53 protein-coding genes and 2 pseudogenes (2 of these 55 only partly in view) are annotated in these 55344 nt (G+C 71.5%); 20 read left to right on the top strand and 35 right to left on the bottom strand.

Annotated features, from left to right (window positions below):
- From ACFY3I_RS14600 to ACFY3I_RS14570, 7 genes are all read right to left on the bottom strand, one after another.
- Positions 1–639 carry the 5' end (the start) of an NCS2 family permease gene (locus ACFY3I_RS14600; protein ID WP_390860816.1) on the bottom strand. 813 nt of this gene lie to the left of the window's left edge, so the window shows 639 of its 1452 coding nt (coding positions 1–639); the start codon lies at positions 637–639; the stop codon falls past the left edge of the window.
- A gap of 157 nt (positions 640–796) precedes the next feature.
- The gene (locus ACFY3I_RS14595) at positions 797–1594 is read right to left on the bottom strand and encodes an HAD family acid phosphatase (protein ID WP_390860815.1); all 798 of its coding nucleotides are present in this window, start codon (positions 1592–1594) and stop codon (positions 797–799) included.
- A 170-nt stretch (positions 1595–1764) separates the two neighbouring features.
- Positions 1765–2913: a Gfo/Idh/MocA family protein gene (locus ACFY3I_RS14590; RefSeq protein WP_390860814.1), complete on the bottom strand. Its 1149-nt coding sequence runs from the start codon at positions 2911–2913 to the stop codon at positions 1765–1767.
- Positions 2914–3015: 102 nt separating this feature from the next.
- Positions 3016–4758 (bottom strand): L-arabinonate dehydratase, encoded by a 1743-nt coding sequence (gene araD, locus ACFY3I_RS14585; protein ID WP_390860813.1) that lies wholly within the window; start codon positions 4756–4758, stop codon positions 3016–3018.
- Positions 4746–5657 carry a dihydrodipicolinate synthase family protein gene (locus tag ACFY3I_RS14580; RefSeq protein WP_390860812.1) on the bottom strand — a complete coding sequence of 304 codons (912 nt, stop codon included), beginning with the start codon at positions 5655–5657 and terminating at the stop codon, positions 4746–4748. Before ACFY3I_RS14580 ends, araD begins: the two co-directional genes overlap by 13 nt.
- Entirely contained in the window at positions 5654–6310 is a 657-nt protein-coding gene (locus ACFY3I_RS14575; RefSeq protein WP_390860811.1) for a GntR family transcriptional regulator, read from the bottom strand. Before ACFY3I_RS14575 ends, ACFY3I_RS14580 begins: the two co-directional genes overlap by 4 nt.
- Before the next feature lie 212 nt (positions 6311–6522).
- A complete protein-coding gene (locus ACFY3I_RS14570) occupies positions 6523–7104 on the bottom strand; it encodes a TIGR03086 family metal-binding protein (RefSeq protein ID WP_390860810.1) in 582 nt (193 codons plus the stop codon).
- Between the two features lie 248 nt (positions 7105–7352).
- On the opposite strand from ACFY3I_RS14570, the gene ACFY3I_RS14565 reads away from it, so the two are divergent.
- Complete coding sequence (locus tag ACFY3I_RS14565) at positions 7353–8579, top strand: MFS transporter (protein WP_390860809.1); 1227 nt, start codon at positions 7353–7355, stop codon at positions 8577–8579.
- Here the strand turns inward: ACFY3I_RS14565 and ACFY3I_RS14560 are convergent.
- Both ACFY3I_RS14560 and ACFY3I_RS14555 read right to left on the bottom strand, forming a co-directional pair.
- The gene (locus ACFY3I_RS14560; RefSeq protein ID WP_390860904.1) at positions 8522–9679 is read right to left on the bottom strand and encodes a hypothetical protein; all 1158 of its coding nucleotides are present in this window, start codon (positions 9677–9679) and stop codon (positions 8522–8524) included. The two genes, ACFY3I_RS14565 and ACFY3I_RS14560, sit on opposite strands and share 58 nt — an antisense overlap.
- Positions 9680–9741: 62 nt before the next feature.
- Positions 9742–10683, bottom strand: a complete 942-nt coding sequence (locus tag ACFY3I_RS14555; RefSeq protein ID WP_365283480.1) for a 5-dehydro-4-deoxyglucarate dehydratase — start codon at positions 10681–10683, stop codon at positions 9742–9744.
- A 248-nt stretch (positions 10684–10931) separates the two neighbouring features.
- On the opposite strand from ACFY3I_RS14555, the gene ACFY3I_RS14550 reads away from it, so the two are divergent.
- From ACFY3I_RS14550 to ACFY3I_RS14520, 7 genes are all read left to right on the top strand, one after another.
- On the top strand, positions 10932–11741 hold the full coding sequence (locus ACFY3I_RS14550) for an NAD-dependent epimerase/dehydratase family protein (protein WP_390860808.1): 810 nt from the start codon (positions 10932–10934) through the stop codon (positions 11739–11741).
- 253 nt (positions 11742–11994) lie between these two features.
- Positions 11995–12765 carry a DeoR/GlpR family DNA-binding transcription regulator gene (locus ACFY3I_RS14545; protein WP_390860807.1) on the top strand — a complete coding sequence of 257 codons (771 nt, stop codon included), beginning with the start codon at positions 11995–11997 and terminating at the stop codon, positions 12763–12765.
- A gap of 123 nt (positions 12766–12888) precedes the next feature.
- Complete coding sequence (locus ACFY3I_RS14540) at positions 12889–14259, top strand: ABC transporter substrate-binding protein (protein WP_390860806.1); 1371 nt, start codon at positions 12889–12891, stop codon at positions 14257–14259.
- Positions 14256–15197, top strand: coding sequence for a carbohydrate ABC transporter permease (locus tag ACFY3I_RS14535; RefSeq protein WP_390860805.1), 942 nt, complete (start codon positions 14256–14258; stop codon positions 15195–15197). Before ACFY3I_RS14540 ends, ACFY3I_RS14535 begins: the two co-directional genes overlap by 4 nt.
- Positions 15194–16030: a carbohydrate ABC transporter permease gene (locus tag ACFY3I_RS14530; RefSeq protein WP_365283470.1), complete on the top strand. Its 837-nt coding sequence runs from the start codon at positions 15194–15196 to the stop codon at positions 16028–16030. The genes ACFY3I_RS14535 and ACFY3I_RS14530 overlap by 4 nt, the downstream gene beginning before the upstream one ends.
- Positions 16027–17016 (top strand): zinc-dependent alcohol dehydrogenase family protein, encoded by a 990-nt coding sequence (locus ACFY3I_RS14525; RefSeq protein WP_390860804.1) that lies wholly within the window; start codon positions 16027–16029, stop codon positions 17014–17016. The genes ACFY3I_RS14530 and ACFY3I_RS14525 overlap by 4 nt, the downstream gene beginning before the upstream one ends.
- Positions 17017–17097: 81 nt before the next feature.
- A complete protein-coding gene (locus ACFY3I_RS14520; RefSeq protein WP_390860803.1) occupies positions 17098–18261 on the top strand; it encodes a TerD family protein in 1164 nt (387 codons plus the stop codon).
- Positions 18262–18345: 84 nt separating this feature from the next.
- Here ACFY3I_RS14520 and ACFY3I_RS14515 read toward each other — a convergent pair whose 3' ends face one another.
- The 3 genes from ACFY3I_RS14515 to ACFY3I_RS14505 form a co-directional block, all read right to left on the bottom strand.
- The gene (locus ACFY3I_RS14515; protein ID WP_390860802.1) at positions 18346–19932 is read right to left on the bottom strand and encodes a TROVE domain-containing protein; all 1587 of its coding nucleotides are present in this window, start codon (positions 19930–19932) and stop codon (positions 18346–18348) included.
- Positions 19933–20383: 451 nt separating this feature from the next.
- Positions 20384–21850 (bottom strand): alkaline phosphatase PhoX, encoded by a 1467-nt coding sequence (locus ACFY3I_RS14510; protein ID WP_390860801.1) that lies wholly within the window; start codon positions 21848–21850, stop codon positions 20384–20386.
- 339 nt (positions 21851–22189) lie between these two features.
- Positions 22190–23620, bottom strand: coding sequence for a hypothetical protein (locus ACFY3I_RS14505; RefSeq protein WP_390860800.1), 1431 nt, complete (start codon positions 23618–23620; stop codon positions 22190–22192).
- 316 nt (positions 23621–23936) lie between these two features.
- Here ACFY3I_RS14505 and ACFY3I_RS14500 point away from each other — a divergent pair, with 316 nt between their 5' ends.
- Complete coding sequence (locus ACFY3I_RS14500; RefSeq protein WP_390860799.1) at positions 23937–25763, top strand: endonuclease/exonuclease/phosphatase family protein; 1827 nt, start codon at positions 23937–23939, stop codon at positions 25761–25763.
- Positions 25764–25784: 21 nt separating this feature from the next.
- Here the strand turns inward: ACFY3I_RS14500 and ACFY3I_RS14495 are convergent, their stop codons facing one another.
- The 3 genes from ACFY3I_RS14495 to ACFY3I_RS14485 all read right to left on the bottom strand — a co-directional run bounded on the left by ACFY3I_RS14495 (position 25785) and on the right by ACFY3I_RS14485 (position 27864).
- Positions 25785–26522 (bottom strand): SRPBCC domain-containing protein, encoded by a 738-nt coding sequence (locus ACFY3I_RS14495; RefSeq protein WP_390860798.1) that lies wholly within the window; start codon positions 26520–26522, stop codon positions 25785–25787.
- 17 nt (positions 26523–26539) lie between these two features.
- The gene (locus ACFY3I_RS14490; RefSeq protein WP_390860797.1) at positions 26540–27286 is read right to left on the bottom strand and encodes a helix-turn-helix domain-containing protein; all 747 of its coding nucleotides are present in this window, start codon (positions 27284–27286) and stop codon (positions 26540–26542) included.
- 95 nt (positions 27287–27381) lie between these two features.
- On the bottom strand, positions 27382–27864 hold the full coding sequence (locus ACFY3I_RS14485; RefSeq protein ID WP_390860796.1) for a hypothetical protein: 483 nt from the start codon (positions 27862–27864) through the stop codon (positions 27382–27384).
- A 229-nt stretch (positions 27865–28093) separates the two neighbouring features.
- Here ACFY3I_RS14485 and dapA point away from each other — a divergent pair, with 229 nt between their 5' ends.
- A complete protein-coding gene (dapA, locus tag ACFY3I_RS14480; protein WP_365283451.1) occupies positions 28094–28996 on the top strand; it encodes a 4-hydroxy-tetrahydrodipicolinate synthase in 903 nt (300 codons plus the stop codon).
- Positions 28997–29013: 17 nt separating this feature from the next.
- Here dapA and ACFY3I_RS14475 read toward each other — a convergent pair whose 3' ends face one another.
- Together ACFY3I_RS14475 and ACFY3I_RS14470 are read right to left on the bottom strand one after the other, a co-directional pair.
- Entirely contained in the window at positions 29014–30231 is a 1218-nt protein-coding gene (locus ACFY3I_RS14475) for a WD40 repeat domain-containing protein (RefSeq protein ID WP_390860795.1), read from the bottom strand.
- A complete protein-coding gene (locus ACFY3I_RS14470) occupies positions 30228–30788 on the bottom strand; it encodes a SigE family RNA polymerase sigma factor (RefSeq protein WP_365283447.1) in 561 nt (186 codons plus the stop codon). The genes ACFY3I_RS14475 and ACFY3I_RS14470 overlap by 4 nt, the downstream gene beginning before the upstream one ends.
- A 142-nt stretch (positions 30789–30930) precedes the next feature.
- On the opposite strand from ACFY3I_RS14470, the gene ACFY3I_RS14465 reads away from it, so the two are divergent.
- From ACFY3I_RS14465 to ACFY3I_RS14450, 4 genes are all read left to right on the top strand, one after another.
- Positions 30931–31440, top strand: coding sequence for a hypothetical protein (locus ACFY3I_RS14465; protein ID WP_390860794.1), 510 nt, complete (start codon positions 30931–30933; stop codon positions 31438–31440).
- A 155-nt stretch (positions 31441–31595) separates the two neighbouring features.
- Positions 31596–31919, top strand: coding sequence for a GYD domain-containing protein (locus ACFY3I_RS14460; protein ID WP_390860793.1), 324 nt, complete (start codon positions 31596–31598; stop codon positions 31917–31919).
- A 316-nt stretch (positions 31920–32235) separates the two neighbouring features.
- Positions 32236–32499, top strand: coding sequence for a hypothetical protein (locus ACFY3I_RS14455; protein WP_390860792.1), 264 nt, complete (start codon positions 32236–32238; stop codon positions 32497–32499).
- A gap of 9 nt (positions 32500–32508) precedes the next feature.
- Positions 32509–33597 carry a TIR domain-containing protein gene (locus tag ACFY3I_RS14450; RefSeq protein WP_390860791.1) on the top strand — a complete coding sequence of 363 codons (1089 nt, stop codon included), beginning with the start codon at positions 32509–32511 and terminating at the stop codon, positions 33595–33597.
- A gap of 514 nt (positions 33598–34111) precedes the next feature.
- Here the strand turns inward: ACFY3I_RS14450 and ACFY3I_RS14445 are convergent.
- Together ACFY3I_RS14445 and ACFY3I_RS14440 are read right to left on the bottom strand one after the other, a co-directional pair.
- The gene (locus ACFY3I_RS14445; protein ID WP_390860790.1) at positions 34112–34681 is read right to left on the bottom strand and encodes a hypothetical protein; all 570 of its coding nucleotides are present in this window, start codon (positions 34679–34681) and stop codon (positions 34112–34114) included.
- A 172-nt stretch (positions 34682–34853) separates the two neighbouring features.
- Positions 34854–35354, bottom strand: a pseudogene (locus ACFY3I_RS14440) (transposase family protein); the annotation flags it as partial.
- 190 nt (positions 35355–35544) lie between these two features.
- Here ACFY3I_RS14440 and ACFY3I_RS14435 point away from each other — a divergent pair.
- Complete coding sequence (locus ACFY3I_RS14435; RefSeq protein WP_390860789.1) at positions 35545–36393, top strand: hypothetical protein; 849 nt, start codon at positions 35545–35547, stop codon at positions 36391–36393.
- 310 nt (positions 36394–36703) lie between these two features.
- Here the strand turns inward: ACFY3I_RS14435 and ACFY3I_RS14430 are convergent, their stop codons facing one another.
- Together ACFY3I_RS14430 and ACFY3I_RS14425 are read right to left on the bottom strand one after the other, a co-directional pair.
- Entirely contained in the window at positions 36704–37171 is a 468-nt protein-coding gene (locus ACFY3I_RS14430; protein WP_390860787.1) for a hypothetical protein, read from the bottom strand.
- Positions 37168–38212 (bottom strand): annotated as a pseudogene (locus tag ACFY3I_RS14425) (IS256 family transposase). The gene ACFY3I_RS14430 and the pseudogene ACFY3I_RS14425 overlap by 4 nt, the downstream one beginning before the upstream one ends.
- Positions 38213–38603: 391 nt before the next feature.
- Here ACFY3I_RS14425 and ACFY3I_RS14420 point away from each other — a divergent pair.
- Complete coding sequence (locus tag ACFY3I_RS14420; RefSeq protein WP_390860903.1) at positions 38604–39230, top strand: GntR family transcriptional regulator; 627 nt, start codon at positions 38604–38606, stop codon at positions 39228–39230.
- A gap of 238 nt (positions 39231–39468) precedes the next feature.
- On the opposite strand, the gene dapD is transcribed toward ACFY3I_RS14420, so the two are convergent.
- The 5 genes from dapD to ACFY3I_RS14395 form a co-directional block, all read right to left on the bottom strand.
- Entirely contained in the window at positions 39469–40458 is a 990-nt protein-coding gene (gene dapD, locus ACFY3I_RS14415; RefSeq protein ID WP_390860786.1) for a 2,3,4,5-tetrahydropyridine-2,6-dicarboxylate N-succinyltransferase, read from the bottom strand.
- A 133-nt stretch (positions 40459–40591) separates the two neighbouring features.
- Positions 40592–41545 carry a CU044_5270 family protein gene (locus tag ACFY3I_RS14410; protein WP_390860785.1) on the bottom strand — a complete coding sequence of 318 codons (954 nt, stop codon included), beginning with the start codon at positions 41543–41545 and terminating at the stop codon, positions 40592–40594.
- 2 nt (positions 41546–41547) lie between these two features.
- Positions 41548–42153: an RNA polymerase sigma factor gene (locus ACFY3I_RS14405; RefSeq protein WP_390860784.1), complete on the bottom strand. Its 606-nt coding sequence runs from the start codon at positions 42151–42153 to the stop codon at positions 41548–41550.
- Between the two features lie 114 nt (positions 42154–42267).
- Positions 42268–42804: a TetR/AcrR family transcriptional regulator gene (locus tag ACFY3I_RS14400; RefSeq protein WP_390860783.1), complete on the bottom strand. Its 537-nt coding sequence runs from the start codon at positions 42802–42804 to the stop codon at positions 42268–42270.
- Between the two features lie 22 nt (positions 42805–42826).
- Positions 42827–43147, bottom strand: coding sequence for a multidrug efflux SMR transporter (locus ACFY3I_RS14395; protein WP_365283429.1), 321 nt, complete (start codon positions 43145–43147; stop codon positions 42827–42829).
- A 269-nt stretch (positions 43148–43416) separates the two neighbouring features.
- On the opposite strand from ACFY3I_RS14395, the gene ACFY3I_RS14390 reads away from it, so the two are divergent.
- Complete coding sequence (locus ACFY3I_RS14390; RefSeq protein ID WP_390860782.1) at positions 43417–44292, top strand: AbfB domain-containing protein; 876 nt, start codon at positions 43417–43419, stop codon at positions 44290–44292.
- Positions 44293–44376: 84 nt separating this feature from the next.
- On the opposite strand, the gene ACFY3I_RS14385 is transcribed toward ACFY3I_RS14390, so the two are convergent.
- From ACFY3I_RS14385 to ACFY3I_RS14350, 8 genes are read right to left on the bottom strand one after another with little or no spacing between them, the layout of a single operon-like run.
- Positions 44377–44709, bottom strand: a complete 333-nt coding sequence (locus ACFY3I_RS14385) for a metal-sulfur cluster assembly factor (protein ID WP_217785619.1) — start codon at positions 44707–44709, stop codon at positions 44377–44379.
- Positions 44706–45176 carry a Fe-S cluster assembly sulfur transfer protein SufU gene (sufU, locus tag ACFY3I_RS14380; RefSeq protein WP_365283425.1) on the bottom strand — a complete coding sequence of 157 codons (471 nt, stop codon included), beginning with the start codon at positions 45174–45176 and terminating at the stop codon, positions 44706–44708. The genes ACFY3I_RS14385 and sufU overlap by 4 nt, the downstream gene beginning before the upstream one ends.
- An 18-nt stretch (positions 45177–45194) precedes the next feature.
- A complete protein-coding gene (locus tag ACFY3I_RS14375; RefSeq protein WP_390860781.1) occupies positions 45195–46451 on the bottom strand; it encodes a cysteine desulfurase in 1257 nt (418 codons plus the stop codon).
- Positions 46448–47212, bottom strand: a complete 765-nt coding sequence (gene sufC, locus ACFY3I_RS14370) for a Fe-S cluster assembly ATPase SufC (protein ID WP_390860780.1) — start codon at positions 47210–47212, stop codon at positions 46448–46450. The genes ACFY3I_RS14375 and sufC overlap by 4 nt, the downstream gene beginning before the upstream one ends.
- Positions 47213–47220: 8 nt before the next feature.
- Positions 47221–47550, bottom strand: a complete 330-nt coding sequence (locus tag ACFY3I_RS14365; RefSeq protein WP_351326261.1) for a non-heme iron oxygenase ferredoxin subunit — start codon at positions 47548–47550, stop codon at positions 47221–47223.
- Positions 47547–48731, bottom strand: coding sequence for a Fe-S cluster assembly protein SufD (gene sufD / locus ACFY3I_RS14360; protein ID WP_390860779.1), 1185 nt, complete (start codon positions 48729–48731; stop codon positions 47547–47549). Before sufD ends, ACFY3I_RS14365 begins: the two co-directional genes overlap by 4 nt.
- A gap of 57 nt (positions 48732–48788) precedes the next feature.
- Complete coding sequence (gene sufB / locus ACFY3I_RS14355) at positions 48789–50210, bottom strand: Fe-S cluster assembly protein SufB (RefSeq protein ID WP_359175812.1); 1422 nt, start codon at positions 50208–50210, stop codon at positions 48789–48791.
- On the bottom strand, positions 50207–50941 hold the full coding sequence (locus ACFY3I_RS14350) for a metalloregulator ArsR/SmtB family transcription factor (protein ID WP_365283417.1): 735 nt from the start codon (positions 50939–50941) through the stop codon (positions 50207–50209). Before ACFY3I_RS14350 ends, sufB begins: the two co-directional genes overlap by 4 nt.
- Before the next feature lie 445 nt (positions 50942–51386).
- Here ACFY3I_RS14350 and ACFY3I_RS14345 point away from each other — a divergent pair, with 445 nt between their 5' ends.
- The 3 genes from ACFY3I_RS14345 (at position 51387) to ACFY3I_RS14335 (ending at position 55277) form a co-directional block, all read left to right on the top strand.
- Positions 51387–52310: an ABC transporter ATP-binding protein gene (locus ACFY3I_RS14345; protein WP_365283415.1), complete on the top strand. Its 924-nt coding sequence runs from the start codon at positions 51387–51389 to the stop codon at positions 52308–52310.
- Positions 52307–53077 carry an ABC transporter permease gene (locus ACFY3I_RS14340; RefSeq protein WP_390860778.1) on the top strand — a complete coding sequence of 257 codons (771 nt, stop codon included), beginning with the start codon at positions 52307–52309 and terminating at the stop codon, positions 53075–53077. Before ACFY3I_RS14345 ends, ACFY3I_RS14340 begins: the two co-directional genes overlap by 4 nt.
- 88 nt (positions 53078–53165) lie before the next feature.
- A complete protein-coding gene (locus ACFY3I_RS14335; RefSeq protein WP_390860777.1) occupies positions 53166–55277 on the top strand; it encodes a glycogen debranching N-terminal domain-containing protein in 2112 nt (703 codons plus the stop codon).
- Here ACFY3I_RS14335 and ACFY3I_RS14330 read toward each other — a convergent pair.
- Positions 55193–55344, bottom strand: the end of a protein-coding gene (locus tag ACFY3I_RS14330; RefSeq protein ID WP_390860776.1) for a glycosyltransferase family 4 protein. Its footprint extends 1177 nt past the window's final position; 152 of the gene's 1329 nt are visible here — the last part of the coding sequence; its start codon lies off the right edge, out of view; the stop codon is at positions 55193–55195. The two genes, ACFY3I_RS14335 and ACFY3I_RS14330, sit on opposite strands and share 85 nt — an antisense overlap.

Below are 55344 nucleotides of genomic sequence, written 5' to 3'. Positions count from 1 at the left end.
GGTCAGGAGCACGCCAAGGCAGAAGACCAGTACGGGCCAGCCGGTGAGCCGGCCGACGGCGCCAAGCTGCACCGGCACGGTGGTGTTCGCGGCGTCCGGTATCCGGCTGACGAACCCGGCGTCGACGAAGCCGATGAAGGCGATGAACAGACCGATGCCGACCCCGATCGCCTGTTTCATCGGCTGCGGGATCGCGTTCATGATCGCTTCCCGCAGGCCCGTCACCACCAGCACGCAGATCAGGATGCCTTCGAGGACCACCAGCCCCATCGCGTCGGACCAGCTCATCAGCGGCGCCAGCTGGAAGGCCACGACGGCGTTGAGGCCGAGCCCGGCCGCGATGGCCAGCGGCAGGTTGCCGCCGACGCCCATGATCACCGTCATCACACAGGCCACCAGCGCGGTGGCGGTGACCAGTTGGCCGGTGTCGAGAGTGTGCCCGAACTTGTCCTTGGCGCTGCCGAGGATGATGGGGTTCAGGACGAGGATGTAGGCCATGGTGAAGAACGTGGCGAAGCCGCCGCGTATCTCCCGGCCGAAGGTGGACCCCCGTTCGGAGATCTTGAAGAACCGGTCGACGGCGTTCTGGGCAGGTGGCGCGGCGCCCTGCCGCTCGTCCAGGGTCTGCGCTTCGGACATGGTCGTACTCCTCGTCGCCTGAGTGATCGGCTGCGGATGCTGGCTGGATTGTTCCCGCGCCGGACCGGTTTCAGGTTTTCTCCGTGTTACGGAATCAGACGAGCGGAACGGAACGGGCCCGGAGGGGTCGCCCCCCGGGGCCGTTCCGGGGCGCGGGCTACGACACGAAGTACGTCGGGTTCGGCAGCTTGTACGTGCGGTCCGCGTGGCCGCCGTCCAGGTCCGAGTACTGGTCGCCGAAGTTGGCGACGATGTCGTACCCGAGGTCCTTCTCGATGTGCCTGCGGGTGCCGGACTTGTACTGCACCGTCGTGCAGGTCCAGCTGCCCGGAGTGGCGCAACCGTTCAGGTACGACGGCGGGTTGGCCGCGTCCTTCAGGAACATGTGCCCGGCGTCGAGGTTGACGTCGGCGCCGATCTTCTTCAGGTTCTCGACGGCGGCGGTGCGCTGCGCCTCGGCCAGGCCGGAGTTGTAGAAGACCTCGACGCCCTTCTGCTGCGCGTACCGCACCAGTTCGGCGCTGCCGAAGACGCCCGGACGGTCGGCCCTGTTGACGTAGGCCGCCCAGGTGGCCGAGTTGTACGTGTAGTTGTAGCGCTTCTCGTAGTCGAGGCTGAGCAGCAGCGTGTCGTCGATGTCGAAGACGACCGCGGGCCTGACGCCCTTGCGGTGGGCCTTGCGCGCGGCCCGGTCGATGTACCGCTCGGCGCTCTCGTCCAGGCGCGCGAGGTCCTTCGCGTACTGGCTGGCCGGCGACGCCTGGTAGACGCCGGCGGCGTCGGGGGCGGTGCCGTAGTAGGTGTCGATGTCCTTCACCAGGAGCCCGATGTTGTAGGGCTCGTGGGTGGAGTTCGCGGTCGACTGGCCGGCGGTGGCGGCACCGGCGCCGTAGAGGGCACCGGCGGCGACCGTGCAGGCGGCGGTGACCGCCGCGATCCGAAGTGACTTATGCATGACAGGAGTTCTACGCGCGTCACCCTGGCGGGCGCGAGTCCCGTTGCCCGATCGATATCTCGTTCACGGGCAAAAACCGGGTCAAGCACTCTGGAGGGATTGGTTCCGGATGTCCGGGTCGGCCCACGCCGCCGGCCCCGGCGCACCGCCCGGACCCGTTCGCGGGACGGTCACGGGGTCCCCGTCCCCGGCCGGGCCCAGGGAGCCGGCAGCTCGGAGAAGAGGGCGAGGGACTCGGCACAGGCCGCGACCAGCGCGTCGACGCCGGGCACGACCCGGCGGTCCTCCTCGGGCAGGCGGTGCCAGGCGCCGTCGGGCAGCGCGACCGGGTCTCCGGCCAGGCGGATCGCCTCGACGACCCTCATGAAGGCACCCGTCGAATCCGGCTCGGCCAGCAGGCCGGCGCCGGTGGTGAGGTGGTCGGCGAGGTTCTCCAGCAGGTCCGTGCCGCCGTACTCGGTCTCCTCGGGGCCGCACCCCGCCCGCCGCACCAGCACCCGGTCGCGGGTGTACCAGAAGGTGATCCGGCCACCGGTGCCGTGCACCAGCAGGTACGGGTCCCCCGGCTCCTCGGCGCAGAGTGTGGCGGCGACGGTGACCGGGCCGCGCGGGGTCGTCACGCGGACGCAGGAGGTGTCGTCGGACTCGATGTCGTTGGCGCGCAGCAGTTCGGTCTCGACGCCGGTGACGTCCTCGGCGCGGTCCGTGCCGAGCAGGGCGAGGGCGGTGGCGACGGCGTGCGCGAAGGGGTTGGTGAGGACGCCGTCGACGACGTCAGCGCCGCCGAGGCGCCGCCTGCCCGCCCAGGGTGCCCGCCGGAAGTAGGACTCGGCGCGGGCCCAGGCACCGGCCCCGCCCACGCCCAGCACGTCGCCGATCACGCCCTGCGCGAGCAGCTCGCGGATCGCGGGCACGGCGTGCGAGCCGAGCGACTGGAAGCCGATCTGGCAGGCCACGCCCGCCGCGGCGATCCCGTCGGCCATCCGCCGGAACTCCGCGTAGGACGGCGCCGGAGGCTTCTCCAGGAGCACGTGCACGCCCCGCTCGGCGGCGGTCAGCGCGAGGTCGGTGTGGGTGGGGATCGGGGTGCAGATCACGGCGATCCGGGCGCCGGTCGTGTCGAGCAGGGCACCGAGGTCGGCGGACTGCTCGGGCGTGCCGAGGCCCTCGGGCAGCTCGTCGGGGCCGAGCGGGGTCAGCTCGCAGACGCCGGCGAGCCGGACGACCCCCTTCTCCTGGAGGCGGCGGATGTTCTCCAGGTGCCGGCGGCCGTGGCCGCGCGCCCCCGCCAGCACGACGTCGATGGTCGAAGAGTTCACGGCACGCTCCCTGCGCTGTCGATCTCTGCGTGCAGGGTAGAGCCCCGTCCTGAGCGACCCCGTCCTGAGCGACCGCGCCCCGAGCGGTCCGCGCTGTCGCGGTCAGCCCGCGTACGGGTCCGGGACCTCGCCCGGCCGGGCCAGGAACGCGAAGTCGCAGCCGGTGTCGGCCTGGGTGATCTGCTCGTCGTAGAGCGCGCCGTAGCCCCGCGGGTGGCGCGCCGGCGGCGGCGTCCACGCGGCCCGGCGCCGCGCCAGCTCCTCGTCCGTCACCTCCATCCGGAGGCTGCGGGCCGCGACGTCCAGGGTGACGAGGTCCCCGGTACGGACGAGGGCGAGCGGGCCGCCGACGTAGGACTCGGGCGCGACGTGCAGGACGCAGGCGCCGTAACTCGTGCCGCTCATCCGGGCGTCGGAGATCCGCACCATGTCCCGCACGCCCTGCCTCAGCAGGTGGTCCGGGATGGGCAGCATGCCGTACTCGGGCATGCCGGGGCCGCCCCTGGGCCCGGCGTTGCGCAGGACCAGCACGCTGTCGGCGGTGATCCCGAGCGCGGGGTCGTCGATGGTGCGCTGCATGGTCCGGTAGTCGTCGAAGACGACGGCGGGGCCGGTGTGCCTCAGCAGCCGCGGTTCGGCGGCGATGTGCTTGATGACGGCGCCGTCCGGACAGAGGTTGCCGCGCAGCACGGCGACCCCGCCCTCGGCGGCCACCGGGCGGTCGCGGGTCCTGATGACGTCGTCGTCGTGCACCCGGGCGCCGGCGAGCTGTTCGCGGTAGGTGTCGTGGCAGACCGTGGGCCGGTCGAGATGGAGCAGGTCGGGGATGCGGGAGAGGAAACCGGGCAGGCCGCCCGCGAAGTGGAAGTCCTCCATGAGGTACTTCCGGCCGCCGGGCCGGACGTCGGCGAGGACGGGCACGGTTCGGGCGGTGCGGTCGAAGTCGTCCAGGGTGAGCCGGACGCCCGCCCGGCCGGCCATGGCGACGAGGTGGATGACGGCGTTGGTGGAGCCGCCGAGCCCGAGCACGGTGGTGACGGCGTCCGCGAACGCCTCCTCGGTGAGGATCTCTGACAACCGCCGGTCCCGGTGGACGAGTTCGACGATCCGCATCCCCGCCTGGGCGGCCATCCGCTCGTGCCCCGAGTCGACGGCCGGGATGCTGGAGGCGCCCGGCACCGTGACACCGAGCGCCTCGGCGGCCGCGGTGAGGGTGGAGGCCGTCCCCATGGTCATGCAGTGCCCGGGGGACCGGGCCAGCCCGCTCTCCAGCTCGGCCATCTCGCAGTCGCCGATCAGACCGGCACGCCGGTCGTCCCAGTACTTCCACATGTCGGTGCCGGAGCCGAGGACCTCGCCCCGCCAGTGGCCGGGCAGCATCGGGCCGGCGGGCACGAAGACGGCCGGCAGGTCCACGGAGGCGGCGCCCATGAGGAGGGCGGGGGTGGACTTGTCGCAGCCGCCCATGAGGACGGCACCGTCCACCGGATACGACCGCAGCAGTTCCTCCGTCTCCATCGCGAGGAGGTTGCGGTAGAGCATGGGGGTCGGCTTCTGGAAGGTCTCGGAGAGCGTGGCGACCGGGAACTCCAGCGGGAAGCCGCCGGCCTGCCAGACACCCCGCTTGACGGCCTGCGCCCGGTCGCGGAGGTGCACATGGCAGGGGTTGATGTCCGACCAGGTGTTGAGGATCGCGACGACCGGCTTCCCGAGGTGCTCCTCGGGAAGGTAGCCGAGCTGCCGGGTGCGGGCGCGGTGGCTGAAGGAGCGCAGCCCCGAGGTGCCGTACCACTGGTGGCTGCGGAGCTCCTCGGGACGTCTGCGGGGGGCGTTCACAGCGGCCATCCGGAGGCGATGGCGGCGACCTCGGCGCGCCCCTCCTCGGGCAGCTCGCTGCTGGGCGGGCGGACGTCACGGCGGCACAGGCCGAGCGAGGCGAGCGCCTCCTTGACGACGGTGACGTTGTCGGCGGAGCCGTGGGCCGCGCGGAGCTCCTCGAAGCGGCGGACCTGGTCCCAGACCTTCATGGCGGCCGGGAAGTCACCGGACCGAAGCGCGTCGATCATGTTCAGCGAGAGGGCCGGGGCGACGTTGACCAGTCCGGAGGTGAACCCGGTGGCGCCGGCCGAGAAGTAGGAGGGGGCGTAGGTCTCGGCGAGCCCGGCGACCCAGACGAACCGGTGAAGGCCCGCGTCACGGGCGAACGCGGCGAACCTGGCGGCGTCGGGGACCGCGTACTTGACGCCGATCACGTTGGGGCAGGCGTCGGCGAGCTCGGCGAGGCGGACGCCGGGCAGCGCCGCGTCGCGGACGTAGGGGACCACGCCGAGTTCGGGGACCGCCCCGGCGACGGCTCCGTGGTAGTCGACCCAGCCGCCCTGGGAGACGTACGGGTGGACGGGCTGGTGGACCATCACCATCCGCGCGCCCAGGTCGCGGGCGTGCCGGGCGGCGGCGACGGCGGTCGGCACGTCGTGCCCCACCCCGACGAGGATCTCGGCCCGCTCCCCCGCCGCTTCGACGGTCAGCTCGGTGACGAGCAGCCGCTCCTCGGGGGTGAGGGCGTAGAACTCGCCGGTGTTGCCGTTGGGCGTGAGGGTGCGGATCCCGCCGTCCAGGAGGCGGTGCAGCAGGCCCCGGTGGGCGTCCCGGTCGACACCGCCGTCCGCGGCGAAGGGGGTCACCGGGATGGCGACCACGTCGGCCAGGGCCGCCCGTCGGGTCTCGAAGGCCGTACCGCTCATTCCTGTCCTTCCGTCGACCGGGTTTCGGGGTACGCGCGCTCCACGAAGGAGGCGATGTGCGTGCGCAGGGCCCCGACGGCGCCGTCCGCGTCACCCGCCAGGGCCAGCCGCAGGATCTCGCGGTGCTCACCGGCCTCCCGTTCCCAGGAGGGGGAGGCGGCCCAGGAGACGGCGGAGACGAGAGCGGCCTGGTCACGGACCTCGTCGAGCATCCGGCCGAGCAGCGGGTTGCCGCACGGCAGGTAGAGGGCGCGGTGGAAGTCCCGGTTGGCGAGGGAGCGTTCGGCCGTGTCGGCCGCGTCGCCGGCCCGGGTGAGCGCGTCGCGGGCGGCGTCCAGGCGGGCGCCCGAACGCACGGTCCGGCGCAGGGCCTCGGGTTCCAGGAGGAGCCGTACGTCGTAGACCTCGCGTGCCATGTCGGCGTCCACCGTGCGTACCGTGGCGCCCTTGTACTGGCTCATCACGACCAGTCCGGTCCCGGCGAGGGTCTTGAGCGCCTCCCGCACGGGGGTCTTCGACACCCCGAAGTGCGCGGCGAGTTCGGCCTCCACCAGGGCCTGACCGGGTGTCAGCAGTCCGGTGAGGATGCGGTGCCTGATCGCCTCCAGGACGTACTGGGTGCGGGACGGGATCGGTATGGGCACAGAGGTCATGCGCGCCTCTCGGGGTCACCCGCCGGCTCCGGCGGGCCGGACCGACGGGTCGGTGTCCGGTCTCGCGTATCGGATCTCGCGTATCGCGTCTCATATATGACGTATGAAGTACGACGCGGACGAAGGTAGGAGCGCGGCGGTGTCCCGTCAATGCCTCCGGCGCGGGCAACCCGCCGAAACGCCCCGGAGCTACGGCCTTGGGCCCGGTCCCGTCACGGCTTCCAGCCGGGGTCCCGGCCGCTCAGCCCGACCGTCCGCGCCAGCAGCGGAGCGCTCTCCGGCACCGGCACCAGCGGACCGAAGGGGCCCCGGTCGGCCTGTGCCGCCGCCCGCAGGAAGCCGTGCGCCGCCCGCAGCGCCGCCGGGTCCGGGGTGTACTCCTGGCCGGTGGCACGGGCCAGGTCCCAGCCGTGGACGACCAGTTCGTCGGCGGCGACCGCCCCGGCCACCTCTCCCGGCAGGTCGATGCCGCCCGCCCGGGTCATTCCCTGCCACGCGGACGGCTCCCGCCAGGCATGTGCCAGGGCGTCCAGGACCTCGGGCAGCTGCCTCCGCCACGCCGGGTCCAGCCCCGGCAGGGCGGCGCCCGGGCTGCCGTCGGTCGTGGCCCCGAGGTCCTTGCGCGCCGCGTCCCGGAAGGCCACGGACAGTCCCGCCACATGGCCCAGCAGATGGCGGACCGCGTAGTCGGGACACGGTGTGGCCGCCGTGAGCTGTTCGTCCGTCACCCGTTCCGCGAGCATCGCGACGATCCGCGCCTGCGGGCCGAGGTCGATCATGGTGCTGCCGGTCATCGCCGACGCCTCCCGAGTCCGTTCCGGAGATCTCCGTCGAGGGGCAGACCGCGACGCGCCCGGAAACTCATCGGGGCGCGCGGGGCGGATGGGCAAAGGACGCCGTTGTCTCCACGACGGCCGAGCCTAGGGAACGGATCGGGCGACATGCTCCGGGTGCGACACCACCCCGGCGAACCTTCCCGGTCGCGGAACTAGGGCACCTGCCCGATCCCCGAGCCCCCGCCTTAGGCCCACGATGACCGGGCATGACCTCCTCATGGACCGTGGTCCGGCTGCTCCGCGACCGCGACGCCGGCCTCTTCCTCGCCGCGGTGCTGGTGTCCGGTTTCGGCAGTTCCGCGCTCTGGCTGGTGTCGGGCGTCTGGGTCAAGGACCTCACCGGCTCCGACGGCCTCGCCGCCCTGTGCACCGCCGCGCTGTGGACCCCCACCCTCCTCGGCCCCTTCCTCGGCACCCTCGCCGACCGCGTCCGCCGCAGACCCCTGCTCGTCCGCCTGAACCTGGCCCTCGCCGTCCTCCTGATCCCGCTGTGGACGGTCGGCTCGGCGGGCTCGGTCTGGATCCTGTTCACCGTCCTCGTCCTCTACGGCGCGGCGGGCGTCCTCGGGGACGCGGCCGACTCGGCTCTGGTCACCGCCGCCGTCGACCCGGACCTCCTCGGAGACTTCAACGGACTGCGCACGACCGCCCGCGAGGGCATGAAGCTGGTCGCCCCGCTGACCGGCGCCGCGCTGTACACGGCGTACGGCGGGCCGGGCGTGGCGATGCTGGACGCCGGTACGTTCGTGCTGGCGGCCGCCTTGTGCGCGCTGCTGCGGGTGCGCGAGCAACGCCCGCGGCCGGCCACCGGGAACCGTCGGGGACGGACCGCCGAGGGGGTCCGGCTGCTGTGGTCGCACCATGCCCTGCGTCCGCTGCTGCGCGCGGGCGGCGCCACCATGTGCCTCGCCTCGGTGGGCAGCAGCCTGAACTACGCGGTGGTCGACGCCCTCGGCCACTCCCCCGCCTGGACGGGCGTGATGTACGCCGTCCAGGGCGCCGGCTCGGTGGCGGTCGGGCTGGTCGCCGGGCCCGCCCTGCGGCGGCTCGGCGAGCGCCGCTTCGCCGCGTTCGGCATCGCGCTGACCGGGGCCGCGGTGGCCGCGCGGGCGCTGCCGTACGACGCGGTGGTGCTGGCGTGCAGTGCGGCCACCGGTCTGGGGCTGCCCTGTGTGCTGATCGCCGCCCACACCGCCGTACAGCGCGAGATCCCGGCGGCGGCGCTGGGCCGGGCCACCGCGACCGCCGACACGCTGATGTTCACCCCGAACGCGGCCGGTCTGGCGGCCGGCGCCGGCCTCGTCGAACTCGTCGACCACCGGCTGCTGTTGGCGGTCCTCGGCGGTGCGCTGCTGGCCACCGCCGGATCACTGGCTCAGCGCAGCGCCCCGCGCACCGACGCCAGGTCGCCGTCGGACGCCAGTCCCGCGTGATACAGGCGCAGTTCGGTCGCGCCCAGCTCCCGGGCCCGGGACGCGTCGGCCGCCAGAGTGCCGGGGCTGCCGCCCATCCCGGACACCACCGTGAAGTTGGCGGCCAGGACCGTGCCCTCGCGCGCGTGCTCCGCGAAGGGCGCCAACAGGCCCGTACCGCCCGCGCAGGGCACCACGACCCCGTCCGCCACCGACAGGACGTGCGCGGGGTCCACGCCCGCGTTGGCCCCGCAGTGGTAGGCCACCGGATCGGCGTGCAGCAGCACCTGGAAGCCCTCCGGGGCCGCCGCCCGCACCGCGGCAACGGCGGCCTCCTGGAGCGTGCGGGCCCGCCCGTCGCGCCATGCGCGGGTGGCCGCCGCCACCGGCTCGCCGAGCAGCTTCTCGGCCGTCGGCCATCCGCCGTCCTCCGCCGCGCCCCGCCACAGCGGCTCCAGGGCCTCCCGGACGTCCGCGGCCAACCGGTCCGCGTCCAGGCCCTGTTCGCCGTACCCCTCCCGGCAGGCCGGGCAGAAGCACAGCGCCATCAGGTAGTGGCCGGCGTCGCCGAGGCCGACGCCCGCGGTCTTGTCGTGGGCGTGCAGGTGCTGGAGGCCGTACCAGCCGAGGGACTCCAGCTCGGTGCCGGCCGCGCCGGGACGCGTGGCGGCCTCGGCGGCGAGGTCGGTCAGGTACGCGCGCGTGGCGGGCTGGGCGATGCAGGGGGCCCACGGGTAGCGGTCGCCGTAGGCGTTGACGACCGAGGTCCCCGGGTGCTCGGCGCCCAGTCGCGAGCTGTGGGCGAGGATCACCCAGGTGTGGACGTCGAGGCCGGCGCCGGCCAGGGCTTCGGCGGCTTCTCCGTAGGCGTCGCCGGGTGCCCAGTCGCCCGCCTGGTGGGGGCGGAGTTCGCGGCCCGCCCAGCGGTCGCCCGCCGGGTAGTAGACCGCCGCGTACTCGGCGGTGACGATGCGGTGCCGGGGGTGCCGCGGGGTCAGGGCGCGGGTGGAGTGGTACGCGGAGGCGAGCGTCACCTGGTCCACGCCGAGCGCGGCGATCCGCTCCGGCGCCCCGGGGTCGCCGTTCACGTCCCAGGGGTAGACGAACGCCGACGCCCGCAGCCGCCCGCCCGTGCCGCGGGTGGCGGCCTCCGGCCGCTCTCCCCCGGCCTGCGCCGGGGCCGTCACGCGTCCTCCTCCAGCAGCGCGTACCCGCGCTCGATCAGCTCGGCGAGCTGCTTCACGTGGTCCTCGCCGGGCTCGTGCAGCGGCGGCCGGACCTCGCCGACGTCCAGGCCCCGCAGCCGTACGCCCGCCTTGACCAGGGAGACGGCGTAGCCCCGGCCCTGCGCGCGGAGTTCGACGAACGGGCGGTAGAAGCCGTCCAGCAGGCGCTCCGCCGTCGCCCGGTCCCCCTCGCGCAGGGCGGTGTGGAAGGCGAGGGCGATCTCGGGGACGAAGCAGAAGACGGCCGAGGAGTAGAGGGAGATGCCGATGGCCTGGTAGGCGAGCTGGGTCTGTTCGGCGGTGGGCAGACCGTTGAAGTAGAGGAAGTCGCCGGGGCCCTCGGTGCGCACGGCGCTGACGACGCGCTGCATCAGGTCCAGGTCGCCGAGGCCGTCCTTGAAGCCGACGATGCCCTCGGTGCGGGCGAGTCCGACGACCGTGGGCGGGGTGAACACCGCGTTGTCCCGCTGGTAGACGATCACCGGGAGATCGGTCGCCGCGGCCACCTCCCGGTAGTGCCGCAGGAGGCCCTCCTGACCGGCGACCACCAGGTAGGGCGGCATGGCGAGCAGGCCGTCGGCGCCCGCCGCCGCGGCCAGACGCGCGTAGCGTACGGCGAGCGCGGTGCCGTACCCCGCGCCCGCGATCACCGGTACCCGGCCCTCGGTGGCCGCCACGGCCGCGCCCACGCAGGCCTCGAACTCCTCGGGCAGCAGCGCGTGGAACTCCCCGGTGCCGCAGCACGCGAACACGGCCGCGGCACCCGCCTCGACGCCCCGGCGCACATGCTCACGGTAGACGTCGAGGTCGAGGGAGCCGTCGGGGCCGTAGGCCGTGACGGGGAAGAAGAGCGGCCCGCGCGGATCACGGAGCCGCGCGGCGAGAGGGGCTGGCGTCACGGGCGCTCCCTGTTGATGCACGTGTCTGATCAGTGTCCATATTCATGAACATGACCACGTTACGAGGCCCCCTCCGGGTCGGTCAAGGAGACGAGCGACCAACATGCGAGCGGATTCCCGCACTCCACGGCACACTTGACGAGGAACGCGGCACCTCCCTAGCGTGTCCACGCATGTGAATGCCAGACACGGATGAGACCTTCCGGATCACCCGGAGGACGCCGCGGACGCCGACCAAGGAGACCGGGATGCCCACTCCCCGCACGCTACTGCTCACCGGCGCCGCAGGCGGGCTCGGCACCCTGATGCGGTCCCTGCTCCCGGCGTACGGCTACCGACTGCGCCTCCTCGACGTCCGCCCGATCGACGGCGAGCCGGACGCGATCACCGCCGACCTCGCCGACCGCGAGGCGCTGCGGGAGGCGGTACGGGGCGTGGACGCGGTCCTGCACCTGGCGGGGATCTCCCTGGAGGCGCCCTTCGAGAAGATCCTCCGCTCGAACATCGAGGGCACGTACCACCTCTACGAGGCCGCCCGCGAGGCCGGCGTGCCGCGCATCGTCTTCGCCTCCTCCAACCACGCCGTCGGCTACACCCCGGCACCGCGCGGGGACGACCCGCTGATCCCCGTCGACACCCCGCGCCGCCCGGACACCTTCTACGGCCTGTCCAAGTCCTTCGGCGAGGACCTCGCCCAGCTCTACTGGGACCGGCACGGCCTGGAGACCGTCTCCGTCCGCATCGGCTCCTGCTTCGCCGAGCCCGCCGACGTGCGCATGCTCTCGGTGTGGATGAGCCCCGCCGACGGCGCCCGCCTCTTCCACGCGGCCCTGACCGCCGAGGAGGTCGGCCACACCGTCGTCTACGGCTCCTCCGCCAACACCCGCCTGTGGTGGGACCTCACCGCCGCCCGGGCCCTCGGCTACGAACCGCAGGACGACTCGGAACGGTTCGCGCCGAAGCTGATCGCCGAGCACGGCGAGCTGGACCCGGCGAACCCGGCCCACACCCACCTGGGCGGCCGCTTCGTCGACGACCCGCCGATCTGGCCGTACTGACACCGGGCGAGACACCCGCACGACGGCGGGCGGGCACCGAACGGGCCCGCCCGCCGTCGCATTCGGGCACGGATCATGCCCGATCCCACGTCCCGCACAGCGGCATCCCAGGTCCGAGACGGGCACGCCCCCGCGCAAGCGGGCACATACGGGCAGCATCAGGTTCGCAACAGGCCTGGTCAGCCGCGTGCGCCGGAGGTACAACTTCCCCCATGGCCCGAACGGGCGATTCCACAGGGAGGTGGGTGACGGCATGAACACCAGGACGGCGGAAGAACGCCAGCGCGAGATCGTGCGGGCCGCCCGGACCACCGGTTCCGTGGACGTCACCGCGCTCGCCGCCGAACTGGGCGTGGCCAAGGAGACGATCCGGCGCGATCTGCGCTCCCTGGAGGACCACGGGCTGGTGCGGCGCACCCACGGCGGCGCCTACCCGGTGGAGAGCGCCGGCTTCGAGACCACGCTCGCGTTCCGGTCGACCAGCCACGTCCCGGAGAAGCGCCAGATAGCGTCCGCGGCCGCCGAACTGCTGGGCGACGCGGAGACCGTCTTCGTCGACGAGGGCTTCACCCCCCAGCTCATCGCCGAGGCACTGCCCACGGACCGGCCGCTGACCGTGGTCACCGCGTCCCTGCCGGTCGCGGGCGCGCTCGCGGAGGCCGAGAACGTCTCCGTGCTGCTGCTCGGCGGCCGGGTCCGCTCCGGCACCCTCGCCACCGTCGACCACTGGACGACGAAGATGCTCGCCGGCTTCGTCATCGACCTCGCCTACATCGGCGCCAACGGCATCTCCCGCGACCACGGCCTGACCACGCCCGACCCGGCGGTCAGCGAGGTGAAGGCGCAGGCGATCCGGGCCGCGCGCCGCACCGTGTTCGCCGGCGTGCACACCAAGTTCGGGGCGGTCAGCTTCTGCCGGTTCGCGGCCATCGGCGAGCTGGAGACCATCGTCACCAGCACCCTGCTGCCCGCCTCCGAGGCCCACCGCTACTCGCTCCAGGGCCCGCAGATCCTCCGCGTCTGACACCGGGCCGACCGGGCCGCCCGTCCGACCGAAGCCCCCGAACGACACCCTCCACACCCAGACATGCCCCTTATGCCCACATAAGTACCCCCGATCTCCCCATCAGTTCTCCAGGAGCACCCCATGCGAACCCAGAGCCGACGAACGCCCCGCGCCCTGTTTGCGGTGGCCGCCGCAGGAACGCTGACCACCTCGCTGCTCGCCGGCTGCTCGGGCGCCGGCGCAGGCGGCGGTTCCTCCGCCCACTCCATCAACGTCCTGATGGTGAACAACCCGCAGATGGTGGAGCTGCAGAAGCTCACCAAGGCCAACTTCACCAAGGACACCGGCATCAAGGTGAACTTCACCGTGCTGCCCGAGAACGACGTCCGCGACAAGATCAGCCAGGACTTCGCCAACCAGGCCGGCCAGTACGACGTGGCGACCCTCTCCAACTACGAGATCCCGATCTACGCCAAGAACGGCTGGCTGGAGCCGATCGACTCGTACGTCAAGAAGGACACCGCCTTCGACCAGCAGGACATCCTCAAGCCGATGCAGCAGGCCCTCACCGCGGCCGACGGCAAGCTCTACGGCGAACCCTTCTACGGCGAGTCGTCCTTCCTGATGTACCGCAAGGACGTCTTCCAGAAGAAGGGGCTGACCATGCCGGCCCACCCCACCTGGCAGCAGGTCGCCGACCTGGCCGCCAAGGCGGACGGCGCGGAGCCCGGCATGAAGGGCATCTGCCTGCGCGGGCTGCCCGGCTGGGGCGAGATGCTGGCGCCGCTGACCACGGTCGTCAACACCATGGGCGGCACCTGGTTCGACAAGGACTGGAAGGCACGACTGGACGCCCCGGAGTTCAAGAAGGCCACCCAGTTCTACGTCGACCTGGTCCGGCAGCACGGTGAGGCCGGCGCCGCCCAGTCCGGCTTCGCCGAGTGCCTCAACGACACCACCCAGGGCAAGACCGCCATGTGGTACGACGCCACCTCCGGCGCCGGTTCGCTGGAGGCCGCCGGCTCCCCGGTGAAGGGCAAGATGGGCTACGTCCCGGCGCCGGTCGACAAGACCGACAGCTCCGGCTGGCTCTACACCTGGGCATGGGGCATCCAGAAGGCCTCCAAGAACCCGGACGACTCCTGGAAGTTCATCTCGTGGGCGTCGAGCAAGGGCTACGAGAAGCTCGTCGGCGAGCAGGCAGGCTGGGCCAACGTGCCGGCCGGCAAGCGCACCTCGACGTACGACATCCCGCAGTACCGCGAGGAGGCGGCCGCCTTCGCGGACGTCACCCGGGACGCCATCGCCGGTGCCAAGCCCAACGACCCGGGTGTGCAGCCGCGGCCCGCGCCCGGTATCCAGTTCGTCGACATCCCCGAGTTCACCGACCTGGGCACCAAGGTCTCCCAGGAGATCAGCTCCGCCGTCGCCGGGCAACAGTCCGTGGACGACGCGCTGAAGAAGGCCCAGCAGCTCGCCGAGGCCGTCGGCAAGAAGTACGAGGGATCATGACCGCCACCGCCTCCCCCCGGGTCGCCGCCGCCTCCGCGCGGCCGGCGCCCCGGCCCCCGTCCGACCGGCTGCGGGCCTGGGCCACCCGGGCCCCGCTGCTGCCCGCGCTGGTCTTCATGATCGTGGTGACCCAGCTGCCCTTCGTGGCGACCGTGGTGATCTCGTTCTTCGACTGGAACGCGCTCTACCCGAAGGACCGCCACTTCACCGGCGTCGACAACTACCGCCAGGTCCTCACCGACCCCGACCTGCGCCAGTCGGTGTGGACGACGGTCCTGCTGACGGTCACCGTGGTGCTGGTCAGCCTGGTCCTCGGACTGGTGGTGGCGCTGCTGCTGAACCGGAGGTTCCGGGGCCGCGGCGTGGTCCGCACCCTGATGATCGCCCCGTTCCTGGTCGTCCCGGTCGCGGCGGCGCTGCTCTGGAAGCACGTCCTCTACAACCCCGAGTACGGCCTGCTCAACGGCCTGCTGCACTACGTCGGCGGCCCCCAGCCGGACTGGATCTCGGACAACCCGCTGCTCGCGGTCGAGGCCGCCCTGGTGTGGCAGTGGACGCCGTTCATGATGCTGATCCTGCTGGCCGGACTGCAGAGCCGGGACCAGCAGCAGCTGGAGGCGGCCCGGGTGGACGGCGCGAGCAACTGGCAGATCTTCCGCTACCTGACCCTCCCGCACCTGCGCCGGTACCTCGAACTCGGCGGACTGCTGGGCTCGATCTACATCGTGCAGAACTTCGACGCGGTCTTCACGATCACCTCCGGCGGGCTGGGCACGGCCAACCTCCCCTACACCGTCTACCAGAGCTTCTACCAGGCGCACGAGAACGGCCTCGCCTCGGCCGCGGGCGTCGTGGTGGTCATCGGTTCGATCGTCATCGCGACCTTCGCCCTGCGCGTGGTGTCGTCCCTGTTCCGCGAGGAGGTGTCCCGCGCATGAACACCGCCCTGACCGCCGTACGGCGAGGCGGACTCGGGCTGGTCGCGTGGCTGACCGGGATCGTGTTCTTCCTGCCCATCGCCTGGATGGCGCTGACGTCCTTCCACTCCGAGTCGGACGCGGCGACCAACCCGCCGTCCTTCACCGCCGGCCTCACCCTGGACAGCTACCGCGAGTTCTTCGGCGTCGGCGGGGGCGCGAGCCCGTGGCCCGCGCTGATCAACTCGGCGATGGCCTCGGTGGTCTCGACACTCCTCGTCCTCCTGCTGGCCTTCCCGGCGGCGTACGCGCTGTCGATCCGGCGGGTGAAGAAGTGGACGGACGTCCTGTTCTTCTTCCTCTCCACGAAGATGCTGCCGGCCGTGGCGGGCCTGCTGCCGGTCTACCTCTTCGCGAAGAACGCCGGGATGCTCGACAACATCTGGCTCCTGGTCATCCTCTACACCTCCATGAACCTGCCGATCGCGGTGTGGATGATGCAGTCCTTCCTCGCCGAGGTCCCCGTCGAGGTCATCGAGGCCGCGCGGGTGGACGGGGCCCGGCTGCCGACGATCCTCGCGCGCGTGGTCGCCCCCATCTCCCTGCCCGGCGTCGCCGCCACCGCGCTGATCTGCTTCATCTTCAGCTGGAACGAACTTCTCTTCGCCCGGGTCCTGACGGGCGTGGTCGCCGAGACCGCCCCCGTCTTCCTGACCGGCTTCATCACCAGCCAGGGCCTGTTCCTGGCCAAGGTGTGCGCCGCGTCGCTCGTCGTCTCCCTGCCGGTGCTCGCCGCGGGGTTCACCGCCCAGGACAAGCTGGTCCAGGGCCTGTCGTTGGGAGCCGTGAAATGAAGGCAGCCGTCATCGAGTCCGTGGGCCGTGCCGTCGTCACCGAGGTCCCCGACCCCACGCCGGGGCCGCGCGACGTGGTCGTCGAGGTCGCCGCCTGCGGACTGTGCGGCACCGACCTGCACATCCTCCAGGGCGAGTTCGCGCCCAAGCTGCCGATCGTGCCGGGCCACGAGTTCGCCGGCGAGGTGGTCGGCGTCGGCTCCCAGGTCACCGAGGTGGCGGTCGGCGACCGGGTCGCGGTGGACCCGTCCCTGTACTGCCACGAGTGCCGCTACTGCCGGGACGGCCACAACAACATGTGCGAACGCTGGGCCGCGATCGGCGTGACCGTGCCCGGCGGTGCCGCGCAGTACGCCGTGGCGCCCGTCGCCAACTGCGTGAAGCTCCCCGAGCACGTCCGCACCCAGGACGCGGCCCTGGTCGAGCCGCTGTCCTGCGCGGTACGCGGTTACGACGTCCTCAACTCCCGCCTGGGCGCCCACGTCCTGATCTACGGCTCCGGGACCATGGGCCTGATGATGCTGGAACTCGCCAAGCGGACCGGCGCGGCGAGCGTCGACGTGGTCGACCTGAACCCGGCCCGGCTGGAGACCGCCCGCGCGCTCGGTGTCTCGGGGTCCGCCGCGAACGCCGACGAACTGGACCGTCCGCGGGGCTGGGACGTGGTGATCGACGCGACCGGCAACGCGGCGGCGATCCAGGACGGCCTGGACCGGGTGGCGAAGGCGGGCACCTTCCTCCAGTTCGGTGTCGCCGACTACGCGGCCCGGGTGACGATCGACCCGTACCGCATCTACAACCAGGAGATCACCATCACCGGCTCCATGGCCGTCCTGCACAGCTACGAACGCGCCGCGGAGCTGTTCGCGAACGGGGTGCTGGACCCGGAGGTCTTCATCAGCGACCGGCTTCCGCTGGACAGCTATCCGCAGGCGCTGGAGCAGTTCGCGGCGGGGGTGGGCCGGAAGATCGTCGTCGTCCCCTGAGCCGAACGGGGGTTTCGGGAGCGGTCCCCTCGGTAAGGGAACGGTAAAGCGGCGTTGTTCGTTCAGTGGGGCATGACAGCTATGACCCCTGGCTCGAACATCCCTCTCCCCGTCTCCCGGGTGGCGGTGGACGTCGCCGCCCCGGTGCGGCTCGACGTGTCGGGCCTGCTGCTCACCGGTGACGGCAAGGTGCGCTCCGACGACGACTTCATCTTCTACAACCAGCCCAGCGGCCCCGGTGTGACGTACCGCTCCGGCGGCGGTACGTCCCCGGACGCGATCACCGTCGACACGGCCGCCGTGCCCCCGGGCATCGAGAAGATCGTCGTCACCGCGAGCCCCGACGCCGCGGGGCAGACCTTCCAGGGCATCGAGCCGACGGCGACCATCCGCAACGCGGACGACGGCTCGGTGCTCGGCACGTTCACGCCTCCGCGGCTGGGCACCGAGACCGCCCTGGTGGTCGTCGAGATCTACCTGCGCAACGGCGCGTGGAAGGCCCGCGCGGTCGGCCAGGGATACGCGAACGGCCTGGCCGGCATCGCGACGGACTTCGGCGTGACGGTGGAGGAACCGGCACCGGCACCGGCCGCGCAGCCCACCGCTCCCCCGGTCGTGGCCCCGCCCGTGCCGGCCGCACCGCCTGCCCCGCCCGCCCCCGGCGCCGGGAAGATCAACCTGGACAAGGGCCGGGTCAGCCTCCAGAAGAACCAGACGGTGTCGCTGGTCAAGGGCGGCAGCCCGCTGCTCTCCCTGGTCCACATGGGTCTCGGCTGGGAGCCGGCGTTCCGCGGCAAGGACATCGACCTGGACGCCTCGGTCATCGCCTACGGCCCGCAGCGCGACCACGTCGACAGCTGCTACTTCGGCAAGCTGTCCATCCTGAACGGCGCGATCAAGCACTCCGGCGACAACCTCACCGGTGAGGGCGGCGGCGACGACGAGGTGATCGTCGTCGACCTGGGCCGGATCCCCCCGGAGGTCACCGGCCTGGTCTTCACCGTCAACTCCTTCTCCGGCCAGAAGTTCACGGAGGTGGCCAAGGCCTACTGCCGCCTCCTGGACGGCGCGACCGGCGAGGAACTGGCCCGCTTCGACCTGACCAACGCGGAGGCGCAGACCGGCGTGATGATGGCCAAGCTGGTCCGCCAGTTCTCCGGCGAGTGGGACATGACCGCACTGGGCGAGTTCGTGAAGGCCCGGACCGTACGGAACATGGTGAAACCGGGCGCCCAGGCACTGTAGCGGCACGACTCCCGCCGCGCCTGCCCGCAGGTGTGGCCCGCACCCCCCGTGACGGTGCGGGCCACGCTCATGCGAGAACGGCGCTCAGGCGGCGGTCAGCCACGGCCAGTCGGCGTCCCGGGCGGACTCCAGCAGCGGCACCATCCGGAACGCCGCGTCCGACAGGCCGCCGAAGGTGTGCCGGCCCGGGGTGCCCGACGGGCCGTGGGCCGCCCGGTAGCCGGCCAGGTTCCAGGTGTAGACCGGGATGTGCGCCGGGACCTGCTGGGTCGGGTCACCGTGCCGGTGGTGGGTGTACTGCTCGTCGGTGACGATCAGTACCCGGTCCTGCCCCCGGTAGTGCGAGCGGACCGCCGAGGTGGTGTCGGTGCCGCCGAGCGAACCGAAGCGGTCGAGGATCCTCAGCACCGACTCGCCCTTGCCGAACGTCAGCCGCCGGCTCGTGGTGCCGAACTCGACGAGGTCCGCGTCCGCCGCCCGCAGCGCGAGCGCCGTGCCGAAGACCGCCGCCGCGTCGGCCCGGTTGAGCCGCGAGCGGTCGGACAGCGGGCCCCACATCGAGCCCGACCGGTCGACCAGCACCAGTGTCCGCCCCGGCAGCGCGGGCACGTTGGCCAGCGAGTGGCCGAGCGCCCGCTCCAGCGGGTAGGACCACCGCAGCGACGGGGCGTGCCGGTACGCGGCGAGGTACCGGAACGGGAACTGCCGCGAGCGCGCCACCTCCACCGGGTCGCTGATCCGGGCCGCGACCCGGTCGGCGACCTCGTCGGAGACTCCCGCCTCGTCGAAGTTCCTCAGGTTTCGAACGAGTGCCATGGCACCCATGGACGGAATGACCGCCTCCCAAGCGGCCCGGTCCATCGGCCCCTGGAGCCACCCGGCCAGCGCCTCCCAGGTGATGCCGGCCGCCGCGAGCCGCTCGGCACCACCGGGCCCGGTGACGACCGCGCGCCGCCGGGCGACCGGCAGCGCCATCAGCTCACGGTGCGCGGCGAGCACGGGGCTGGACGCGGGCGGTACGGCCGTGTCCGGGTGGTGCCGCCGGTCCAGCGCGTACCGGAACAGCTCGCCCTGCCACGGCTTGTCCGCATCCGGCGCCGCGTGCACCAGGTTCAGGATGTCGCCGAAGCGGTATCCCTTGGCCGCGGTGTCGTACTTGAGCAGCGACCTGCCGTGGTACAGCCGCCGTACGGCGTCGGCGATCCCCCGCTTGACGGGCTTGGGGACGGCTCGGCCGTAGGTCGCCGTCCAGTGGGCGAGCAGTTCGCCGGGCTCGTCGGGCCTCTGCAGGACGGAGGCGACGACCTGGCGGTTCGAGGGGCCGCCGGTGGTGCCCGCGGTCAGGCGTGCGTGCACGTACTCGGCGGCGCCCACGAGGGCCGCGGTCCGCATGTTGGCCTCGCCGCGCAGCCAGCCGAGCAGGCCGGCGGTCCAGGCCGGATCGGTGACGGCGAGCTCGCGGACGAGCTTCGCGTACCGGTCGTCGCGGTCGGCGCCGGCCTCGTAGAAGGTCCGCTGCGACACGAAGTTGGCGAGGGCGAGCAGAAAGAGCTCGGAACGCGCGTCCCGCTCCAGCCCACGGCCGCCCTGGTAGGTCCGGAGCACGTTTCCGGTCGAGGTGACCCGGGAGACGGGCTGCGCCCGGGCTGTCCTGGTGTTGAATCGCGCCATGGTGAATTCCCCCCGAATTCATAGGAGTCTGGGAGGAGGCGCGGCAGAAGGAGGGTGCCCGAGAACAGGAGTCGGCGACGGGACTTTAACCTGGCGCGTCTTCCGTTCCGCCACATCGACCCTGAGTCGATGACGGGATTCGAACCCGCACCCCCTTTCGGGGACCAGGGCCCTGAAGTATCCGTTGCCTGCGCACCGGGCACCCACCTTGAGCCGCGCCTCCCGAGTTCGGTGACACACGCACCGGGAGGTGCATGAAGCTTTGGTGTCCAGAGTTCAAGGCCGGCGGAACCGACGTAGGTGCTCTAACCCCTGAGCTACACCGGCGCGTTGTACCGGTGGCGGGACTCGAACCCGCGGCCGCCCCATTATGAGTGGAAGTAGGTCCTGCCTTCGCACCTGGACGTTCATCACTTTAGGAGGCGTGCCGCGGGCCGAGCGAGCGAATTTCCTAGCCGCGCTTCTGCCGCTTCCAGGGCCCCGTGATCGCGAGCATGATGCCCGGGGTCTGGATGTTGGCGTACAGGGTCCGGCCGTCGGGCGAGAAGGTGACGCCGGTGAACTCGCTGTATTCCGGGGCCTCTTCGGTGCCCGCGTTCAGTTCGTTGCGGGCGATCGGGTAGGTGCGGCCGCTGTCGGTGGCGCCGAACAGGTGCTGGAGGCCCTCACCGTCCTCGGCGATGACCAGGCCGCCGTACGGGGAGACGGTGATGTTGTCCGGGCCGTCGAAGTGGCCGTCCACGGACGGGTCCGGGTTGACGCCGATGAGGACCTTCAGCGTGAGGGTGCGGCGCCTGGGGTCGTAGAACCACACGGCACCGTCGTGCTGGACGGGGCTCTCCGCGCGGGCGTAGGAGGAGACGATGTACACGCCCCCGTCGCCCCACCACATGCCCTCCAGCTTGCGGGCGCGGGTGACCTGCCCGGCGGTGAACTGCTTGCGGACCGAGGTGGTGCGCGCGTCGCGGTCCGGGACGTCGGTCCAGTCGACGCCGTAGACGGTGCCGATCTTCGTGGCGCGCGCGAGGTCGTCGACGAACACGCCGCCGGAGTCGAAGCACTTGAAGGCCTGGAGGGTGCCCGCGTCGTCGGCGAGGGTGCGCAGCCGGCCGCGGCCGTGGTGGAAGTGCTCGGGCGGGGTCCAGCGGTAGAGCAGGCCGTTCGGGTTGGAGGCGTCCTCGGTGAGGTAGAGATGGCCGCGCCTGGGGTCGACGACGACGGCCTCGTGGGCGTACCGGCCCAGCGCCTTGACCGGCTTGGGGTTCCGGTTGGCCCGGCGGTCTCCGGGGTCGACCTCGAAGACGTAGCCGTGGTCCTTGGTCATGCCGTTGACGCCGGCCTTGTCCTCGGTCTCCTCGCAGGTGAGCCAGGTGCCCCAGGGGGTGCTGCCGCCCGCGCAGTTGGTGGCGGTACCGGCGATGCCGACCCATTCGGCGACCTTGTCGTGGCGCACCTCGACGACCGTGCAGCCGCCGGCGGCCGCCGGGTCGTAGACGAGTCCCTCGGTGAGCGGCACCGGGTGGGTCCAGTTGGCGCGGGGCCCGGCCAGTTCGTGGTTGTTGACGAGGAGGGTGGCGCCGCGCGGGCCGTCGAAGGTGGAGGTGCCGTCGTGGTTGGAGGGGGTGAACTCGCCCGTCTCCAGGCGGGTCCTGCCGCTGTAGGTGATGACGCGGTACTTGAAGCCGGCGGGGAGCGCGAGGATGCCGTCGGGGTCGGGGAGCAGCGGACCGTAGCCGACGCCGCCGTGCCCGTGCTCGTGTCCGTGGCCCGACTCGGCCGCGCCGGACGCCTCCGCCTCGGTCTCGGTGGCGGCGAGGGCGTTCGGGGCGGTGGCGAGGGCGCCGACGCTGCCCGCCAGCGCGACACCGGCTCCGGTGATCGCGGATTTCCTGGCGAAGTCCCTGCGGGTGAGCGACATGGTGTCTCCTGTGACGGTCGTAGTGCCGTGGCGGGTGGCGGACCTCAGGTCGGCGCACACGTTCCCGGCCGCTCCTGAACTCCGCCTGAACACGGGGCGACATCGGCTTCGGGACTTCCACGAATCCGTATGCGCCGTCCCACGGAACTCAAAAGCCACGCCCGGGGACACGTCGTGGGCCTGGGCCGCGGGCCGGCGGCGGCCCGGGCCCCGGCGGCGGGCCGACGGCCGCTCCCCGGCACCTCCCACGCAGGCACCTCCCGCGCAGGCACCTCCCGCGCAGGCACCCCGGCCCGCGCAGGCACCCCGGCCCGCGCGCTCCCGCACCGCCTCGGCCGGCTAACCCCCCTGCTGCGACCGCGCCTTGAACGCCGCCTTGCGGGCCTCCTTCGCGACCCTCTTGTCCGGGTGCAGGCGTCCCATCGCCTCCAGGACGTCGGCCGTGTCCGGGTGGTCGACGCGCCAGGCGTCGGCGAAGAACCCGGCGTGCTGCTCGGCCAGCCCCTCGACCAGGGCCTGGAGTTCCTCCGAGTTCCCTTCGGCGGCCAGTTGCGCGGCGACCGTGTCGATGGTCAGCCAGAAGATCATGTCCGGCGAGGGCGCCGGTACGTCGGCGGCGCCGCGCTCGGCCAGCCAGACCCTGGCCAGGCCACCCAGTTCGGGATCTCCGAGGACTTCGCGCAGTGCCGGTTCGGCCTCGGCGCCGACCAGGGACAGCGCCTGCTGGCAGCGCAGCCTGCGCAGTGGCGCGCCCACGTCCTCTCCCCGCGCGGCGGCCAGCAACTCGCGGGCGGCGGCGAGGGATTCACGCCGGTCCAGCCACTGTTCGGTCTCGGCCTGCGCGGCGCCCTGCGGAAACGCGGCCATGCCGTCGAGCAGTGCGTCCGCGCCCTTGTCGGCGAGTTCCCCGACGGCGGGTGCCTCGAAGCCGGCCTCCAGCAGCCGGGCCCGGAGCCCGTAGGCGCCGAGCGGGGTGAGCCGCACCATGCCGTACCGGGCGACGTCGTTCTCGTCGACCGGTCCGGCGGCGGGCTCCTCCTCGGCGTCGGCCATCAGCGCCTCGTCGACCGGCTGGTAGGCGACGAGCCCGACCGGCTCCAGCATCCGGAACTGGTCGTCGAGCCGCATCATCGCGTCGGAGACCTGTTCGAGCACGTCGTTGGTCGGCTCCCCCATGTCGCTGGGCACGATCATCGACGCGGCGAGCGCCGGCAGCGGGACCGGCGCCTCGCCGGGGCCGCCCTCGCTCACCGTCAGCAGGTACAGATTGCCGAGGACGCCGTCGAGGAACTCCGCCTCGGCCTCGGGATCCCAGCCGAGTGACGAGAAATCGACCTCGCCGCCCTCGCCGAGCGCGTCGACAATTCCGTCCAGGTCGGGCACGCCCGCGTCGCCGATCACGGTCTCCAGCGCGGCCTGCCAGACCGCGAGGACGTCGAGCGGCGAGCCGCCGGTGAGCAGGGCCAGCTCCTCGCCCGCCGCCACCGTCCCGGCCTCCTCGTCGACGATCTCGACGAGCCCGGTGTCCAGGGCGACCCGCCATGCTTCGGCGGTGTACGCGGGGGCGTCGTCCCCGGTGAGTCCGAGCAGCTCGGCGGCGGCCGGGAGCTGCTCCTCGGCCAGGCCGCCACCTGCGTCGACACGGGTGTCGGGGCCGGCCCAGCGGGCGAGCCGGGCGGCCCGGGAGAGCAACGGGGTGGCCAGCGCGGCACGTGCCAGCTCCGCTTCGGGACGCAACCGCACCGGCGGCAGGGGCGAGCTGTCTGACATCGGGTGGTTCTCCTCGGACGCCTCTACGGTCGTACGACGACAGGGACGCCGTACGCCGGCCGTACGACCATCTGGACGCCGTACGCCTCAGCCGCTCAGCCTAGACGGATTTCCACCCATGCCGCCCGGTTCATCTCCCCGCCGGGCTGCGCACATGGCCGAAACCTTGACAACTCCCCCTCGCAGGCACGAGATTGACGCGCGTAGAAAACAGGGGGGACAAGTGTTCACTCTACGTCTACGCGTGTCATGCCCATTACATGAGTACATGAGGCACCCTCGTCCCGGCACCGTTCATGTCCCCGGAGGGATTTCCTTGCCGAGCAGGTCTTCCGCGCGTCTCGCCGCGCTCACCGTCGCCGCCGTCTGCAGCGCCGCGTCCACCGTCGCCCTCACCTCGCCGGCCCAGGCCGACGGGCTGCGCATCCACGACGTCCAGGGCGCCACGCGCGTATCGCCGTACGCCGGGCAGAAGGTGACGGACGTCCCCGGCATCGTCACCGCCACGCGCACCTACGGCTCCTCGAAGGGTTTCTGGCTCCAGGACCCGGCGCCGGACGCCGACCCGGCCACCAGCGAGGGCGTCTTCGTCTTCACCAGTTCCGCCCCGAAGGCCGCGGTCGGCGACTCCGTCACGGTCACCGGCACGGTCTCCGAGTACGTCCCGGGCGGCGCAAGCACCGGCAACCAGTCGCTGACCGAGATCACCAAGCCGACGGTCACCACGGTCTCCACCGGCAACCCGGTCCCGGCACCGGTCGTGATCGACCGCAAGTCGGTCCCGGACGCGTACACCCCGGCGGGCGACACCGCCGCCGCGGGCTCGGTCAACGGGCTGACGCTGCGGCCGAAGAAGTACGCCCTGGACTACTACGAGTCCCTGGAGGGCATGAACGTCCAGGTCCGCGACACCCACGTGGTCACCGCCACCGACCCGTACGCCGAGCTGTGGGTCACGGTGAAGCCGCACGAGAACCGCACCGTCCGCGGCGGCTCGCTGTACCGCTCCTACCGCGACCAGAACACCGGCCGCCTCCAGATCCAGTCCCTGGGCGCGACCGCCGACTTCCCGGTGGCGAACGTCGGCGACACGCTGACCGGCGCCACGACCGGCCCGATGGACTACAACCAGTTCGGCGGCTACACCCTCGTCGCGAGCACGCTGGGCACGCTGAAGAGCGGCGGCCTGCAGCGCGAGACGACGAAGAAGCAGTCGAAGAGCGAGCTGGCCGTCGCCACCTACAACGTCGAGAACCTCGACCCCTCCGACGGCACCTTCGCCGCGCACGCCTCCGCGATCGTGAACAACCTCCAGTCGCCCGACATCGTGTCCCTGGAGGAGATCCAGGACGACAACGGCGCGACGGACGACGGCACGGTCGCCGCCGACGTGACGGTGAACAAGCTGATCGACGCGATCGTCGCCGCCGGCGGCCCGAGGTACGACTGGCGTTCCATCGACCCGGTCAACGACCAGGACGGCGGCGAGCCCGGCGGCAACATCCGCCAGGTCTTCCTCTTCAACCCCGCGCGGGTGTCCTTCACCGACCGCGCGGGCGGCGACTCCACCACCGCGGTGGGCGTCACCAAGGTGCACGGCGAGGCGCGGCTGACCGCCTCCCCCGGCCGCGTCGCCCCGGCGGACTCCGCCTGGAACGCCAGCCGCAAGCCGCTGGCCGGCGAGTTCACCTTCCGCGGCAGGACCGTGTTCGTGATCGCCAACCACCTGAACTCCAAGGGCGGCGACCAGAGCCTGACCGCTCAGTACCAGCCGGTCACACGCAGCTCGGAGGTCCAGCGCCACGCGCAGGCGACGCTGGTCAACGCGTTCGTCAAGAGCATCCTCGACGTCCAGAAGGACGCCGAGGTCATCGCGCTCGGCGACATGAACGACTTCGACTTCTCCGGCACCACCAAGATCCTGGAGAGCCACGGCGCGCTCTGGTCGGCGATCCGGTCCTTGCCGACCAAGGAGCGCTACACCTACGACTACCAGGGCAACGAGCAGGTCCTGGACCAGATCCTGATCAGCAAGGAGATCCGCCGGAACGGCGACTTCGAGTACGACAGCGTGCACATCAACTCGGAGTTCCACGACCAGATCAGCGACCACGATCCGCAGGTGCTGCGCTTCCGCCCCTGAGGTCCTTCCGGGGCTCCCGGTTCAGGACTGGCTGAACACCGTGTCCAGCCAGTCCTGCCAGGCGCTCCCGTTCGCCTCGGCGTCGGCGTCCGCCGCGAAGTCGTGGATGCTGATGCCCACCGGGGCGCCCCAGTGGTTGCGTCCGAAGAACCGGACGAGGGCGTCGTCGGTGCGCAGCCCGATGAAGTACGGGTCGCGGTAGTCGACCACCGCCTCCAGGGCCCGGCCGCCGGGTCCCCGCAGGCTCGCCTTCGTGCCTGCGGCCAGGCCGTCCGGCAGGCCGAGGGCGCGGCCCACGGCGTCGAAGGCGTCCGGCGCCTGGGACGCCCCGGGTCCGTCGAGCTGCGCGAAGGTGGCCGGGCGGGGCGCGAAGTTGACCAGGTACTCGCGCAGGGTGTGCAGGTAGAAGTCGGTGTGCCGGCTCGCGCCGTCGTACTGGTTGTCCCAGTCGTCGGTGAAGATCCCGCTGTGCACGTAGCGCACCCAGGCCCGGCGGCCGCCGTCCCGCGGTTCGATGACGTGCTCCAGCTGGTTGGCGCTCTGCGTCGGGAACCCGACGTCCTCACTGCGGACGATCAGGTGGTGCGGCGGCTCGTAGGCGGTCACGGTCGAGCCGAAGGCCGCCGCGCCGCCCACCCGGGGCTCGGGCGGGTCCATCGGCCACAGGTAGGCGCCGGAGCCGTTGGTGATCGCCTCCCACACCTCCTGGGGCGTGGCGTCGACCTCGAACTCGCGGGCGATCTCGAATTCCTTGGACATGTCGGGGCTCCTGCTGCCTACTGTTCCGGTTCGTGGGTGGCCCGCTCCGAGACCCCGGACCGGGACTCGGCCGCCGGGGGGATCCCGGCGGCGGGCGAAGGCCCGGCGGCCGCGGGACGGGACCGCCCGGCCGTCGGGTGGGTCCCGGCGGCCGGAGGGGTCTCCGGCGCCGGCCCGGTCTCGGTCTTGACCGTGGGGTGGAGGGCGACGACGATCCGGTGGTCCCGGCCGTCCTCGCCGTCCGGCGCGTCGTACTTGCGGATGAGCGCGCTCACGCCCGCCGTCAGCTCCTGCACGAACGCCGCGCGGTCGGCGGCGGAGGCGAAACGCACCTCGCCGTCCAGCGCGTAGGTCGCCAGCCGCCTGCGGGCCTTGGCGGCGCCGCTGATCAGCGTGCCGACGTCGCGCACCAGGCGGGCGCCGACCGCGAGCAGCCAGCGTGCGGAGAGCTGGTCGCGGAAGCGGTCCGGGTCCGGCTGCACCGCCGGCAGGGCGGCCGGCGAGATGACGTACGACGCGGCGGTCGCACGCATCAGCCGCTCGTTCACGTTGCCCTTGCGCCGCTCGCCGGCCAGTTCGACCAGGCCGTGCCGCTCCAGCGCCTTGAGGTGGTAGTTCACCTTCTGCCTGGGCAGCCCGACCCGGCCGGCCAGCATCGCGGCCGACGCGGGCGCGGCGGCCAGTTCGGCGAGCAGCCTGGCCCTTGTGGGGTCCAGCGACACCGCCGCGGCCTCGGGGTCCTCGATCACGGTCACGTCCAGCATGGCTCCACCCTCTCACCGAAAACTTTTCTTGTCCAGGCGGATCAGTTTTTCGGTGAGAGGGTGGGGGAAGCCGGCAGGAGAGCCCTTGGCCGGTCTCAGCGGCGGCGGCCCCGGCGCAGCGCGCCCATGACGAAGGCGCCGGCGAAGGCGAGGGCCGCGCCCGCGAGCAGCACCGGACGCGAGTGCCGCCGGGTACCCCGCAGGGCGCCGCGCGCGGACCGCGGGATGTGCTCCTCCGCGACGCGGCCGGCCTCGACGGCCTTCTCGGAGGCCAGATGGCCTGCCCGTTCCGCCCCTTCCTGGACGGCGTGCCCGGTCCTGAGCGCCTGCTCCAGCAGCCTGTGCCGCGCCTTCGTCATCTGCTCCTGGGCCGTGTGGCCGCGCCTCGCCGCCCGGTCCTGGGCGTGATGGCCGGCCCGGTTGGCGCCCTCGCGCAACTGGACGGTCAGCGCACCGGCCTTGTCCTTGAGATCGGCGGCGCGGGTCTGGGTGCGCCCCCTGAGGTCGGCCTTCGCCGCCAGCGAGCCCGCGGCGTCGGTGAGCCGGCCCCCCGTTCCGTGTGCGGTCCTCTTCGTCATCGCTCCTGCCCCTCCTGGTCTGGTCGGCGTCCACATGCGCGCCTGCGGACCTTCCGGGTACCCCGCAGGCGGGCGACCAGGCGGGTCGACCTGCGACAGAACCGCCTCCACGACCCGCCGGCCCTCCCGGAACCCACGTGTCCGCGAGGGCGATGATTTAGCTTTCCTAAGCCGTACTCGATAGAAAAATTAAGTGGAGCTAAGCTGTCGCGGCGCCGAGACTACCCCCATGACGAACCCACCCGGCTCCCGCCGCCCCTTCGGCCGCACCCTGTGCGCGATGGTCACGCCGTTCACCGACACGGGACGGCTCGACCTGGACGGCGCCCGGCGACTGGCCGCGCGGCTGGTGGCGGACGGCTGCGACGGCCTGGTGCTGAACGGCACCACCGGCGAGTCGCCGACCACCACGGACACCGAGAAGAGCGAGCTGATCTCGGCGGTCCGGGAGGCGGTGGGCGAGCGGGTGCCGCTCGTGGCGGGCGTGGGCACCGCGGACACCCTGCACACCGTGGAACTCGCGCACGCGGCCGAGAAGGCGGGCGCGGACGGCGTGCTGGTGGTGTCGCCGTACTACAGCAGGCCGCCCCAGGACGCGCTGGAGGCACACTTCCTGGAGGTGGCGGAGGCGAGCGGGCTGCCCGTGATGCTCTACGACATCCCCGGCCGCACCGGTACCCGCATCGAGCCCGAGACGCTGATCCGGCTCGCCGCGCACCCCGCGATCGTGGCCGTGAAGGACTGCTCGTACGACTTCCTCGGCACCCAGAAGGTGCTGGCGCGCACGGACCTGGCCTACTACGCGGGCTGCGACGAGCACGTCCTCGCCCTGTACGCGGTGGGCGCGGCCGGGTGTGTCAGCACGGTCGCGAACGTGGTGCCGGACCGGATCGCCGCGGTCCTCGACGCCTTCGACGCCGGTGACACCGCCCGCGCCGCGGAACTGCAGCTGCGGGCCACGCCGTTGATCGAGGCGATGACCGCCGCGGGCCTGCCGGGCACCGTCACGTCGAAGGCCCTGCTCGGCGCGCTCGGGCGGCCGGCCGGACCGGTACGCGCACCGCTGCGGTCCGCCGGCCGGGAAGCGGCCGACGGACTGCGGGCGGTGTACGAGGCGTTGGTGGCCGGCTGATCAGGGTGGCCGGCTGATCAGCGGCGGGCGAAGACGGGCTGCCACGTGTCGAAGTCGCCGTTGTCCTCCTTCCGGACGCCGCTCAGCGGCACGGTCCCGTCTCTGCCGATGGTCACCAGTACCAGCCGGGGCCGGTACGGCTCGTCCAGGCCGCCGACCCGCTCCCAGGCGATGAGCCGCCGGTCGTCGGCCCAGGCCAGCAGCTCGGCGCCGCGGACCTTCGTGACCTCCTCGCCGGTGCGGGGGTCACGGATCGAGGAGTACGACTTCCCGGGGGCGATCTCCTTGGTCAGACCCAGCGCGGCGAGCCGGCCGTTCGGGGACAGCCGGGCGCCGACGTCCGCCCGCAGGTACCGCTCGTCCGCCGGTGCGGCGATCCTCTCGCCGTCGAGGCCGTAGAACCGCTGTATCCCGTCCCGGTCGCCGACGACCTGCGCGTACACCTGCCCCCCGGTGCGACTGTAGGAGAAGTCCGCGCGCGCGAAGCTGTCCTTGCCGGCCTCGGCACCGGCCCAGGTGCCCTTGCCGGAGGCCACGTCGATGTCGTAGAAGCCGGTCCGGCTGGACGGGGTGGCCGCGGGTCCCCAGCCCAGGCCGCCCTTGACGTCCTCGACCCTGCCCCGCGTGTCGGGGTTCGCGCCGTACGTCGTCGCCAGCAGCCTGGTCCCGTCGTACGAGAAGGCGAGTCCGCCGACCCCGTGCTCGACCGGGATCCACCGCGCGACCTTCCTCGTCGCGAGGTCGAGCAGGCCGATCCGGCGGACGGGCAGGGTCTGCTCCAGCACGGCGGCCGTCCGCAGGCCCGGCGCGACGGCGACGAAGGCCCACCGGGCGTCCTTGACGTAGGTGCCGGTCCGCGGGTCTAGCAGCCGGTACGTGCGGACGCCGATCCCGCTGTCGTCCGTCAGGGGCACGGTCCGCGAGGTGTAGTACGCGGCGAGCGCCGTCTGCCCGGCCGCGACGAGTCGGCGCGGCGGCGACTGGTCCGGGTGTGCGGTGATCCCGTTCCGCTGCACGACCCCGGACGGACGCACGTCGCGCTTCCCGGCGTCCAGCAACGGCACCGCGACCGCGACGGCGACCACGGCGGCCGTCGCGGCGGCCGCCGAGGCGAGTCTGCGGGTACGGCGGCGCCGGCGGACGGCCAGTACCCGGTCGGCGAGGCCCGCTCCCGCCGGCGGCTGCGCGGCGGCCTGTTCGCGCAGCGCCTCCCGCACGAGTTCCTCGACGTTCACGGCCGCACCTCCACGGGCGAGTGGTCACGGGACGGCGGCTGCGCGCGCCCGGGCTCCGGGTCGAGTGCGGCCAGTTCGGGTGCGAGGGCGCGCAGCCGGGCCAGGGAGCGGTGGGTGGTGGACCGTACGGTGCCGACGGAGACGCCGAGCAGCCGCGCCACGTCGGCCTCCGGCAGGTCCTCGAAGTAGCGCAGCACCAGCACGGTCCGCTGGCGGGCGGTGAGCCGGGACAGGGCCGTGCGCAGGACGAGGCGGAGTTCGGCGGCGGACGCGGTGTCGGGGCCGGGCGGGCTCTCCGGGGGTTCCGCGACGCTGAGTTCGCGCCGCCGCCACTTCAGGCGCCAGCGGCCGATCTGCTGCCGGTAGAGGATCTGCCGTACGTAGGCCTCGGGCTCGTCGATGCGGTGCCAGCGGCCCACCGCCTTGATCAGGGCGTTCTGCAGCAGGTCCTCGGCCGCGTGCCGGTCGCCGCCGGTCAGCAGCACGGCCGTCCGCAGCAGTGCCGAGGACCGGCCGTCCACGAACTCCCGGAAACTCTCGCCCAGTTCCGCATCCATCGTCACCTTCTCTTCGCCCGGGCCCACCTCGTGTCCGGGCCCTGTACCCGTGCTGACGTGTACGGAGCCGCCCCGCTATGCCTTGTCCGGCACGGATCTTATTCACCGGTGTCCCACCCGCCCGCGGCCCTAGGTTGTCCCCATGAGCCGCCCCCTGTTGTTCCTGGACGTCGACGGCCCGCTCAACCCGTACGCGGCCCAGCCCGAGCGGCGCCCCGAGGGGTACACGACGATCCGGGCGACCGTCCGCCCGGGACGCCCGCTGCGGGTCTGGCTGAACCCGTCCCACGGTCCGGCGCTGCTCGCCCTCGGCTACGAGCTGTGCTGGGCGACCACCTGGATGGCCGAGGCGAACCGGTGGATCGGCCCGGTGCTCGGCCTGCCCGAGCTGCCCTACGTCGACTTCGGCAACGCCCTGCTGGCGGAACGGCCCGACGGGATCCACTGGAAGACGGAGGCGATCGTGGCCCGTGCCGGGGGCCGCCCGTTCGCCTGGGTGGACGACGAGCAGGGCCCGCAGGACACGCGGTACGTCCGCGCCCACCATCCCGTCCCGGCCCTGCTGCACCGCGTCAACCCCAGGATCGGCCTGCGCGAGCCCGACTTCGCCGTGCTGGCGGAGTTCCGGGCCTCCCTGCCCCAGGACGGTTGAGCGCCCTTGGGGCGGCCGAGGCCCCCGTACCGAGGCATGCGGCCGCAGACCGACCGGCCTCAGGGGTGAATCCGGCGGTCCGGTGATTTGCCGGGGGCGCGGCAGCGGGAAGGTCCTCCATGCACATCGGACAAGCCGCGTCCAGGGAGCGCCCCATGCCGAAATTCCTCATCCAGGCCACCTATACGCCCGAGGGCACGAGAGGCTTGCTCGACGAGGGGGCGAGCGGCCGCCGGGCCGCCGTCGAGCACGTCGTGGCCGGCCTCGGAGGCACCGTCGAGGCGCTGTACTTCGCGTTCGGCGAGGACGACTTCGTGGCCGTCATCGAGTTCCCCGACGCGGTCTCCATGGCCGCGGTCAGCCTCGCCGTCAAGGCGAGCGGGGCGCTCCGCACCCGGGCCACCCCACTCCTCACCGTCGAGGAGATCGACGAGGCCACCCGCCGCCAGATCACCTTCCGCCCACCGGGGCAGCCGTGAACACGGCCGGGACGTTGGCAAAGATGGACCGCCGGTAGGGAGCTGCGCGTCCGGTCTCCTCCAGCTGTCGTATCCATGCGCGCAGGTGCGAGTCCAGAACGACGCCGTAGGGCGGTCCCTCAGGGTACGGAAGAGCGTGGACCCTCAGCCGGATCTCCAAGCTCCTTCGGGTCACCGGGTCGATGGTGAGCGCCGCCATCCGTTCCTTGGCCTACTGGCCGAAGGTGATCGAGTCCGCGGCCGGGTCGATCTACCGGCCCTGCGATATGAGCGAGATGCTGCCTCCTGCTGACCCCGTGCGCCTGCACGCCTGCACGTGATCCTCGCGCACCTCGACAAGCAGGTGGCCGACTACGAAACCGTCGGCATCTACCTGCGGCTCCAGCGAGATGCCGTCCAGGCCGCGATCTTGAACGCCGACACCGCCGGGATGGCCCCGGGAGCCGTTGCGGCCAGGTCATCGAGGGGGCAATTGTTGAGTTCGGTGTCGTGGGCGGTGTGTCTCGTTACGCTCGCTGTACATCGAGGGGGCGTCATGACGGGCGTCGAGATCGCGGCCGGCCGCATGTTGGCGCCCTGAAGCTTCGGGGTGAGTTGCCGCCGGGTGGGTTCTGGTCTCGATGCTTGGCTGGGCGGTGCTGGGACGGGGGTTCGGGCAGCGGGTACTGGGGATGTGTCGGCCGGGGCGCGGGTGTTCGTCTCGCATGCGGGGTCGGATCTTGCGTGGGCGGAGTGGGTGGCCTGGCAGTTGCAGGATGCCGGGCATGAGGTGGAGCTGGATGCCTGGCACTGGGGGGCCGGGGAGAACTTCGTCCGCAACATGGACCGGGCCCTGGCGGCGGGGCCGATGGTGGCGTTGTTCTCGGCCGCGTACTTCGATCCTGAGCGGTGGACCGCTGAGGAGTGGACGGCGAGGCTGGCCGACCGGGAGGAGCTGATCCCGCTGCGGATCGAGGACTGTGTCGCTCCGCCGATGCTGCGGGCGTTGATTGCGCCGGCGCTGTTCGGGGTGGGCGAGGAGAAAGCACGCGAGGTGCTTCTGGCGGCGGTTGCGGGGCCCGCGGGGTCTCCGCGGATGAGTCCGGGGTTTCCGGGTGCAGGTGGTGGGGGCCGGTTGCGGAGTATGGGGGCGACCGGGCCGCGGCTGCCGGGTACGTTGCCGCGGGTGTGGAACGTGCCGGCGCGCAATGCCGGGTTCGTGGGCCGGGACGAGTTGCTGGTGGAGGTTCGTTCCCGGCTGGCGGGCGGGCGCGCGGTGACGGTGGTGGCGCTGGACGGCCGTGGTGGTGTCGGCAAGACGCAGCTGGCTGCCGAGTACGCGCACCAGATCGAGCGGGGAATCACGGGCAGAGCACGCCCCAGGTACAGGCACCCCCTTGGGTCTGCTGCAGGTTCGGGTGACGGGTTCGGTCACGTGATCTGGAGGGCCGGTGTGGTCATGACGGTTTCGAATTCGATGGGGGTCAGCCGGCACCGGGATGGAGGGGGCGCCGTTCCCGGCTGCGGGTTCGTAGTGGCGTGCGCGGAGTGCTCCCATCCTGTCCGCCGTCGACCCAGGCAGAGCCGAGCGGGCGTGGGTCGACGGCGGACGGGACGGGGCAGGTGGTGGGTTGATACGGGGCCTCGTACGATGCTCGTCGGGGCAAGGCGTCATCACTGGTCAATCGGTTGCCGGTAGGGCATGCACATCAACGGCCGAATCTGACTCGCTGCCTTTCATCCGAGACGGCGAATCCCTGCTGTCGGCACACTTCGAGCACGTCCTGGACCCGACCTGTCAAGAAATAGAAGTAGCGTGTGTCTTCGGTACGGAATCCCACACCGGAAGTACCGAACATTCCACGACAGGGGAAGACTTCGGCAATCTCCTGGGCTGCGCACTCCAGCGGCCTGATTCCGAACAACTTCACGAAGGGCCCGAGGGCTCGTACACGCAGATGAAGCCTGCCGCCTTCTATCGTGAGCACACCCAGCGGCCACGTTGCGTTCAGCCGCCAACCCAACATGTTCGGAACGTTTGCGCCACCGATGAATCTCATGGCCTAGATCATGCACCTCGGTCCGGATCGCGCCAAGGCCGTGTTGACCACCGCGGCAGACCTCAGCGACCGCGCCGCCGGTAGGTCGCATCGAGGAGGGGTGGGCCGGCGGAGCACTTCGATGACGCGCAAGGAGGTCGCCCCGAGCGTGCGTCACTGAATGTCGAAGCTGACTACGGCGCGGGCCGGGGTCCGGAAGGAGTCTCCGCTTGTGGGAGAGCGCTCGACCAATACGCTGACGCGGGGACCGGTGTCGCCTGTGGACTGGTAGCTCCAGGCGGGGCCCCGAAGTGGCGAGCCGCACAGGCCATCCGGAAGCTCGGTCTCATCGTCGCCGAGCCCGTAGGGACTGCCGTAATCCTCGTCGAACAGGGGCATGCCCTCTGGGACGAGGCCTGCGCGGTGTAGGTAGTCCGGTATCTGGCCGCTCAGGAAGGAGACCTCAGCGCTGCCGTTTCGCGTGAAGTAGTGGATGTCGGATGCGTCGGCGGGGATCGTTGCACTCCCGGCGCCGATCACGCCTGGCAACTGCACGTCGCTTCCCCGGCAGGCCCGGAAATCACCGAACGGGTAAAACAGCTCATCCCGGAACAGCCAGACGATCCCTCCAGCCAGCATCGCGAGGACGAGCGTGATCACCCCCAGACACGACAGCAGGCGCCGTAGCCCGCCCCCGCTGTCCGGCACACCGCTCACGTTCTCCGGGTACGTCGTCCCGTCCAACTCCTCATCCACCCCGACCCCGGACTTGGCCTCGGGACCGGCTTTCCAAGACTCGCCCATGAACGCCCCTCGGTTGTGCCCTGAATGCGGACACGCGGAGCCTACGCCGGTGATCACCCGGCCGACACGCACGGCGGAGGTGCAGATGGGCACAGTCGAGCGGACGCGGAAGCAGCGAATACTGCTTCTTCTTTCCGGAGACGAACGCCCGCCGTCCGCCGCGGCCGGAAGGTGGCCTGCCGACTTGGATCTCGGTGGCGTCCAGGCGCAGCTCGACGCCTTCGGCCTGGGCGTAGGCGAACACATTCGCCATTGTCCGAAGACGCAGGTCAGGGCGGTCGGGGACCGCGCATCCACGTTCGGCCAGGAGCGTGCGTACCTCTTCGATTGCGCGGGTGACGGTGGAGCGGTCGACGCCGAACAGCAGCCCGAGAACAGCGTACGGAAGGTCGTGCCGCAGGTGAATGAACGTGGCCACCACACGGTCGACGAACACCAGTTGATGCCTGGCACCGGCACCTGCCGCCCGCCTCTTGGCCCCGCCGCGTGCAGCGTGCCGGCACCCCTCGACCCCGGCCCGCCACGGCACGGCCAACTCCTGCACCAGGCAGACGAGATGACGACAAGAGAGCCCCGTGAACAGCCAATGCGCCAACACCGCCCGCTTGACCATGATCGCCATCCGCTGATCATGCCATCCACCAGCGCAGAGACCTCACCCGCTATCACGCACCAACTCGTGATTACCGTCCTCCGCGTGGGGCGACCAAATTTCCTCGTGATAGGGGCCGTTCCGGTTGGCGAGACCGTAAGGAGACCGGTCCGTTGCCCCAAACCCGATGTCGGCCCACGACCATGCAGACATGGATCATCCAACGGGGGGAAACGGTCCGGCGGGGGCGCTGACACGCGGATGCGTGATCGCCGTGCTGGTCCCGGTCAGCCTGGTGTGCGCGCTGGTTCTGCGGCAGATTCACCACACCTTGGACCGCACGCCGCCCAATGTTGGCGCCTTCGCGCACTCCGCCGCCACCCAGACCGCCGACGCGGCCGCGGCACGGACGAGTTCCGCGGGCCTGACGAACCTGACGGCGGCACTGCCTTGGGCCGTTCCGCTCGGCACATCGGTAGCCGACTCCTGCCAGACGGAGGACCGGAACCCGTTCATTGGGCCAGCGCGCTGGGCACCGATCAACTGCGTCCGCAGCAGCGTCCTCTACCTCGCGTTCGACGGGAACATCCGCACGCACCTCCGCCAACTCGACGCGGGGCTGGCCGAGCGGGAGTGGGTGGGCTCGGGTTCGTCCCCGAACACGCTGACTGGGACGGCGACTTGGATGAGTCAGGCTGGCGGTGAGCCGTCCCCGGCCGGGTCGCAGCAGGGAAGCACGGAACCCCCGGGTTCGCAGCCGACCTGCCTGTCCACGACGTACGGCCCGGCCACGCAGAAGCACGACATTCCGCACGGCGGGCTCGGCGTCCGGCTACGAGTGGCGGTGGCGGAGCTTCCGTGCACGCCCAGAGCGGAGACCGGCGACATCCAGTTGGGCGGCAGACTGGAGAAGGCTGCGGTCGGCGGAACCGTCTACCTCGCCTGGCACCCCCTGCTGACCGACGCAGTGAGCCGCTCCGCCTACACCACGCACCGCTACGTGGTCGCCTTCTCCCTCGTCGACAGGTACGCCGTCCAGTCCACCGCTCCCGAGGACTGAGCGGGAGAGGCTCCTGTTACCAGGACCCAGGCTCAGTAGAACGCCCCGAACGGTCTTGGGGGTTCTAGGGGCATGGGACAGCCTGAGCGGCGCGGGCAGGAAGGCGGCGACGGGGTACGCACCGTCGGAGTGGAGGAGGAGCTTCTCCTCGTGGATCCTGACACTGGTGATCCGAAAGCGCGGCAGCCCTGCGGGCGCCTTCTCGGATTAAGGATCGCCGCTGGGGACGTCTCGGTGTGCCAAGCCGGCGCGGAAGCGCACATGACCGGTCCGGCCAAAGCAATAGTCAAGAGTTGTGGGTGAGCTGATTTCAGCTCTCGCTGCGGTGGTTGAGGCCGATCCTGGCGGTGCTGCGGATCCGCTTGGTGCGGCCGGCTTCGGCGAGGATCTCGATGGCTTCGGTGTTCGTCCCGGCGGCGGTCTTGAGCTGGAGCCAGTTGGATGACGCGAGCAGGTTCTCCGGCTGCCAGGGCAGCTTGAGCGTGATGGCGCGGAAGAGTGACCACTCCCGCAGGCGCTGAGGCAGGAAGGGGTGGTCGATCGTGGCCTGGGTCATCGACTGCGCCCACTGCTCGTAAGCGGGTCCGGCGTAGAGGCCGGCGGCTCGATGGTCCAGGTGCCGCACAACGGCGGACTGGGCCATCGCCTGGTCCGGATCAGTGAGCACGCGGCTGACCAGGTCGACCTCATCCGGGTCGGCAACGTGCTCCAGCTTGTCGAGGTAGGCCGCGAAGCGGACGTGCTCGTCCGGGTTCTGCAGGATGTCGTGGACGTTCATGCGGCCTGCTCCTCGCGCTCGACCATGACGCCGTTCTCGAATGGTGCACCGGCGCGGACCAGGGACACCAGGTGGGCTCCGGTGATCGCACGCCATCGCGTCTGAGCGGACTCGACCAGCTTGAAGACCATCGCGAGGGCCGCCGGGCTGCCCGCGCCGCGGGTGACCTTGGTGCGGAGCTTGACCGTGGAGAAGGTCGACTCGATGGGGTTGGTGGTCCGCAAGTGAATCCAGTACTCCGCCGGGAAATCGTAGAAGGCGAGCAGTTCGTCCCGGTCCTCGGTGATCTTCGCGAAGGCCTTCGGGAACTCTGCCCCGTAGGTCTTCGCGAACGCCTCGATCGCCTTCTCGGCGTGCGTGCGGTCCTCGGAGTTGTAGATCTCCTGCATCGCCTTGACCGCGCCCGGCTGCGCGGACTTCGGCAGGCAGTTCGCGACGTTGCGGGCTTTGCGAACCCGGCACCGTTGCGGCCTGGCTGCCGGGAAAACCTCGGCGAGCGCCCGCCACAGGCCCATGGCACCGTCGCCGATGACCAGCTCGGGGTCGCGCATGCCGCGCCGGCGGCAGTTGCGCAGCAGGTCGGCCCACGACTCGGTGGACTCCCGCAAGCCCTCGGCCAAGGCGATCAGTTCCTTCGTGCCGTCCAGCCGGACCCCGAGCAGGACCAGGACGCACGAGTGGGCCTGGCCCAGCCGGACCTTCGGGTGCACGCCGTCAGCCCACACGTGGACGAAGTCGCGATCCGACAGATCCCGGTTCTGGAAGGCAGTGTGGTCCTCGCTCCACTGCCTGGTCAGCCGTGTCACGGTCGCGGCCGACGACCGGCCCGGCCGCGGTGACCACCGTCCGGGACCGGTGGTGGCCGTTGCGGACAACGAGACGTCGGCCGTACTCGTCGGTCTCGGCCGCCAACTCGGCTATGTACTGGTCCACTTCCGCTTCCAGTGCGGCGGCAAGCATCCGGCGGGCGCCTTCCCGCACGGTCTCGTCGATCAGGGAGCCGGACTGGGTGGAGCCGTCATCGGTGACTACGCTGAGCACAGGCGTGCCTTCCCGACCCGCGCCGCACCGCGGGCCTACTCGGAGACCTTACGGATCATTCGGGAAGGTAAGCCTTCCGCATGCCCTCCCGGAACCGATCGACAAGTCCTGAGCATTGCTCGTCCGGCCACGAGGTGGACCACGGCAGTACAGCGGACCTGTTCGCTGAAGGAGTTGGAGCGGCACGGATATCTGGTCCGCGAGCGTGAACGACGCGCGGAGGGCACGCTCGGTGCCGCCGCCTACTTCATCACGGACATGCCCGACTCCCCGCCGCCCGCCCAAACCGGCACCACCGCCTTCGAACCACGCCGCCGGTCACCGGCAAGGACAATCGCAGGCCGGAGCCGGAGCCGCAGAGCCACCGCGGTCGTCACAGCGGGATCCTGCCATCTGCCTGGCACAACACCTCGCCCGCTATCACGCACAGGGCGTGCTGGAAGGGCGAGCCGGATCAGGTACGTACGTCGCGGAGCCCCGGCAACGCGTGCGGGTCGTCCGGTCCTCGGCGCGCGGGCAGCCCCAAGGGTCGCCGTTCCGTGCGGACATGAGGGCCCTCGGCAAGCAAGGCGACTGGGAGAGCCGGACCGACGCCAAGGTCCCCGCGCCCGTCGGCATCGCCGCGCGGCTGGGCATCGCCGAAGGCGGGCTCTGCGTGCGGACCGCGTACGAGTTCCTGGCCGATGGCAGGCCCGTGCAACTCTCCACGAGCTGGGAGCCCTACGACCTCACCGCCGGCACCCTCGTCGTCCTCCCCGAGGGAGGCTCGCGCGCCGGGACAGGTGTCGTGAACCGCATGGCCGCCATCGGGGTCACCGTCAGCCACGCCGTGGAGCAGCCCGAGCCCCGCCAGGCCACCGCCGAGGAAGCTTCCCTCCTCGGCATCCAGAAGGCCACTCTCGTCACCCACATCCGGCGGACCTACTACAGCGACCAGGGACGCCCCGTCGAGACCGCGGACATCATCGTGCCCGCCGCCCACTGCGAGATCGTCTACGAGATCCCCATCCATCGATAGTCCATGGCCCACAGCCCTGCCGCAGCCGGCGGGTTCGCTGCCCCCCACCGTGGATGCTGATGGCCCCCCGGGGCAGGCCGACATCCCGTCCGGAGGAAGCACGCGAGCGCCCTCCCCCGGGCCGTCCTCGGGCCGTGGAAGGGCGCTCAGCGGTGACCGACGTCGACAACCGCCGACAGGCCGGCAGCAGGTCAGAGCGGTGGTCGGTGAGGCGGCCGCAGGTCACGGCCGCCGACCGTCAGTTGTGGCTGTGCAGGATCTCGTTCAGGCCGTCCCAGACCGCGTTGTTCGGGCGGGCCTCGACCGTGCCGGTGACCGAGTTGCGGCGGAAGAGGATGTTGGAGGCGCCGCTCAGCTCGCGGGCCTTGACGATCTGGCCGTCGGGCATGGTGACCCGGGTGCCCGCGGTGACGTACAGGCCGGCCTCGACCACGCACTCGTCGCCGAGGGCGATGCCGACGCCCGCCTCCGCGCCGACCAGGCAGCGCTCGCCGATGGCGATGATCACGTTGCCGCCGCCGGACAGGGTGCCCATGGTGGAGGCGCCGCCGCCGATGTCCGAGCCGTTGCCGACCACGACACCGGCCGAGATGCGGCCCTCGACCATCGACGTGCCGAGCGTGCCGGCGTTGAAGTTGACGAAGCCCTCGTGCATGACGGTCGTGCCCTCGGCGAGGTGCGCGCCGAGGCGGACCCGGTCGGCGTCGGCGATGCGCACGCCCTTCGGGACGACGTAGTCCGTCATCCGCGGGAACTTGTCGATGGAGGTCACCTGGAGGTGCAGGCCCTCGGCGCGGGCGTTCAGCCGGACCGTCTCGATCTCGTCGACGGCGACCGGGCCGAGGGAGGTCCAGGCGACGTTGGCGAGGAAGCCGAACTGGCCGTCCAGGCTCAGGCCGTGCGGCTTGACCAGGCGGTGCGAGAGCAGGTGGAGACGGAGGTAGACGTCGTGGGCGTCGATCGGCTTCTCGTCGATCGAGGCGATGACCGTGCGGACCGCGACGACCTCGACGTTGCGGCGGGGGTCGGGGCCGATCGCCTTGGCCGCGCCCTCGCCGAGGAGTTCCACGGCCTGCTCGGCGGAGAGCGTCTCGGTACCGGCCGGGCCGGGTTCGGCGACCAGCGCGGGGGCGGGGAACCAGGTGTCGAGAACGGTGCCGTCGGCGGCGATGGTGGCGAGCCCGGCGGCCACGGCGCCGGTGGGACGAAGAGCAGTCGTGTCGGTCATGAGGGCAACCTAACCGGCCGGGGGCCGGGGAGGCGAACCAGCGTGCGGGGCGTCTCGGCAGCCGGGCGGTGAAGATCGTCCGGGCGGCCCGCACTCCCCTGCGGTGCGGGCCACCCGGAACCCGGGGGTGGCGTCAGGGGCGGTCGCCGGCCTTGTCGACCACCGCGACCGTGAGCCAGTCGCCGACGCTGACGACCTTGCCGTACAGGATCGCGCCCGCGCCCGACAGGTGATACGTCCGCGGGTCGATCAGGAACTCGTCGATCATCTCCAACTTGCCCTTGCGGTCCAGGCCGTACTTCACGGCGACGGCCTTGCGTCCGGTGGGCGTGTCGATCAGGTGGTCGGTGATCTCCACGCCGGGCAGCAGCGCCAGGGCGCGGTACAACGAGGCCAGCCCGTGCGGCGGGAAGAGGGCGTACCTGACGAGTACGTTGTTGATCTCGGCGTAGTCGTTCAGTGCCTGGGGCGCCCCCTTCCTGTCCGGGACGGCGTTCCAGGCGCGGAGCTCCTTCAGCGTCCCGGCACCGTCGTCGGGCAGTGCGGCCAGGAACCGGTACACGTCGCGTGGCGATCTGAAGTTCTTCGGCCGCCGGCCCTCCGGGTAGGTCGGGCGGACGGTGAGCCCGGGACCGCCGTCCGACGACGTGTAGGCCACCTGTTCGCCGTCGTACCGTGTCCAGGTCTCGTCCAGCCTTTGCCCGTGGGTCGTCCCGTGTCCCGACATGCTCAGGTAGATCCACTGCTTCGCCGTCGGCTCGGTGCCCGCCGGCTGCTTGTCCAGCGCGTCGGCGGCCCGTTCCAGGAAGTCGTGCGCGCTCATCCCCTTCAGGTCGATGTCCGGCGTCGTGGGCTGCACCCTGCGTCCCCTGTCGGTCCCGCCGACCAGGAGCGCCGCGGTGACGGCCACCGCGGTCACCGCGGCGACGACCGCGACGATCGCGAACTCCCGGCGCCGCCACAGGTCCCGCCGCCGCTCCCCGTCCCGTGCCGTGTCGGTCAGCCGGGCTCGTCCCGCCGCCAGCCGTACCCGGTCGGGTACCGGGGCCTGGGCACGCAGCGCGCGCACCTCGGTCATCTCGTCCATCGTCAGACCACCTCCGCGGTGTCGCCCACGAATGCCGGATCGGCGCCCAGCGCCGTACGCACCTTGCGCCGGGCCCGGTTGAGCCGGGAGCGGACCGTGCCGACCGGGATGTCCATTGCCTCGGCGACCTCCTGGTAGGTGAGGTCGGCCCAGGCGACGAGCAGCAGGACGTGCCGGTCGCCCGCCGACAGCGAGGCGAGGGCGCCGGCGAGCGGGCCCTGCGCGGCGAGCCGGTTGTCCGTGTGCTCGACCCAGTTCTCGCTCCAGGAGGCGGCGACCGGGTCGTGGCCGGTGCGGGCCAGTGCCCTCAGCGCCCGTACCTCGGTCCGGCGTTGCTTGCCGATCAGGTTGGCCGCGATGCCGTACAGCCACGGGCGTGCGCTGGGGCGTGCGAGGTCGTAGCGGGAGCGGATCCGGAAGGCGATGAGGAAGGTGTCCGCGGTGACGTCGTCGGCCGCGTCGGCGCCGAGCCTGCGTGCCGCGTACCGGTGGATGTCGGGCGCGTGGCGGTCGTAGAGCCGGGCGAAGAGCTCTGGTTGTTCCATGGACTGGGCGACGGTCTCCGCGTCGTCCCCCGCCTGTGCCGTGGCCGGCGGCGGTCCGCTCACCTGGGATCCCCTTGATTCGTCGGTGCGTGTGTCACCCCCCGTTGCCCGATGGCCGCCGGAAGGTTCACGGGGGCTCGGCCTGCTTTCCGGGAGAGGGCCGCGGACGCGTTCCGTTCAGGGAATCACGCGGCTCAGGACCTCTCGCGCGTACCCCTCGTCGTACGGCGTCCCCGTCAGCAGCACCTGGAGGCAGATCCCGTCCGTCAGCGCGATCAGTGCCCGCGCCGTGACCGGGTCGGTGCGGCGGGCGAGCCGTTCGGCGAGGTCGTCGGCCCACTCGGCGGCCACGCCGCGCAGGGCCGGGCGGCGCAGGGCGGCGAGGTAGAGCTCGTACTCCAGCTCCACGGCGGTGCGGTCGCCGCTCAGCCAGTCGCCGAGGACCCGGGCGAGGACGGTGGCGAGGTCCGCGGTGGCGTCGTCCAGTTCGCCGTGGGCCGCGAGCACCTTGGCGAAGCCCTCGTTGGCCTGCCGCAGCGTGGCGACCATCAGTTCGTCGAGGGTCTTGAAGTGGTACGTCGTGGAGCCGAGCGGTACGTCCGCCGCGGCGGCGACGGAACGGTGGGAGAGTCCGGCGAGCCCTTTCTCCCCGACCACGCGGATCGCCGCCTCGATGATCCGCTGGCGGCGTCCTGGGTCGTAGCGGCGGGGCATCAGCGCGTGCCTTCCGGGTTCATCAGTGAGCGCCTCCGAGGTTGAGGACCACCACTCCGCAGACGATGAGCACGATCCCGGCGACCTTGACCAGGCTCAGCCCCTCACCGAACAGCAGCAGGCCGAGTACGGCGATGGCCGCGGTGCCGACCCCGGACCAGATCGCGTACGCCGTGCCGATCGAGACGGTCTTCAGCGTCGCGGCCAGGAGCAGGAACGACACCAGGTATCCCAGTGCCGTCAGGAGCGAGGGCCAGAGCCGGCTGAAGCCCTCGCTGTACTTCAGCGCCGTCGTCGCGGCGACCTCGGCGGCTATGGCGCCGGCGAGCGTCAGGTATCCCATGTGCGCGAGTGTACGCAGCGTTGTGTACGGCCGTACACAACGGCCGGATGGCGGTGCGGACACGGGTCGGCGACGGGACGGGGCCCGGACGTCGCCCCGTCGCGGAAAGATGTTTAACTCTCATAGAAACCGCTCGCTGAAACCACTCCCAGCGACCGCGCGACTCCACTAGTGTGCACTCCGGTGATCCACCACCGCTTCACACTTCATCCACCTCACCCTCACACCCCCGGCCGCCGCTGACCTGGCGCCGCTGGAGGACGACGCGCATGCCTGAAGCCACCCCCCAGCCCCCGCCCCGTCCCTCCTGGGAGAACGACTGGGCCCCCGACACGTCCCGCCCTCCCGGAACCCGAAGACTCTGGCTGGCCGGCACGCTGGCCATCGCCACGACCGTCGCCTGCGTCACCGCGATAGCCGTCAGCCACAGCGCTCCTGACCGGACGTCAGCTCGCCCGCAGGCCGGCTCGGCCCTCGACCAGGGCCCCGGCCTGCTCTCCTTCGCCTCACCGACGACGGGACCGGCCACCCCTGGCAAGGACGAGACGGGAACGCCGACGACCTCGCCGACCGAGTCCGTCGTCTCCGCCACGGCGTCGGCCGCGACACCCGCGAGCACCGCGAAGACCTCGCCGTCCGGCACGAAGCCCACGAAGTCCGCCCCTTCCGCGGGGAGTTCGGGTGGCTCGGGCGGCGGGCCGGGCGGCGGCTCCGCACCGCGGTCCAGCGCCCTCAGGTCCGTCCGCTCGGTCAACTACCCCGACCGCTACTGGCACGTGAGCGGCGGCTACGTGAGGCTCGACCCGGTCGGCGGCTCGGAGTTCCGCGAGGACTCCACGTTCACGGTCGTCAAGGGCCTTGCGGACGGCTCCTGTTACTCGTTCAGGGCCGCCGACGGACGGTACCTGCGGCACCGGGACTTCGTGCTGCGCGCCGACCGCGACGACGGCACATCCCTGTTCGGCCGGGACGCCACCTTCTGCGCGCGGGCCTCGGCCCACTCCGGCGCGGTCATGCTGGAGTCGGTGAACTACCCCGGCCGCTACCTGCGCCACCAGAGCTTCCAGCTGAAGCTGAACCCCTACCAGGACAGCGACCTCTACCGCGCGGACTCGGCGTTCCGCCTGGTGGATCCGCTCGCCTGACGCCCCGGCCCCGAACACGCGAGAGCGGCGGCACCCGACCGGTGCCGCCGCTCTCGTGCACGCGGACTCTCGTCCGTGCGGATGTCAGACGTTGAACCCGAGCGCCCGCAGCTGCTCACGGCCGTCGTCGGTGATCTTGTCGGGGCCCCACGGGGGCATCCAGACCCAGTTGATGCGCAGTTCGCTGACGAGGCCGTCCGTGGCGGACTTGGCCTGGTCCTCGATGACGTCCGTCAGAGGGCAGGCCGCCGACGTCAGGGTCATGTCGATGGTGGCGATGTTCGCGTCGTCGACGTGGATGCCGTAGATCAGCCCGAGGTTCACGACGTCGATGCCGAGTTCGGGGTCGACGACGTCCATCAGGGCCTCGCGGAGTTCCTCCTCCGAGGCGGGCTTCATCTCAACGGTGTCGGTCATGCCGTCTTCCTTTCGGCGTCGGCCGCGCCGCCCAGCGCCTGAGCCGTCGCGTCCTTCCACGCCATCCAGCTCAGGAGGGCGCACTTGACCCGTGCCGGGTACTTGGAGACACCGGCGAACGCGACCGCGTCCTCCAGCACCTCCTCCATCGAGTCGTCTGGTTCGAGCTTGCCCTTGGACTGCATCAGCTCCAGGAAGGTCTCCTGGATCTGCTGCGCGTCGGACAGCTCCTTGCCGACCAGGAGGTCGTTCAGTACGGAGGCGCTCGCCTGGCTGATCGAGCAGCCCTGGCCCTCGTACGAGACGTCCTCGATCGTCGTGCCGTCGTACTTCACGCGGAGGGTGATCTCGTCGCCGCACGTCGGGTTCACATGGTGGACCTCGGCGTCGCCATCCCTGAGACCACGCCCGTGCGGGTGCTTGTAGTGGTCCAGGATGACTTCCTGGTACATCGAGTCCAGCTTCACGGTCTCAGTTCACGCCCTTCAGCCGAAGAAGTTCCGTACGTGCTCCAGCCCCTCGACCAGTGCGTCGATCTCGGCCGGCGTGGAGTACAGATAGAACGACGCTCGCGTGGTCGCAGGAATTCCGTACCGCAGGCAGACGGGACGCGCGCAGTGGTGGCCGACCCGGACCGCGATGCCCTGCTCGTCGAGGACCTGGCCCACGTCGTGCGGGTGGATGTCCCCGAGGGTGAAGGAGATCGCGGCGCCCCGGTCCTCGGCCGTGGTGGGGCCGATGATCTTCAGATCGGGGACCTCGGTGAGACGGCGCACCGCGTACTCGGTCAGCGCGTGCTCATGGGCGAGGATCTTGTCCATGCCGACGGCGTTCAGGTAGTCGATCGCGGCGCCGAGACCGACCGCCTGGGCGATCGGCGGGGTGCCCGCCTCGAACTTGTGCGGAGCGGGAGCGTACGTCGACGAGTGCATCGACACGGTCTCGATCATCTCGCCGCCGCCGAGGAACGGGGGCAGGTCCTCGAGGAGCTCCTGACGGCCCCACAGCACGCCGATGCCGGTCGGGCCGCACATCTTGTGGCCGGTGAAGGCCACGAAGTCGGCCTGCAGCGCCTGCACGTCCAGCGGCATGTGCGGCGCGGCCTGGGACGCGTCGATGCAGACCAGCGCGCCGACCTCCTGGGCACGGCGGACTATCGCCTCGACCGGGTTGACGGTGCCCAGGATGTTCGACACCAGCACGAAGGAGACGATCTTCGTCTTCTCGGTGATGATCTCGTCGATGTTGGACAGGTCGAGGCGGCCGTCGTCGGTGAGGCCGAACCACTTCAGCTTCGCGCCCGTGCGCTGCGCGAGCAGCTGCCACGGCACGATGTTGGAGTGGTGCTCCATCTCCGTGATGACGATCTCGGTCTCGTGGTCCACCCGGTAGGGCTCGTCGGCCCAGCCCAGCATGTTCGCCACGAGGTTCAGCGACTCGGAGGCGTTCTTGGTGAAGATCACCTCGTCGCGGCTGGGCGCGTTGATGAACTCCGCGACCTTGTCGCGCGCACCCTCGTACAGTGCCGTGGCCTCCTCGGCGAGCACGTGCACACCGCGGTGGACGTTGGCGTTGTAGCGCTCGTAGTACTCACTGAGCGCGTCCAGTACCTGGCGCGGCTTCTGCGAGGTCGCCGCGTTGTCCAGGTACACGAGCTTCCGGTCGTCGTGGACCAGTCGGTCCAGGATCGGGAAGTCCTTGCGGATCGCCTCGGTGTCCAGGAGGCCCGGCAGCTGCGTCACGCGGATACGCCACCCTTCGTGTAAGCCTCGTAGCCCTCGTTCTCCAGCTTGTCGGCGAGTTCGGCGCCGCCGGACTCGACGATGCGTCCGGCGGAGAAGACGTGGACGAAGTCGGGCTTGATGTAGCGCAGGATGCGCGTGTAGTGCGTGATGAGCAGGGTGCCGACCTCGCCGGTCTCGCGAACGCGGTTGACGCCCTCGGAGACGATGCGAAGGGCGTCGACGTCGAGACCGGAGTCGGTCTCGTCGAGGATCGCGATCTTCGGCTTGAGCAGTTCGAGCTGGAGGATCTCGTGGCGCTTCTTCTCACCGCCGGAGAAGCCCTCGTTGACGTTGCGCTCGGCGAAGGAGGGGTCCATGGAGAGGCGCTCCATGGCCTCCTTGACCTCCTTGACCCAGGTGCGCAGCTTGGGGGCCTCGCCGCGGACGGCGGTGGCGGAGGTGCGCAGGAAGTTGGAGACCGAGACGCCGGGGACCTCGACCGGGTACTGCATGGCCAGGAAGAGGCCCGCGCGGGCGCGCTCGTCGACGGACATCTCCAGGACGTCCTCGCCGTCGAGGGTGACGGTGCCGCCGGTGACCGTGTACTTCGGGTGACCCGCGAGCGAGTAGGCGAGGGTCGACTTGCCGGAGCCGTTGGGGCCCATGATGGCGTGCGTCTCGCCCTGCTTCACGGTGAGGTCGACGCCCTTGAGGATCTCCTTCGTGGCGTTGTCGGCCTCGACGGTGACGTGCAGGTCTCGGATTTCAAGCGTTGCCATGGATAGCCTCAGGACTCCTGGGTGAGGGAGACGAGCACGTCGTCCCCTTCGATCTTTACGGGGTAAACGGGTACGGGGCGGGTGGCCGGGAGGCCGGACGGCTTGCCGGTGCGCAGGTCGAAGCTGGAGCCGTGCAGCCAGCACTCGATCTGACAGTCCTCCACCTCGCCCTCGGAGAGCGAGACGTTGGCGTGGGAGCAGATGTCGTAGATCGCGAACACCTCTCCCTCGGTGCGGACGACCGAGACCGGCGTGCCGTCGAGCTCCACCCGCTTCGGGGTGTCGTCCTCCAGCTCGCTCAGGCCGCAGGCGCGTACGAACGCGGTGGGGGCTGTCATGCGACCGAGGCCTCCAGCTCCTCGTCGATCCTGGCGAGCAGCCGCTCCTGGATGTCGGGGACGCCGATCTGCTGGACCAGCTCGGCGAAGAAGCCGCGGACCACCAGGCGGCGGGCGTCCTGCTCCGGGATGCCGCGCGCCATCAGGTAGAAGAGCTGCTCGTCGTCGAAGCGGCCGGTGGCGGAGGCGTGGCCGGCACCGACGATCTCGCCGGTCTCGATCTCCAGGTTCGGCACCGAGTCGACCCGCGCGCCGTCCGTGAGGACCAGGTTGCGGTTCATCTCGTAGGTGTCGGTGCCCTCGGCCTTGGCCTCGATCAGGACGTCGCCGATCCAGACCGCGTGCGCGTCCTCGCCCTGGAGCGCGCCCTTGTAGACGACGTTGGACTTGCAGTGCGGGGCGTCGTGGTCGACCAGCAGGCGGTGTTCCTGGTGCTGGCCGGCGTCGGTGAAGTAGAGGCCGATCAGTTCGGCCTCGCCGCCGCTGCCCGCGTAGGAGACCCGCGGGTGCATGCGGACGAGGTCACCGCCGAAGGTCACGACGACCGACTTGAAGGAGGCGTCCCGGCCCACCAGCGCGTTGTGCTGGGCCGCGTGCACGGCCGTGTCGTCCCAGTCCTGGACGGAGACGACGGTGAGCTTGGCGCCGTCACCGAGGACGAACTCGACGTTGGCGGCGGTCACCACGTCACCGGTGTGGTCCACGACGACGACGGCCTCGGCGAAGGCACCCAGTTCGACGACCTGGTGGCCGTAGTGGACCCCGCCCTGGCCGTGCACCCGGATACGGACCGGCTCGGTGAGCACCGTGTCCTTGGGGACGGTGACCACGCCCGCCCGCTCGAAGGAGGAGTAGGCCTGGGCGGCGACCCGGTCCACCGGGGTGCCGGCGCGGCCGAGCCGCGGGTCGTCGCGGCCGACCAGCTCGACGACGACGCCCTCGGGGGCCTCCACGTCGACCTTCAGGCTGTCGCCGGTCGCGACCGCGGTGCCGTCGTGCAGCCCGCGCAGGCGCTCCAGCGGGGTGAACCGCCATTCCTCCTCGCGGCCGTGCGGGACCGGGAAGTCCGCGACGTCGAAGGAGGGGGGCGCGCTCATGCGCGTGGCGACGGTCGACTCGGCGGCCACCGCGATGGCGCCGGCGGTGGTGGAGCCCACCGGGGAGTTCTGAGCCTCAGCCATGGCTGTCGTAGTGCTCGCTTTCTGAAAAACGTGTCGTGGTGGGTCGGGCGCCTACGGTCAGCCGACCGCGCCTTCCATCTGCAGCTCGATCAGCCGGTTGAGCTCCAGCGCGTACTCCATCGGCAGTTCCTTGGCGATGGGCTCGACGAAGCCGCGCACGATCATGGCCATCGCCTCGAACTCGGACAGACCGCGGCTCATCAGGTAGAAGAGCTGGTCCTCGGAGACCTTGGAGACGGTCGCCTCGTGGCCCATGGAGACGTCGTCCTCGCGGACGTCGACGTAGGGGTAGGTGTCCGAGCGGGAGATGGTGTCGACGAGCAGCGCGTCGCACAGCACGTTCGACTTGGAGCCGTGGGCGCCCTCGCCGATCTCGACCAGGCCGCGGTAGGAGGTACGGCCGCCGCCGCGCGCCACCGACTTGGAGACGATGTTCGACGACGTGTTCGGCGCCATGTGGACCATCTTGGAGCCGGCGTCCTGGTGCTGGCCCTCACCCGCGAAGGCGATGGAGAGGGTCTCGCCCTTGGCGTGCTCGCCCATCAGGTAGACGGCCGGGTACTTCATCGTCACCTTGGAGCCGATGTTGCCGTCGATCCACTCCATGGTGGCGCCCTCGTAGGCGACGGCGCGCTTGGTGACCAGGTTGTAGACGTTGTTCGACCAGTTCTGGATGGTCGTGTAGCGGCAGCGCGCGTTCTTCTTGACGATGATCTCGACGACCGCGGAGTGCAGCGAGTCCGACTTGTAGATCGGGGCGGTGCAGCCCTCGACGTAGTGCACGTAGGCACCCTCGTCGACGATGATCAGGGTCCGCTCGAACTGGCCCATGTTCTCGGTGTTGATCCGGAAGTAGGCCTGCAGCGGGATCTCGACGTGCACGCCCTTCGGCACGTAGATGAAGGATCCGCCCGACCACACGGCGGTGTTCAGGGAGGCGAACTTGTTGTCACCCACCGGGATGACCGTGCCGAAGTACTCCTTGAAGAGCTCCGGGTGCTCCTTCAGGGCGGTGTCGGTGTCCAGGAAGATGACGCCCTGCTCCTCCAGGTCCTCGCGGATCTGGTGGTAGACGACCTCGGACTCGTACTGGGCGGCGACACCGGCGACCAGGCGCTGCTTCTCCGCCTCCGGGATGCCCAGCTTGTCGTAGGTGTTCTTGATGTCCTCGGGCAGGTCCTCCCAGGACTCCGCCTGCTTCTCCGTGGAGCGCACGAAGTACTTGATGTTGTCGAAGTCGATCCCCGACAGGTCGGAGCCCCAGTTCGGCATCGGCTTCTTCTCGAAGAGGCGCAGGCCCTTGAGGCGGAGCTTGGTCATCCACTCCGGCTCGGACTTCTTCGCGGAGATGTCCCGGACGACGTCCTCGTTGATGCCGCGCTTGGCGGAGGCGCCGGCCGTGTCGGAGTCGGCCCAGCCGTATTCGTACTTGCCCAGACCCTCGAGTTCGGGGTGGGCAGTCTCCGTGGGGAGCGTCATGCGGGGTTCCTCCCGGCCGTGCTAGCAGATGCGTCAGTGGAAATCTTGGGGATGAACGTCGTACAGACGCCGTCGCCGTGCGCGATGGTCGCCAGTCGCTGGACGTGCGTTCCGAGCAGCTCGGCGAAGATCTCCGTCTCCGCCTCGCACAGCTGGGGGAACTGCTCCGCGACGTGGGCGACCGGGCAGTGGTGCTGGCACAGCTGTTCGCCGACCGGTGCGCTGCGCGCCGCAGCAGCGTACCCGTCCCGGCTCAGGGCCTTGGCCAGCGCTTCGGTCCGGTCGTCGGGGCTCACGGCCTCGATCGCCTTGCGGTAGGCGCTCGCCTGCGCGGCGATACGGGCCCGGGCGAAGGCGGCGACCGCTTCCTCGCCGCCTCCCTGCTCGGCGATCCAGCGCAGCGCGTCGACGGCGAGGGTGTCGTACGACTGGTCGAAGGCGTCTCGGCCGCAGTCGGTGAGGGCGAAGACCTTGGCGGGCCGGCCGCGCGTCCGCGCGCCGTACACCCGCTGCTCGCGAGCCTCCACGACATCGTCCGCGACCAGGGCGTCCAGGTGCCGGCGTACGGCCGCGGGGGTCAGGCCCAGGCGGCCGGCCAGCTCGGTGACGGTCGACGGACCGTGGCCCAGGATCGACCGCGCGACCCGGTTGCGCGTCGAACGCTCACCGGTCGCGAGCTCCTCCTGCGGGGTCCCCGTGGGGGTCTCCCGAGCCTCGCCGACGTTTTTCACAACGCCATTGTTGCGTAATTCCTCAGGACCAGGCAAGCGGCGTCCGGTCCGCCGGACGGTGCCCTGCGTCACTTAGGTCTACCTAATCTGACCTGCGCAAACGATCTTTGATCGATCATCCCGCACGGCCGTCCCGTGACGCGCGGCGGCCCCGTCGCAACGCTCCACGACCAAACCCGCACCCCCTCCGACCGGCGCTCTTGTCACCCGAGGCACCCGCGTCACGCGGCTGAGGCCGCTCGATGCCGGACCGGCGAGCCCCTCCTCCCGAACACCTCGCCCAGCTCACCCGGACGGGTCAGCGACGGGCCGTGACAGCCGCCGGAAAACTTCTCGGCGACCCCGGCCCGCGCCAGGGGGCGGCCGCCCGCCCACCGACCCCGTGAGGAGTACATCCAGTACCCGGCCGTCCGGGTGACGGCAGGCGTACCTAGACTCTGTCCCCATGCGAAGTGAGCCGGTGGTCCAGGTGCGGGACCTGGTGAAGCGGTACGGCACGAAAACGGCCGTGGACGGCCTCGACCTGGTGGCCCGCCCCGGTGTGACCGCCGTACTCGGCCCCAACGGAGCGGGCAAGACGACGACGATCGAGACCTGCGAGGGGTACCGCAGACCGGATTCCGGCTCGGTGCGCGTCCTGGGCCTCGATCCCGTGCGCCAGTCCGCCGAGCTGCGCCCCAGAGTGGGCGTGATGCTCCAGTCCGGCGGGGTCTACTCCGGCGCCCGCGCGGACGAGATGCTGCGGCACGTGGCCAGGCTGCACGCCCATCCGCTGGACGTGGACACGCTGATCGAGCGGCTCGGCCTCGGCGGCTGCGGCCGCACCTCCTACCGCCGGCTCTCCGGCGGCCAGCAGCAGCGCCTCGCGCTCGCCATGGCCGTGGTCGGCCGCCCCGAACTGGTCTTCCTCGACGAGCCGACCGCCGGCCTCGACCCGCAGGCCCGCCGGGCCACCTGGGACCTGGTGCGGGACCTGCGCACCGACGGCGTCTCGGTCATCCTCACCACCCACCACATGGACGAGGCCGAGCAGCTCGCCGACGACGTCGCCGTCATCGACGCCGGCCGGGTGATCGCCCAGGGCTCCCCCGAGGAGCTGTGCCGGGGCGGCGCCGAGAACACCCTGCGCTTCACCGGCCGCCCCGGCCTCGACGTCGGCTCGCTGCTCAAGGCGCTGCCGGCCGACTCCTCGGCCGCCGAGCTGACCCCGGGCTCCTACCGGGTGATGGGCAAGGTCGATCCCCAGCTGCTGGCGACCGTGACCTCGTGGTGCGCCCAGCACGGGGTGATGCCCGACCGCATCTCGGTCGAACGGCACACGCTGGAGGACGTCTTCCTGGAGCTGACCGGCAAGGAGCTGCGCTCATGACCACCGCGACGGGCACCTACACCCCGAAGCCGGGGGCCGCCCCGCTGCCACGCATGATCGCGGCGCAGGCGGCCCTGGAGACCAGGATGCTGCTCCGCAACGGCGAGCAGCTCCTGCTGACGGTCGTCATCCCGACCCTGCTGCTCGTCCTGTTCAGTTCGGTGCACGTCGTGGACACCGGCGCGGGCAAGGCGGTCGACTTCCTGGCGCCCGGCGTGCTCGCCCTCGCGGTCATGTCCACGGCGTTCACCGGCCAGGCGATCGCGACCGGCTTCGAACGCCGCTACGGCGTCCTGAAACGGCTCGCCTCCTCGCCGCTGCCCCGCTGGGGTCTGATGACGGCGAAGACGGCGTCGGTCCTGGTCACCGAGATCCTCCAGGTGATCCTGCTGACGGTGATCGCGCTGGCCCTCGGCTGGTCCCCGCACGGCAACCCGCTGGCCGTCCTGCTCCTCCTGGTCCTCGGCACGGCCGCGTTCTCCGGCCTCGGCCTGCTGATGGCGGGCACCCTCAGGGCGGAGGCGACGCTCGCGGCGGCCAACCTGGTGTTCCTGCTGCTGCTCGTAGCCGGCGGGGTCATCGTCCCGCTGGACAGGTTCGGCGGCGCCCAGGACGTACTCGGGCTGCTCCCCATCTCCGCCCTCTCGGACGGCCTGCGCGACGTGCTCCGCGACGGCGCCGGAACGCCGTGGGCCGACCTGGGCGTCCTCGCGGTGTGGGCGGTCGTGGGGCTGGGGGCGGCGGGTCGGTTCTTCCGCTGGGAATGACCGGGTCCGGGCCGGTGGGGTGCGGCGGGTGACACCTTTGTGTCACCCGTACGAATGAGAGACGCACGCAGCGGGAAGACCCCCCTCCGTGTTCGAATCCGCGGACTCTTCGGCACCACGGTCGCTCCAGCCCCTGCTGCACGACGTCGTCATCTGCGTCGACGCTCCCGCCTTCGCCGCCTCGCCACGCGACGGACAGCTGCGCGGAGCGCATGTCCAGGGCTTCTACGACCACGACCGCCGGTTGCTGCACACGCTGTGCCTGCTGCTCGACGACCGGGAGCCCGAGCCCATCGGCGTGCAGCCGCTCGGCCCGCACCAGGCACGGTTCACCGCCGTCCACCGTGATCCGCGGGACCGGACCGACGACCCGACGGTGATAGTCGAGCGCGTCCGCACCGCCGGCGAGGGCGAGACCATCTCGCTGCGCAACGTCGGCACCACCGAGCGCCGGCTGCGGGTGGAACTGGCCGCGGCGACGGACCTGGCCGACATCGCCGACGTGAAGCGGGGCCGCCGCCGGCCGCCGGTGCTGTGCGCCCCGGCGGGCGACGGCACGGGACTGCGGTGGCGCTCCGCTTCCGGGCGCGCGGAGATCCGTGCCACCGCCTCGGCCGTCGGCGCCGCGGTCGCCGGCGGCCCGGAGGGCGGCACCCTCACCTGGTCGCCGGTGGTCCTCGGTCCGGGCGAGTCGTGGCGGCTGACGGTCACCGTCACCGGCCGCGCGGTACGCGGCCCGACCGGGCAGCCGGTGCGTCCGCGGGAGCCCGCCCCCTGGAGCGAACCGGTCGTGGACACGGACGACCCACGGCTGCGGGACCTGGTACGGCGGGGACTGCGGGACCTGGGCGCGCTGCGGCTGGCCGATCCGCTGGGCGGTGCCGGCGCCGCCGAGGACCAGTTCATCGCGGCGGGCTGCCCCTGGTACCTGACGCTCTTCGGCCGGGACTCGATCTGGTCGGCGCGGATGCTGCTGCCGCTCGGCACCGACCTGGCCCGGGGCACCCTGTGGGCGCTGGCCCGGCGGCAGGGCACGGTGCACGACGTCTTCCGGGAGGAGGCGCCCGGCCGGATCCTGCACGAGCTGCGTCCCGCGGAGGCCAGGCACGGCCACGGCCTGGTGCTCCCCTCCCATTACTACGGTTCGGTCGACGCCACCCCGCTGTTCGTGACCCTGCTGGTGGAGGCGTGGCACTGGGGACTCCCGGACGCCGAGGTCGACGCCCTGCTGCCGTACGCGGAACGGGCCATGGACTGGGTGCTGGAACGCACCGCCGAGGACCCGGACGGGCTGCTGCGCTACACCCCGCGGCCCGGGGGCCTGCGTCACCAGTCGTGGAAGGACAGCGAGGACGCGGTGCGGGACGCCGAGGGCCGCCGCATCGAGCCACCGCTGGCGCTGTGCGAGGTCCAGGGGTACGCGTACGAGGCCGCCATCGGCCTGGCCGCGCTGCTCGGCCACCGGAACCGGAGCGACGCGGCCCAACGGCTGCTGAACTGGGCCACCGCACTGAAGAAGCGTTTCGCCGACCTGTTCTGGCTGCCCTCGCCGCACGGCCCGGCCGACCGCTACGTCGCGATCGCGGTCGGGTCCGGCCCCACCCCCGTCAGCGGCCCCGCCTCGAACATGGGCCAGCTGCTGTCGACGGGCATCCTGGACGAGGACGGCGGCCGCGACGTCGCCGCCTGGCTCGCCGCCCCGGAGCTCAACTCGGGGTGGGGCCTGCGCAGCCGGTCGGCCACCGTGCCCGGTTTCAACCCCCTCAGCTATCACGGGGGTTCGGTGTGGACGCACGACACGGCGATCGCGGTGAGCGGGCTCTGCGCGGCGGGCCGCCCCGACGAGGCGCGGACCCTGCTGGACGGCCTGCTCGACGCGGGGACCCACTTCGGATACCGGATGCCGGAGCTGTACGGGGGCGACGCGCGGAGCGACGGCTCCCCCGCACCGCTGGCCTATCCAGCCGCCTGCCGGCCGCAGGGCTGGTCGGCGGCGTCCGGGGTGGCCGTCCTCGCCGCCTTGCTGGGCCTGCGGCCCGACGCCGCCCGGCGGACGCTGACGGTCCGGCCCGCGACGCGGCAGCCGCTCGTGGTGCGCGGGCTGGTGCTCGACGGTCAGCCGCTGACCGTCGAGGTCATGGAGACGGCCGGCTGCCGGATCTCCGAACTGCCGTCGGGCTGGCGGTACGAGACGCTCTGAGGAGCGGGGCCGAGCAGGCGCCCGTATTCGAGGAGCATGGGCTCGACGTAGGCGCGCTCCAGGTCGA

The organism is Streptomyces sp. NPDC001068 (genome assembly GCF_042897315.1).
In the GTDB taxonomy this organism is placed as follows: Bacteria; Actinomycetota; Actinomycetes; order Streptomycetales; family Streptomycetaceae; genus Streptomyces.
The sequence above is the reverse complement of the archived record's forward strand: the minus strand, read 5'-3'. Positions and strand labels throughout refer to the sequence as shown.

Coding starts and splice junctions, on each gene's coding strand:
- ACFY3I_RS14575 (WP_390860811.1), bottom strand. CDS start 6,310: ATGACCTCTGTGCCCATACCGATCCCGTCCCGCACCCAGTACGTCCTG.
- ACFY3I_RS14365 (WP_351326261.1), bottom strand. CDS start 47,550: ATGACAGCCCCCACCGCGTTCGTACGCGCCTGCGGCCTGAGCGAGCTG.
- ACFY3I_RS14460 (WP_390860793.1), top strand. CDS start 31,596: ATGCCGAAATTCCTCATCCAGGCCACCTATACGCCCGAGGGCACGAGA.
- ACFY3I_RS14505 (WP_390860800.1), bottom strand. CDS start 23,620: ATGTCAGACAGCTCGCCCCTGCCGCCGGTGCGGTTGCGTCCCGAAGCG.
- ACFY3I_RS14385 (WP_217785619.1), bottom strand. CDS start 44,709: ATGACCGACACCGTTGAGATGAAGCCCGCCTCGGAGGAGGAACTCCGC.
- ACFY3I_RS14540 (WP_390860806.1), top strand. CDS start 12,889: ATGCGAACCCAGAGCCGACGAACGCCCCGCGCCCTGTTTGCGGTGGCC.
- sufB (WP_359175812.1), bottom strand. CDS start 50,210: ATGACGCTCCCCACGGAGACTGCCCACCCCGAACTCGAGGGTCTGGGC.
- ACFY3I_RS14530 (WP_365283470.1), top strand. CDS start 15,194: ATGAACACCGCCCTGACCGCCGTACGGCGAGGCGGACTCGGGCTGGTC.
- ACFY3I_RS14465 (WP_390860794.1), top strand. CDS start 30,931: ATGAGCCGCCCCCTGTTGTTCCTGGACGTCGACGGCCCGCTCAACCCG.
- ACFY3I_RS14545 (WP_390860807.1), top strand. CDS start 11,995: ATGAACACCAGGACGGCGGAAGAACGCCAGCGCGAGATCGTGCGGGCC.
- ACFY3I_RS14400 (WP_390860783.1), bottom strand. CDS start 42,804: ATGCCCCGCCGCTACGACCCAGGACGCCGCCAGCGGATCATCGAGGCG.
- ACFY3I_RS14395 (WP_365283429.1), bottom strand. CDS start 43,147: ATGGGATACCTGACGCTCGCCGGCGCCATAGCCGCCGAGGTCGCCGCG.
- ACFY3I_RS14580 (WP_390860812.1), bottom strand. CDS start 5,657: ATGAGCGGTACGGCCTTCGAGACCCGACGGGCGGCCCTGGCCGACGTG.
- ACFY3I_RS14390 (WP_390860782.1), top strand. CDS start 43,417: ATGCCTGAAGCCACCCCCCAGCCCCCGCCCCGTCCCTCCTGGGAGAAC.
- dapA (WP_365283451.1), top strand. CDS start 28,094: ATGACGAACCCACCCGGCTCCCGCCGCCCCTTCGGCCGCACCCTGTGC.
- ACFY3I_RS14495 (WP_390860798.1), bottom strand. CDS start 26,522: ATGTCCAAGGAATTCGAGATCGCCCGCGAGTTCGAGGTCGACGCCACG.
- araD (WP_390860813.1), bottom strand. CDS start 4,758: ATGGCCGCTGTGAACGCCCCCCGCAGACGTCCCGAGGAGCTCCGCAGC.
- sufC (WP_390860780.1), bottom strand. CDS start 47,212: ATGGCAACGCTTGAAATCCGAGACCTGCACGTCACCGTCGAGGCCGAC.
- ACFY3I_RS14435 (WP_390860789.1), top strand. CDS start 35,545: ATGGATCATCCAACGGGGGGAAACGGTCCGGCGGGGGCGCTGACACGC.
- ACFY3I_RS14490 (WP_390860797.1), bottom strand. CDS start 27,286: ATGCTGGACGTGACCGTGATCGAGGACCCCGAGGCCGCGGCGGTGTCG.
- ACFY3I_RS14430 (WP_390860787.1), bottom strand. CDS start 37,171: ATGAACGTCCACGACATCCTGCAGAACCCGGACGAGCACGTCCGCTTC.
- ACFY3I_RS14550 (WP_390860808.1), top strand. CDS start 10,932: ATGCCCACTCCCCGCACGCTACTGCTCACCGGCGCCGCAGGCGGGCTC.
- ACFY3I_RS14510 (WP_390860801.1), bottom strand. CDS start 21,850: ATGTCGCTCACCCGCAGGGACTTCGCCAGGAAATCCGCGATCACCGGA.
- ACFY3I_RS14520 (WP_390860803.1), top strand. CDS start 17,098: ATGACCCCTGGCTCGAACATCCCTCTCCCCGTCTCCCGGGTGGCGGTG.
- ACFY3I_RS14535 (WP_390860805.1), top strand. CDS start 14,256: ATGACCGCCACCGCCTCCCCCCGGGTCGCCGCCGCCTCCGCGCGGCCG.
- sufD (WP_390860779.1), bottom strand. CDS start 48,731: ATGGCTGAGGCTCAGAACTCCCCGGTGGGCTCCACCACCGCCGGCGCC.
- ACFY3I_RS14410 (WP_390860785.1), bottom strand. CDS start 41,545: ATGGACGAGATGACCGAGGTGCGCGCGCTGCGTGCCCAGGCCCCGGTA.
- ACFY3I_RS14565 (WP_390860809.1), top strand. CDS start 7,353: ATGACCTCCTCATGGACCGTGGTCCGGCTGCTCCGCGACCGCGACGCC.
- ACFY3I_RS14570 (WP_390860810.1), bottom strand. CDS start 7,104: ATGACCGGCAGCACCATGATCGACCTCGGCCCGCAGGCGCGGATCGTC.
- ACFY3I_RS14470 (WP_365283447.1), bottom strand. CDS start 30,788: ATGGATGCGGAACTGGGCGAGAGTTTCCGGGAGTTCGTGGACGGCCGG.
- ACFY3I_RS14525 (WP_390860804.1), top strand. CDS start 16,027: ATGAAGGCAGCCGTCATCGAGTCCGTGGGCCGTGCCGTCGTCACCGAG.
- dapD (WP_390860786.1), bottom strand. CDS start 40,458: ATGACCGACACGACTGCTCTTCGTCCCACCGGCGCCGTGGCCGCCGGG.
- ACFY3I_RS14340 (WP_390860778.1), top strand. CDS start 52,307: ATGACCACCGCGACGGGCACCTACACCCCGAAGCCGGGGGCCGCCCCG.
- ACFY3I_RS14345 (WP_365283415.1), top strand. CDS start 51,387: ATGCGAAGTGAGCCGGTGGTCCAGGTGCGGGACCTGGTGAAGCGGTAC.
- ACFY3I_RS14485 (WP_390860796.1), bottom strand. CDS start 27,864: ATGACGAAGAGGACCGCACACGGAACGGGGGGCCGGCTCACCGACGCC.
- ACFY3I_RS14595 (WP_390860815.1), bottom strand. CDS start 1,594: ATGCATAAGTCACTTCGGATCGCGGCGGTCACCGCCGCCTGCACGGTC.
- ACFY3I_RS14515 (WP_390860802.1), bottom strand. CDS start 19,932: ATGGCGCGATTCAACACCAGGACAGCCCGGGCGCAGCCCGTCTCCCGG.